Origin of the sequence: Janthinobacterium sp. LS2A, from assembly GCF_036543145.1 — a bacterium.
GTDB lineage: Bacteria > Pseudomonadota > Gammaproteobacteria > Burkholderiales > Burkholderiaceae_D > Janthinobacterium > Janthinobacterium aestuarii.
Genome location: NZ_JAZHPB010000016.1, coordinates 1 through 57671 on the forward strand (window position 1 = coordinate 1; position 57671 = coordinate 57671).

42 protein-coding genes, 1 tRNA gene and 1 riboswitch (1 of these 44 running past the window's edge) are annotated in these 57671 nt (G+C 62.4%); of the genes, 22 read left to right on the forward strand and 21 right to left on the reverse strand.

What is annotated here, in order from left to right; all coding sequences use genetic code 11:
* Positions 1-94 precede the first annotated feature (94 nt).
* From V3C40_RS27815 to V3C40_RS27865, 11 genes are all read left to right on the forward strand, one after another.
* Positions 95-170, forward strand: a tRNA-Trp gene (locus V3C40_RS27815).
* 32 nt (positions 171-202) lie between these two features.
* Entirely contained in the window at positions 203-586 is a 384-nt protein-coding gene (gene secE, locus V3C40_RS27820; protein ID WP_010394308.1) for a preprotein translocase subunit SecE, read from the forward strand.
* Positions 586-1212, forward strand: a complete 627-nt coding sequence (gene nusG, locus V3C40_RS27825) for a transcription termination/antitermination protein NusG (protein WP_034753130.1) — start codon at positions 586-588, stop codon at positions 1210-1212. The genes secE and nusG overlap by 1 nt, the downstream gene beginning before the upstream one ends.
* Positions 1213-1327: 115 nt before the next feature.
* A complete protein-coding gene (gene rplK / locus V3C40_RS27830) occupies positions 1328-1762 on the forward strand; it encodes a 50S ribosomal protein L11 (RefSeq protein WP_034753131.1) in 435 nt (144 codons plus the stop codon).
* Positions 1762-2457 carry a 50S ribosomal protein L1 gene (gene rplA, locus V3C40_RS27835; protein WP_034753134.1) on the forward strand — a complete coding sequence of 232 codons (696 nt, stop codon included), beginning with the start codon at positions 1762-1764 and terminating at the stop codon, positions 2455-2457. Before rplK ends, rplA begins: the two co-directional genes overlap by 1 nt.
* Before the next feature lie 320 nt (positions 2458-2777).
* Complete coding sequence (gene rplJ / locus V3C40_RS27840) at positions 2778-3317, forward strand: 50S ribosomal protein L10 (protein ID WP_034753621.1); 540 nt, start codon at positions 2778-2780, stop codon at positions 3315-3317.
* Positions 3318-3384: 67 nt separating this feature from the next.
* Positions 3385-3756, forward strand: a complete 372-nt coding sequence (rplL, locus tag V3C40_RS27845; RefSeq protein ID WP_034753136.1) for a 50S ribosomal protein L7/L12 — start codon at positions 3385-3387, stop codon at positions 3754-3756.
* 244 nt (positions 3757-4000) lie between these two features.
* Positions 4001-8107, forward strand: coding sequence for a DNA-directed RNA polymerase subunit beta (rpoB, locus tag V3C40_RS27850; protein WP_034753137.1), 4107 nt, complete (start codon positions 4001-4003; stop codon positions 8105-8107).
* 109 nt (positions 8108-8216) lie between these two features.
* Positions 8217-12458 carry a DNA-directed RNA polymerase subunit beta' gene (gene rpoC, locus V3C40_RS27855; protein ID WP_034753138.1) on the forward strand — a complete coding sequence of 1414 codons (4242 nt, stop codon included), beginning with the start codon at positions 8217-8219 and terminating at the stop codon, positions 12456-12458.
* A gap of 47 nt (positions 12459-12505) precedes the next feature.
* On the forward strand, positions 12506-12670 hold the full coding sequence (locus V3C40_RS27860; RefSeq protein WP_331779115.1) for a hypothetical protein: 165 nt from the start codon (positions 12506-12508) through the stop codon (positions 12668-12670).
* 47 nt (positions 12671-12717) lie between these two features.
* On the forward strand, positions 12718-12909 hold the full coding sequence (locus V3C40_RS27865) for a hypothetical protein (protein ID WP_331779116.1): 192 nt from the start codon (positions 12718-12720) through the stop codon (positions 12907-12909).
* A gap of 267 nt (positions 12910-13176) precedes the next feature.
* On the opposite strand, the gene V3C40_RS27870 is transcribed toward V3C40_RS27865, so the two are convergent.
* A complete protein-coding gene (locus tag V3C40_RS27870) occupies positions 13177-13950 on the reverse strand; it encodes a hypothetical protein (RefSeq protein ID WP_331779117.1) in 774 nt (257 codons plus the stop codon).
* 96 nt (positions 13951-14046) lie between these two features.
* Here V3C40_RS27870 and V3C40_RS27875 point away from each other — a divergent pair, with 96 nt between their 5' ends.
* Both V3C40_RS27875 and V3C40_RS27880 read left to right on the forward strand, forming a co-directional pair.
* Positions 14047-14598 (forward strand): ArsR family transcriptional regulator, encoded by a 552-nt coding sequence (locus V3C40_RS27875; RefSeq protein WP_331779118.1) that lies wholly within the window; start codon positions 14047-14049, stop codon positions 14596-14598.
* 76 nt (positions 14599-14674) lie between these two features.
* Complete coding sequence (locus V3C40_RS27880; RefSeq protein ID WP_034753622.1) at positions 14675-15514, forward strand: HDOD domain-containing protein; 840 nt, start codon at positions 14675-14677, stop codon at positions 15512-15514.
* A 58-nt stretch (positions 15515-15572) separates the two neighbouring features.
* On the opposite strand, the gene V3C40_RS27885 is transcribed toward V3C40_RS27880, so the two are convergent.
* The 6 genes from V3C40_RS27885 to V3C40_RS27910 form a co-directional block, all read right to left on the reverse strand.
* The gene (locus V3C40_RS27885; protein ID WP_034753144.1) at positions 15573-16748 is read right to left on the reverse strand and encodes a zinc-dependent alcohol dehydrogenase; all 1176 of its coding nucleotides are present in this window, start codon (positions 16746-16748) and stop codon (positions 15573-15575) included.
* Positions 16745-17845: an SRPBCC family protein gene (locus tag V3C40_RS27890; RefSeq protein WP_331779119.1), complete on the reverse strand. Its 1101-nt coding sequence runs from the start codon at positions 17843-17845 to the stop codon at positions 16745-16747. The genes V3C40_RS27885 and V3C40_RS27890 overlap by 4 nt, the downstream gene beginning before the upstream one ends.
* Positions 17846-18001: 156 nt before the next feature.
* Positions 18002-19822: a DUF885 domain-containing protein gene (locus V3C40_RS27895; RefSeq protein ID WP_331779120.1), complete on the reverse strand. Its 1821-nt coding sequence runs from the start codon at positions 19820-19822 to the stop codon at positions 18002-18004.
* A gap of 134 nt (positions 19823-19956) precedes the next feature.
* A complete protein-coding gene (locus V3C40_RS27900) occupies positions 19957-21054 on the reverse strand; it encodes a M48 family metallopeptidase (RefSeq protein WP_331779121.1) in 1098 nt (365 codons plus the stop codon).
* Entirely contained in the window at positions 21051-22217 is a 1167-nt protein-coding gene (locus V3C40_RS27905) for an HPP family protein (RefSeq protein ID WP_331779122.1), read from the reverse strand. Before V3C40_RS27905 ends, V3C40_RS27900 begins: the two co-directional genes overlap by 4 nt.
* Positions 22218-22297: 80 nt before the next feature.
* On the reverse strand, positions 22298-22588 hold the full coding sequence (locus V3C40_RS27910) for a DUF3349 domain-containing protein (RefSeq protein ID WP_331779135.1): 291 nt from the start codon (positions 22586-22588) through the stop codon (positions 22298-22300).
* A 154-nt stretch (positions 22589-22742) separates the two neighbouring features.
* On the opposite strand from V3C40_RS27910, the gene V3C40_RS27915 reads away from it, so the two are divergent.
* A complete protein-coding gene (locus V3C40_RS27915) occupies positions 22743-23243 on the forward strand; it encodes a thioredoxin family protein (protein ID WP_331779123.1) in 501 nt (166 codons plus the stop codon).
* A gap of 9 nt (positions 23244-23252) precedes the next feature.
* Here the strand turns inward: V3C40_RS27915 and V3C40_RS27920 are convergent, their stop codons facing one another.
* Entirely contained in the window at positions 23253-25229 is a 1977-nt protein-coding gene (locus tag V3C40_RS27920; protein WP_331779124.1) for a methyl-accepting chemotaxis protein, read from the reverse strand.
* Between the two features lie 141 nt (positions 25230-25370).
* Positions 25371-25868 carry an Lrp/AsnC family transcriptional regulator gene (locus V3C40_RS27925; protein WP_034753155.1) on the reverse strand — a complete coding sequence of 166 codons (498 nt, stop codon included), beginning with the start codon at positions 25866-25868 and terminating at the stop codon, positions 25371-25373.
* Positions 25869-26019: 151 nt separating this feature from the next.
* Between V3C40_RS27925 and V3C40_RS27930 the strand changes: the two genes are divergently transcribed.
* Positions 26020-28047 (forward strand): aminotransferase class V-fold PLP-dependent enzyme, encoded by a 2028-nt coding sequence (locus tag V3C40_RS27930; RefSeq protein WP_331779125.1) that lies wholly within the window; start codon positions 26020-26022, stop codon positions 28045-28047.
* A gap of 407 nt (positions 28048-28454) precedes the next feature.
* Positions 28455-37082, forward strand: coding sequence for a GH36-type glycosyl hydrolase domain-containing protein (locus V3C40_RS27935; protein WP_442907322.1), 8628 nt, complete (start codon positions 28455-28457; stop codon positions 37080-37082).
* Here V3C40_RS27935 and V3C40_RS27940 read toward each other — a convergent pair.
* Together V3C40_RS27940 and V3C40_RS27945 are read right to left on the reverse strand one after the other, a co-directional pair.
* A complete protein-coding gene (locus V3C40_RS27940) occupies positions 37079-37300 on the reverse strand; it encodes a hypothetical protein (RefSeq protein WP_331779126.1) in 222 nt (73 codons plus the stop codon). The two genes, V3C40_RS27935 and V3C40_RS27940, sit on opposite strands and share 4 nt — an antisense overlap.
* Positions 37301-37412: 112 nt before the next feature.
* The gene (locus V3C40_RS27945; RefSeq protein WP_058050181.1) at positions 37413-37988 is read right to left on the reverse strand and encodes a TMEM165/GDT1 family protein; all 576 of its coding nucleotides are present in this window, start codon (positions 37986-37988) and stop codon (positions 37413-37415) included.
* Between the two features lie 21 nt (positions 37989-38009).
* A riboswitch (yybP-ykoY riboswitch) is annotated at positions 38010-38179 on the reverse strand.
* Between the two features lie 145 nt (positions 38180-38324).
* On the opposite strand from V3C40_RS27945, the gene V3C40_RS27950 reads away from it, so the two are divergent.
* The 4 genes from V3C40_RS27950 (at position 38325) to V3C40_RS27965 (ending at position 44831) form a co-directional block, all read left to right on the forward strand.
* Positions 38325-40706 carry a M1 family aminopeptidase gene (locus tag V3C40_RS27950; RefSeq protein ID WP_331779127.1) on the forward strand — a complete coding sequence of 794 codons (2382 nt, stop codon included), beginning with the start codon at positions 38325-38327 and terminating at the stop codon, positions 40704-40706.
* Positions 40707-40824: 118 nt separating this feature from the next.
* Complete coding sequence (locus V3C40_RS27955) at positions 40825-42684, forward strand: M1 family metallopeptidase (protein WP_331779128.1); 1860 nt, start codon at positions 40825-40827, stop codon at positions 42682-42684.
* A gap of 22 nt (positions 42685-42706) precedes the next feature.
* Positions 42707-44344, forward strand: coding sequence for a serine hydrolase (locus V3C40_RS27960; RefSeq protein WP_331779129.1), 1638 nt, complete (start codon positions 42707-42709; stop codon positions 44342-44344).
* 292 nt (positions 44345-44636) lie between these two features.
* Positions 44637-44831 (forward strand): hypothetical protein, encoded by a 195-nt coding sequence (locus V3C40_RS27965; RefSeq protein ID WP_046682096.1) that lies wholly within the window; start codon positions 44637-44639, stop codon positions 44829-44831.
* A gap of 59 nt (positions 44832-44890) precedes the next feature.
* Here V3C40_RS27965 and V3C40_RS27970 read toward each other — a convergent pair whose 3' ends face one another.
* Both V3C40_RS27970 and V3C40_RS27975 read right to left on the reverse strand, forming a co-directional pair.
* Positions 44891-45718, reverse strand: a complete 828-nt coding sequence (locus V3C40_RS27970) for a class I SAM-dependent methyltransferase (RefSeq protein ID WP_319992126.1) — start codon at positions 45716-45718, stop codon at positions 44891-44893.
* An 88-nt stretch (positions 45719-45806) separates the two neighbouring features.
* Complete coding sequence (locus V3C40_RS27975) at positions 45807-46463, reverse strand: pyridoxamine 5'-phosphate oxidase family protein (RefSeq protein WP_331779130.1); 657 nt, start codon at positions 46461-46463, stop codon at positions 45807-45809.
* Positions 46464-46572: 109 nt separating this feature from the next.
* Here V3C40_RS27975 and pdxR point away from each other — a divergent pair, with 109 nt between their 5' ends.
* Positions 46573-48060: a MocR-like pyridoxine biosynthesis transcription factor PdxR gene (gene pdxR / locus V3C40_RS27980; protein WP_331779131.1), complete on the forward strand. Its 1488-nt coding sequence runs from the start codon at positions 46573-46575 to the stop codon at positions 48058-48060.
* 10 nt (positions 48061-48070) lie between these two features.
* Here pdxR and V3C40_RS27985 read toward each other — a convergent pair whose 3' ends face one another.
* The 8 genes from V3C40_RS27985 to V3C40_RS28020 all read right to left on the reverse strand — a co-directional run bounded on the left by V3C40_RS27985 (position 48071) and on the right by V3C40_RS28020 (position 56999).
* Entirely contained in the window at positions 48071-48850 is a 780-nt protein-coding gene (locus V3C40_RS27985) for a spermidine synthase (protein WP_034753170.1), read from the reverse strand.
* A gap of 59 nt (positions 48851-48909) precedes the next feature.
* The gene (locus tag V3C40_RS27990; protein WP_034753172.1) at positions 48910-49434 is read right to left on the reverse strand and encodes an FxDxF family PEP-CTERM protein; all 525 of its coding nucleotides are present in this window, start codon (positions 49432-49434) and stop codon (positions 48910-48912) included.
* 237 nt (positions 49435-49671) lie between these two features.
* Entirely contained in the window at positions 49672-50988 is a 1317-nt protein-coding gene (locus V3C40_RS27995) for a sensor histidine kinase (protein WP_331779132.1), read from the reverse strand.
* A 14-nt stretch (positions 50989-51002) separates the two neighbouring features.
* On the reverse strand, positions 51003-52355 hold the full coding sequence (locus tag V3C40_RS28000; protein WP_034753173.1) for a sigma-54-dependent transcriptional regulator: 1353 nt from the start codon (positions 52353-52355) through the stop codon (positions 51003-51005).
* A gap of 28 nt (positions 52356-52383) precedes the next feature.
* Complete coding sequence (locus V3C40_RS28005; RefSeq protein WP_070301646.1) at positions 52384-53622, reverse strand: ABC transporter permease; 1239 nt, start codon at positions 53620-53622, stop codon at positions 52384-52386.
* A 28-nt stretch (positions 53623-53650) separates the two neighbouring features.
* Positions 53651-54973, reverse strand: a complete 1323-nt coding sequence (locus tag V3C40_RS28010) for an ABC transporter permease (RefSeq protein WP_070301645.1) — start codon at positions 54971-54973, stop codon at positions 53651-53653.
* Between the two features lie 9 nt (positions 54974-54982).
* Positions 54983-55699: an ABC transporter ATP-binding protein gene (locus tag V3C40_RS28015; RefSeq protein ID WP_070301644.1), complete on the reverse strand. Its 717-nt coding sequence runs from the start codon at positions 55697-55699 to the stop codon at positions 54983-54985.
* 34 nt (positions 55700-55733) lie between these two features.
* Positions 55734-56999: an efflux RND transporter periplasmic adaptor subunit gene (locus V3C40_RS28020; protein ID WP_331779133.1), complete on the reverse strand. Its 1266-nt coding sequence runs from the start codon at positions 56997-56999 to the stop codon at positions 55734-55736.
* A gap of 207 nt (positions 57000-57206) precedes the next feature.
* Here V3C40_RS28020 and V3C40_RS28025 point away from each other — a divergent pair, with 207 nt between their 5' ends.
* Positions 57207-57671 carry the 5' end (the start) of a MutS-related protein gene (locus V3C40_RS28025; RefSeq protein WP_072457730.1) on the forward strand. Its footprint extends 1101 nt past the window's final position, so the window shows 465 of its 1566 coding nt (coding positions 1-465); the start codon lies at positions 57207-57209; its stop codon lies beyond the right edge, outside the window.

Here is a 57671-nt window from a genome sequence, read left to right on the forward strand (position 1 = left end):
CGGCGTGGTTGCAAAAATCCTCGCATAAGGAAATGTTATGCTTCCACCCGGGGCGTCCTGGGTGGTAGAATAGCACTCCTCGAAAGTTTTACGTAGGGACGTAGCTCAATTGGCAGAGCGTCGGTCTCCAAAACCGAAGGTTGGGGGTTCGATGCCCTCCGTCCCTGCCACCGTCAAGGTGCAGGGCACCGAAAGTAGAAAAATGTCAAATCAATCCGTGCAAACCGTTAGCACGTCGAGTGACAAGATAAAAGTCGCGCTGGCAATAGTGGCTGCGATTGCAGGAGTAGTCGGGTTTTATTACCTGGCAGGCCAACCAGCTCTGGTGCGTGCAAGCGCGCTTGTGGCTGGTTTGGTTATTGCTGTTGCGCTCTTGTATGTCTCGACGACCGGCCGTGAATTTCTCAATTTCGCCAAAGAAGCTGTGCGCGAAACCAAGAAAGTCGTTTGGCCTACCCGCAAAGAAGCCACGCAGATTACTGCGATCGTGTTCGCCTTTGTGCTGGTCATGGCGATTTTCCTGTGGGGCACGGATAAATTGCTCGAGTTTTTGTTGTATGACGTAATTCTTGGTTGGAAAAAATAATGAGCGAAAATGTGCATGATGAAGCGGCGGACGAGTCCGTTCCGGGCGACGCTCCGGTAGCGGACACTGGTGCAGCGCTGAGCGTGCCAGTCAGCAGCAAGCGCTGGTATGTCGTGCATGCTTATTCCGGCATGGAAAAAAGCGTCATGCGCGCACTGACCGAGCGCATCGAGCGCGCGGGCATGCAAGACCAGTTCGGCCAGATCCTGGTGCCGATCGAAGAAGTTGTCGAAGTCAAGAATGGTGTGAAGTCCGTTACCGAACGTCGTTTCTATCCTGGCTATGTGCTGGTTGAAATGGAAATGACAGACGAGAGCTGGCACTTGGTCAAGAACACCAGCAAGGTTACCGGTTTCATTGGTGGCAAGTCGAACAAGCCGACGCCGATCTCCGCGCGCGAAATCGACGGCATCATGAAGCAGATGCAGGAAGGTGTTGAAAAGCCCCGTCCAAAGACTTTGTACGAAGTGGGCGAGCAAGTCCGCATCAAGGATGGTCCGTTCACCGACTTCAACGGCAATGTCGAAGAAGTCAACTACGAGAAATCCAAAGTGCGCGTTTCGGTCACGATTTTTGGCCGCGCTACCCCGGTGGAACTCGAATTCGGCCAGGTCGAAAAAGTTTAAGTATTATCAAGCGCCACCAGGAGCGTCGCAGCGGTCTCAGCGAAATCCGGTCAGAGGAGCCCCGCCAGGGTAGGATCGGCGGGGCGCTACTACTCAATCCAAGATAGGAGCCATCATGGCAAAGAAAATCATTGGTTTTATCAAGCTGCAAGTGCCAGCTGGTAAAGCAAACCCATCCCCACCAATCGGTCCAGCTCTGGGTCAACGTGGTCTGAACATCATGGAATTCTGCAAGGCCTTCAATGCACAGACCCAAGGTCTGGAGCCAGGCATGCCGATTCCAGTCGTGATCACCGCGTTCGCTGACAAGTCCTTCACATTCGTGATGAAGACGCCTCCAGCAACCTACCTGATCAAAAAAGCTGCTGCGATCACCAAAGGTTCGCCGAAGCCACATACCGACAAAGTCGGTACGCTGACCCGCGCACAAGCTGAAGAAATCGCTAAATTGAAAACCCCTGATCTGACCGCTGCCGACATGGATGCTGCTGTACGCACCATCGCTGGTTCCGCTCGTTCGATTGGTATCACGGTGGAAGGTGTTGTATAATGGCTAAGTTATCCAAACGTATCAAGGCTTTGAAAGCCAAAGTCGACCGTACCAAAGTGTACGCTTTCGACAACGCTGTCGCTCTGATCAAAGAGTGCGCAACGGCCAAGTTCAATGAATCGATCGACGTATCGGTACAACTGGGCGTTGATCCTAAGAAATCCGACCAAGTGGTGCGCGGCTCCGTCGTTCTGCCAGCTGGTACCGGCAAAACCGTACGCGTTGCAGTATTCGCGTCGGGCGAAAAAGCGGAAGCTGCTAAAGCAGCTGGCGCCGACATCGTTGGTATGGAAGACCTGGCTGAGCAGATCAAAGCTGGCGACATGCCTTTCGACATCGTTATCGCTTCGCCAGATACCATGCGTATCGTTGGTACCCTGGGTCAGATCCTGGGCCCACGCGGCATGATGCCTAACCCGAAAGTTGGCACTGTTACTCCTGACGTCGCTACCGCCGTGAAAAACGCGAAAGCCGGTCAAGTTCAGTACCGTACCGACAAATCCGGTATCATCCACGCTACCATCGGCCGTAAATCGTTCGCTGACGCAGATCTGAAGTCGAATCTGGTCGCACTGATCGACGCACTGAACAAAGCCAAGCCAGCATCGAGCAAAGGCGTGTACCTGCGCAAAGTTTCGCTGTCGTCGACCATGGGCGCTGGCGTCCGTGTTGACCAGGCTAGCCTGGCAGCTTAAGTAACAGAATCAAGTCCTGTAGCGCCTTCGGGCGCTGCGGGCGCATCTTTGGGCTGTCTGCCCGGTGTTCGCACCAGGCAGGCAGACAATCAAAGACCGTTGGGCCGACTGCGATCGCACATGCAGAAGGTTAATAGGCTTGCCGGCAACGGCAAGTGCCCAACGCAGATGGTGTACCCGAACAAGTTTTGTAGTCCTCATGCTGCGTGAATTCATCCGCTCAGTTTAGTACTTCTTGACTTCGGACGCCGTGTTCGAACCGATGCAAGGCGCTCAACCACTCGGTTGTGATTGCCGAACATCATTTAAGGAGGTTGACCGTGAGTCTCAATCTGAATGACAAAAAGGCCGTCGTCGCCGAAGTTTCCGCACAAGTAGCAAATGCGCAAACGATCGTCGTGGCCGAATATCGTGGCATCCAGGTTGGTCACTTGACGCAACTGCGTGCTAAAGCGCGTGCCCAAGGCGTGTACCTGCGTGTGTTGAAAAACACTCTGGCTCGTCGCTCCGTTGAAGGTACCGCATTCGCCAGCCTGGCAGATGCCATGACCGGCCCGTTGATCTACTCGATCTCGGCCGATGCCGTTGCAGCAGCTAAAGTCATCGCTGACTTCGCTAAAACCAACGACAAACTGGTCATCAAAGCAGGTAACTACGCAGGCAAGCCGCTGGATACAGCTGCTGTCACCGCGTTGGCGAGCATTCCTAGCCGTGAAGTCCTCATTTCGCAGTTGTTGGGCGTTATGCTGGCTCCGGTTTCGGGCTTTGCACGTGGTCTGGCTGCCCTGGCAGCGAAAAAAGGCGAAGGCGCCGAAGCTCCTGCAGAAGCAGCAGCAGAAGAAGCCCCAGCAGCCGCTTAATTGCGCGCGCTTTTTTCTCTCAGTACCAATCTGATGTAACTAACGTAATAAATTTAGGAGTTTCAAAATGGCAATTAGCAAAGACGATATCCTGGAAGCAGTTAGCGCCATGTCCGTAATGGACCTGAACGACCTGGTTAAAGCATTCGAAGAAAAATTCGGCGTGTCCGCAGCAGCTATGGCTTCGGCCGGTCCTGCAGCAGGCCCAGCAGCAGCTGCTGAAGAACAAACCGAATTCAACGTCATCCTTGACACCTTCGGCGCAAACAAAGTTGGCGTTATTAAAGCAGTTCGCGAAATCACCGGCCTGGGCTTGAAAGAAGCTAAAGACCTGGTCGATGGCGCACCAAAAACTGTGAAAGAAGCAGTGTCGAAAGCTGACGCTGAAGCAGCACAGAAGAAACTGGTAGAAGCCGGCGCAACCGCTTCGATCAAGTAATATCTGTACCGGCGGCAGTTAGCGCCCGAGTCAAAGTCTGAGGTTTCCCCTCGCAAGGGGGGAAATCCGACTTTGGCTCCTTTGTCGTCTGCATCGTATTTGTCATGTAGTTGTAGCAGCAGTTTTTATTCGATTCAAGCCGGAAAGCAGAGCCTTGAGGTTTCGTCTGTGTCACACGCAGCGGTGCAAACGAACACTTGCAAAACCTGAATTTTCTATCCTTTCTGTCACTCACGGAGTGTCCATGCACTACTCATTTACTGAGAAGAAACGCATTCGCAAATCATTCGCGAAGCGCGCCAACGTTCACCACGTTCCGTTCCTGCTGGCGACCCAGCTCGAGTCTTATCATAGCTTCTTGCAAGAGGACATAGCACCGTCCGGCCGCAAGAATGATGGCCTGCAGTCGGCTTTCACTTCGATTTTCCCTATCGTGTCGCACAATGGTTTTGCGCGTCTCGAATTCTTGTCGTACGTTCTCGGCGATCCTGCCTTTGACGTCAAAGAATGTCAACAACGTGGCTTGACGTTCGCGTCGCCGCTGCGCGCGAAAGTGCGTCTGGTGATCCTGGACAAGGAATCGCCAACCAAGCCCGTCGTCAAAGAGATGAAGGAACAGGAAGTCTACATGGGCGAATTGCCGCTCATGACGACCACTGGTTCGTTCGTGATCAATGGCACGGAGCGGGTTATCGTTTCCCAGCTGCACCGTTCGCCTGGCGTGTTCTTCGAGCATGACCGCGGCAAGACCCACTCGTCCGGCAAACTGCTGTTCTCCGCGCGTATCATTCCTTACCGCGGTTCGTGGCTGGACTTCGAGTTCGACCCGAAAGACATCCTGTTCTTCCGCGTCGACCGCCGCCGCAAGATGCCAGTAACGATCCTGCTCAAAGCCATCGGCATGTCGCATGAGCAAATCCTGGCCAATTTCTTTGTCTTCGACAATTTCAACCTGCGCTCCGAAGGCGCGGAAATGGAATTCGTCGCCGAACGTCTGCGCGGCGAAGTGGCGCGTTTCGACATCGTCGACAAGTCGGGCAAGACCCTGGTGCTGAAAGACAAGCGTATCAACGCGAAACACGTGCGTGATATCGAAGCTGCCGGCATCAAGCACATTTCCGTACCGGAAGACTACCTGCTGGGCCGCGTATTGGCGAAGAACATCGTCGATGGCGACACCGGTGAAGTCGTCGCTTCCGCGAACGATGAGCTGACCGAAGATCTGTTGGGCCGCCTGCGCGATGCCAACATTTCCGAAATCCAGACCTTGTACACGAACGACCTGGATCAGGGCGCCTACATCTCGCAAACCCTGCGTATCGACGACACCGCCGACCAGATGGCCGCGAAAGTGGCGATCTACCGCATGATGCGTCCAGGCGAGCCGCCAACGGAAGACTCCGTTGAAGCGCTGTTCAATGGCCTGTTCTACAACTCGGACCGCTACGACCTGTCGGCCGTGGGCCGCATGAAGTTCAACCGCCGCATTGGCCGCGATGAACTGACCGGCGCCATGACCCTGTCGAACGAAGACGTGCTGGCCGTGATCAAGATCCTCGTGGAACTGCGCAATGGCCGCGGCGAAGTCGACGATATCGATCACCTGGGTAACCGTCGCGTACGTTGCGTGGGCGAACTGGCCGAGAATCAATTCCGCGCCGGCCTGGTGCGTGTTGAGCGCGCCGTCAAGGAACGCCTCGGCCAAGCCGAAGCGGACAACCTGATGCCGCACGACCTGATCAACTCGAAGCCGATTTCGGCTGCGATTCGCGAGTTCTTCGGTTCGTCCCAGCTGTCGCAGTTCATGGACCAAACCAATCCTCTGTCGGAAATTACCCACAAGCGCCGCGTATCGGCTCTGGGACCCGGCGGTCTGACACGCGAACGCGCCGGCTTTGAAGTGCGCGACGTGCATCCGACCCACTACGGCCGCGTCTGCCCGATCGAGACACCGGAAGGTCCGAACATTGGTCTGATCAACTCGCTGGCGTTGTATGCCCGCCTGAATGAATACGGCTTCCTGGAAACCCCGTACCGCAAGGTCGAAGGTTCCAAGATTACCGATCAGATCGACTACCTGTCCGCCATCGAAGAAGGCCGCTACATCATCGCTCAGGCGAATGCGACCATCAACGACGCCGGCATGCTGTCCGATGAACTGGTCTCGGCCCGTGAAGCTGGCGAAACCATCCTGGTCTCCCCGGAGCGCATCCAGTACATGGACGTTGCCCCAGGCCAGATCGTTTCCGTCGCTGCCTCGCTGATTCCGTTCCTCGAACACGATGATGCGAACCGTGCATTGATGGGCGCCAACATGCAACGCCAGGCTGTGCCTTGCTTGCGTCCGGAAAAAGCGCTGGTCGGTACCGGTATCGAACGCACCGTTGCGGTCGACTCGGGCACCACCGTGCAAGCGCTGCGTGGCGGTATCGTCGATTACATCGATGCGGGCCGTGTCGTGATTCGCGTCAACGATGACGAAGCGACCGCTGGTGAAGTGGGCGTCGACATCTACAACCTGATCAAGTACACCCGTTCGAACCAGAACACCAACATCAACCAGCGTCCTATCGTGCAAGTGGGCGACCGTGTTGCCAAGCGCGACGTGATCGCCGATGGCGCATCGACCGACCTGGGTGAATTGGCACTGGGCCAGAACATGACCGTGGCCTTCATGCCATGGAATGGTCTGAACTTCGAAGATTCGATCCTGATCTCGGAAAACGTCGTCAAGGACGACCGCTACACCTCGATTCACATCGAAGAGTTGTCGGTTGTTGCCCGTGACACGAAACTGGGCGCGGAAGAAATTACGCGCGACATCTCGAACCTGGCTGAAAATCAGCTGGCACGTCTGGATGAGTCCGGTATCGTCTACATCGGCGCTGAAGTCCAGGCCGGCGACACCCTGGTTGGTAAAGTGACGCCGAAGGGCGAAACCCAGCTGACCCCGGAAGAGAAGCTGCTGCGCGCGATTTTCGGCGAAAAAGCTTCGGACGTGAAAGATACGTCGCTGCGCGTGCCTTCGGGCATGATCGGTACCGTGATCGACGTGCAAGTCTTCACCCGTGAAGGCATTGTGCGCGACAAACGCGCCCAGCAAATTATCGATGACGAACTGAAACGCTTCCGTCTGGATCTGAACGACCAGATGCGTATCGTTGAAGGCGATGCCTTCCAGCGTCTGGAAAAAATGCTGATCGGCAAAGTTGTCAACGGCGGCCCTAAAAAGCTGGCCAAAGGCGCCAAGATCACCAAGGACTACCTGGCCGATCTGGACAAATACCACTGGTTCGACATCCGCCCTGCGGACGACGATGCAGCGGTAGCGCTGGAAGCGATCAAGGAATCGATCAACGAGAAGCGTCACCAGTTCGATCTGGCCTTCGAAGAGAAGCGCAAGAAACTGACGCAAGGCGATGAGCTGCAACCAGGCGTGCAAAAAATGGTCAAGGTGTACCTGGCCGTGAAACGCCGCCTGCAGTCGGGCGACAAGATGGCAGGTCGCCACGGTAACAAGGGTGTGGTTTCCCGTATTGTTCCTGTGGAAGACATGCCATACATGGCCGACGGCACGCCAGCCGACGTTGTGCTGAATCCGCTGGGCGTTCCTTCGCGGATGAACGTTGGTCAGATTCTCGAGACGCACTTGGGCTGGGCTGCCAAGGGTCTGGGTATCCGCATCGGCGAAATGCTGAAGGCGCAAACCAAGGTCGAGCAAGTGCGCAAGTACCTGACGACGATCTACAACGACAACGGCCGCGCGGAAGATCTGAACGACTTCGACGACGAAGAGATCATGAAGCTGGCGGAAAACCTGAAAAAAGGTGTTCCATTCGCCACGCCAGTGTTCGACGGCGCCAATGAAGAAGAGATCCGCCGCATGCTGGACCTGGCGTATCCGGACGACATCGCCAAGAACCTGGGCATGACCGCTTCGAAAAACCAGGTGACCATGTATGACGGTCGCACCGGTGAAGCGTTCGAGCGCAAGGTCACTGTCGGCGTCATGCACATGCTGAAACTGCATCACTTGGTCGATGACAAGATGCATGCGCGTTCGACCGGTCCTTACTCGCTGGTGACGCAACAGCCACTGGGCGGTAAAGCCCAGTTCGGTGGTCAGCGTTTCGGTGAGATGGAAGTCTGGGCACTGGAAGCGTATGGCGCGTCGTATGTCTTGCAAGAGATGTTGACCGTCAAGTCCGATGACGTGAATGGCCGTACCAAAGTGTACGAGAACCTCGTCAAGGGCGACCACGTGATCGACGCCGGCATGCCGGAATCGTTCAACGTGCTGGTCAAGGAAATCCGTTCGCTGGGTATCGATATCGACCTCGAACGCAACTAAACGACAGCACCCTGTCATTTGGTTTGGGAAACACAAAGCCCGGCTGGGAAACCACGCCGGGCAATGTAGTCTCAGGAATATAGAAATTTAATCACCTCTGGAGTGATACATGAAAGCACTGCTCGATCTATTCAAGCAAGTACAGACCAACGAGACCTTCGATGCAATCAAGATCGGTCTCGCTTCGCCTGAGAAAATCCGTTCGTGGTCCTACGGCGAAGTCAAGAAGCCGGAAACCATCAACTACCGTACCTTCAAGCCTGAGCGCGACGGCCTGTTCTGCGCCAAGATCTTTGGCCCGATCAAGGATTACGAATGCCTGTGCGGCAAGTACAAGCGCCTGAAACACCGCGGCGTGATCTGCGAAAAGTGCGGCGTCGAAGTCACCCTGGCCAAAGTGCGCCGCGAGCGCATGGGCCACATCGAGCTGGCCTCGCCGACCGCGCACATCTGGTTCCTGAAATCGCTGCCGTCGCGTCTGGGCATGGTCCTGGACATGACCCTGCGGGACATCGAACGCGTGCTGTACTTTGAAGCATACGTCGTGACCGATCCAGGCATGACCCCGCTGAAAAAGTGCCAGATCATGTCGGAAGACGACTACGCCGCCAAGTACGAAGAGTACGGCGACGACTTCACCGCCTTCATGGGCGCCGAAGGTATCCGTGAACTGCTGCGCTCGATCGACATCCACCGCGATGCCGAAACCCTGCGCGTGGAACTGAAGGAATCGAAATCCGAAGCCAAGATCAAGAAATACGCGAAGCGCCTGAAAGTGCTGGAAGCGTTCCAACGTTCGGGCATCAAGCCTGACTGGATGATCATGGAAGTGCTGCCAGTGCTGCCGCCGGAACTGCGTCCGCTGGTACCGCTGGATGGTGGCCGTTTCGCGACCTCGGATCTGAACGATCTGTATCGCCGCGTCATCAACCGTAACAACCGTCTGAAACGCCTGATGGAGCTGCGTGCTCCAGAGATCATCACGCGCAACGAAAAGCGCATGCTGCAAGAAGCGGTCGATTCGCTGCTGGACAACGGCCGTCGCGGCAAAGCGATGACCGGCGCCAACAAGCGTCCGCTGAAGTCCTTGGCCGAGATGATCAAGGGCAAGGGCGGCCGTTTCCGTCAAAACTTGCTGGGCAAACGCGTCGATTACTCCGGTCGTTCGGTCATCGTCGTGGGCCCGCAATTGAAACTGCATCAGTGCGGCTTGCCGAAACTGATGGCGCTGGAACTGTTCAAGCCATTCATTTTCAATAAACTGGAACTGATGGGTCTGGCTACCACGATCAAGGCCGCTAAAAAGCTGGTCGAGATTCAAGAGCCGGTCGTGTGGGACATCCTGGAAGACGTGATCCGTGAACATCCGATCATGTTGAACCGCGCACCGACGCTGCACCGTCTTGGTATCCAGGCGTTCGAGCCAGTCCTGATTGAAGGCAAGGCCATCCAGCTGCACCCGCTCGTCTGCGCCGCATTCAACGCCGACTTTGACGGTGACCAAATGGCGGTCCACGTTCCTCTGTCGATCGAAGCGCAGATGGAAGCACGCACCCTGATGCTGGCATCGAACAACATCCTGTTCCCGTCGAACGGCGAACCATCGATCGTTCCTTCCCAGGATATCGTGCTGGGTCTGTACTACGCGACCCGCGAAGCGATCAATGCGAAGAACGAAGGGATGATGTTCCCTGACGTGTCGGAAGTGATCCGCGCCTACGACAACAAGGAAGTCGAACTGACGACCCGCGTCACCGTGCGTATTACCGAATACCCGAAAAACGCCGAAACGGGCGAATTCGAGAAAACGGTAACGCGTTACGAAACGACGATCGGCCGTGCGATCCTGTCGGAAATTCTGCCGAAAGGCCTGCCGTTCTCCGTCCTGAACCGCGCGCTGAAAAAGAAAGAAATTTCCAAGCTGATCAACACGTCGTTCCGCAAGTGCGGCCTGCGCGCCACCGTGGTGTTCGCAGACAAACTGATGCAATCGGGTTTCCGCCTGGCGACACGCGCCGGTATCTCGATCTGCGTCGACGACATGCTGGTACCGCCGCAAAAAGTCACCCTGATCGCGACGGCCGAATCGGAAGTCAAGCAGATCGAACAGCAATACGCCTCGGGTCTCGTGACCGCCGGCGAGCGTTATAACAAGGTAGTCGATATCTGGGGCAAAACCTCGGATGAAGTCGGCAAGGCCATGATGGACCAGCTCAAAGTCGAAGACGTGATCCGCCGCGACGGCACCAAGTCGACGCAAGAATCGTTCAACGCCATTTACATGATGGCCGACTCCGGCGCGCGCGGTTCCGCAGCCCAGATTCGCCAGTTGGCCGGTATGCGTGGTCTGATGGCCAAACCGGATGGCTCGATTATCGAAACGCCGATTACCGCGAACTTCCGCGAAGGTCTGAACGTTTTGCAGTACTTCATTTCGACCCACGGCGCTCGTAAAGGTCTGGCCGATACGGCGCTGAAAACGGCTAACTCCGGTTACCTGACGCGTCGTCTGGTTGACGTGACGCAAGACTTGGTGGTGATCGAAGATGATTGCGGCACCATGAACGGCGCCGTCATGAAGGCACTGGTCGAAGGTGGTGAAGTCATCGAACCGTTGCGTGACCGTATCCTCGGCCGCGTGGTGGTGCATGACGTCGTCAATCCTGAAACCCAGGAAACGCTGTACGAAGCCGGCACCTTGATGGACGAAGACATGGTCGAAGAGATCGAGCGTCTGTCCATCGATGAAGTCAAGGTTCGCACGCCACTGACTTGCGACACGCGCTTCGGCCTGTGCGCCAAGTGCTATGGCCGCGACCTGGGCCGCGGCATGCTGGTCAACGCCGGCGAAGCCGTCGGTGTGGTGGCAGCGCAGTCGATTGGTGAGCCGGGTACCCAGCTGACCATGCGTACGTTCCACATTGGTGGTGCGGCATCGCGTGCGGCAGTGGCATCGTCGGTGGAAGCCAAGTCGAACGGTACCATCCGCTTCACGGCAACCATGCGTTACGTGACGAACGGCAAGGGCGCGCAAATCGTCATTTCCCGTTCCGGTGAAGTGCTGATTACCGACGACCATGGCCGTGAGCGTGAGCGTCATAAAGTACCGTACGGTGCGACCCTGATCGTCAAGGACGGCATGGTCATCAAGGCCGGTACGGCCCTGGCAACGTGGGATCCGCTGACCCGTCCGATCATTACCGAATACGCCGGTCAAGTGCGTTTCGAGAACGTCGAAGAAGGCGTCACCGTGGCCCGTCAGGTCGACGAAGTGACCGGTCTGTCCACCCTGGTGGCGATCGATGCGAAACGTCGCGGTTCGTTGACGAAAACGTTGCGTCCGCAAGTCAAGCTGATCAACGACGCGAACGAAGAAGTCAAGATCGCCGGCACCGAACACTCGGTGGCGATCGGCTTCCAGGTCGGCGCGCTGATCATGGTCAAGGACGGTCAACAGGTATCGGTTGGTGAAGTGCTGGCACGTATTCCTACCGAATCGCAAAAAACGCGCGATATTACCGGTGGTCTGCCACGCGTTGCGGAACTGTTCGAAGCGCGCTCGCCGAAAGATGCCGGTATGCTGGCGGAAGTCACGGGTACGGTTGCGTTCGGTAAAGAAACCAAGGGCAAGCAGCGTCTGGAAATCACGGACATGGACGGCAACAAGCATGAGTTCTTGATCACCAAGGACAAACAAGTGCTGGTGCATGACGGCCAAGTCGTGAACAAGGGCGAGATGATCGTGGACGGCCCGGCCGATCCTCAAGACATCCTGCGCCTGCTGGGTATCGAAGCGCTGGCACGTTACATCGTTGACGAAGTGCAAGACGTGTACCGTCTGCAAGGCGTGAAGATCAATGACAAGCACATCGAAGTGATCGTGCGTCAGATGCTGCGCCGTGTTCAGATCGTCAATGCCGGCGACACCAACTACATCGTTGGCGAGCAGGTAGAGCGTTCGGAACTGCTGGACGAGAACGATCGCATGGCCGTTGAGAACAAGATTCCAGCGACCTACGAAAACGTCTTGCTGGGTATTACCAAGGCATCGCTGTCGACCGATTCGTTCATCTCGGCCGCATCGTTCCAGGAAACCACCCGCGTGCTGACCGAAGCGGCGATCATGGGCAAGCGCGATGGTCTGCGCGGCCTGAAAGAGAACGTCATCGTCGGCCGTCTGATTCCTGGCGGTACGGGCCTGGCCTTCCACCGCGCACGCAAAGAGAAAGAAGCGTGGGAAGTGGAAGAGCGTCAAGCGCTGCTGCTGGCCGAGAAAGCCTCGATGGCTGGCGAAGCTGCAGAAGCATTGCAGGATATCGAGACCCAGCAACACCACGGCGACGAAGCGTAATCTGCGCTGCTAGCTGACAAAACGGCACCTTCGGGTGCCGTTTTTTTATGTCCGTTACTGCGGCCTTCCACCGTGCACGCAAAGAGAAAGAGACGTGGGAAGTGGTTGAGCGTCAAGCCCCGCTGCTGGCCGATAAAGCCACCCTGGCCGGTGAAACCACCGACGATCTGCTGGCCATCGAAACCCGGCAACACCACGGCGACGAAGCGTAATCTGCGCTGCTAGCTGACAAAACGGCACCTTCGGGTGCCGTTTTTTTATGTCCGTTACTGCGGCCTTCCATCGTGCACGCAAAGAGAAAGAGACGTGGGAAGTGGTTGAGAGTCAAGCCCCGCTGCTGGCCGATAAAGCCACCCTGGCCGGTGAAACCACCGACGATCTTTTGGCTATCGAAACCGGCAACACACGACGAAGCGTCATCTTTATCGAGCAGCGTACAATTTATAGTTAATTGCAATCGCATGGATGTCGTCCGCTTTATTTTCCTGGAAATTTTAATCATTTAATTGATAGAAATTCCAGGTAATAGAAAGATTTATTGCGTATGTCATTCAACGGTCATTCGCTAATTATTTAACTTATTAAATATATGAATCTGCGCTGTTCGCTGATAAGCACGGCACCACGGAGAAATTCCTGGTGCCGTTTTTTTATGTCCATGACTGCGGCCTTCCAGCACACACGCAAACAGGAAGCCGCGCCCAGGAACGCCATGGCGTCAGCAAGTCTGCAGTATTGATCGGCACTCGTTTTTGCTGGCATCGTAAAACACATAGACGGCGGCCTCGTCATGAAAATAGCCGTCCACCGGGAGTTGTCCCAAAAATACTAGCGGACCGTGCGCCTCGATGGGCCAGTTGGGCGCTTGCAGCCAACGGGGCGGCTTCTTCGCATAGCGAAATAACGCGAGCAATTGCGCCCGCAGCCACTGCGTCCGTTCACTTTTTTTCGCATGCGGCGGTGCCTTGTCCAGCAGTGCCGCCACATAGGCCAGATCCACATCCAGCCACTTCGGCTGCGCCGCCAGCAAAAGCGCGTGCAACTGGCCAGGCTTTTCCGAGACGAATAGCGGAATGCCGGCGGCGTGCAAAAACTCGGCCAGGGCGCCCTGCGCGTTCAGCACGTCCGCCGGATTGTGCAGGTCGAGCGATATCAGATAGTGATACAGCGTGTGCCCCGCGTGCGCATACCTGGGCGCCGGCTGCGCTGACAACAGGCGCTCTGTTTCTGCGTCTTCATATAAAAGGTGTTCAAAGGCCGCCGTATCAAGCTGTCCTCCGACAAACCCGACCAGGCTGCTGGTGGCTGATGACATACAAGTGTTCCCCTGAAAATACGGTGCGTCGGTGACTGCAAGTGTGAGAGGGCACGCCGTTTTCCGATCGTTCGGGAGTGCGCAACCATGGCGATTATGCACGATGCCGTCATGCCGGCACACTCTGTTGTAGCGTAGCAAAAGCGCACTTGCCACGCCAATTTCCAGTGCGCTCATGCTAATATCTGGCGCATGATTGCCCAAGCCCTGTTTACTCCCGCCCAGCAGAAACTGCTGGGACTGCTCTTTGTCCGCGTGAATGAAGGCTTTCACTTGAACGAGATCATGCGCTTGACGGGGCTGGGCAGCGCGTCGGCGCAGCGGGAACTACGCCGGCTGCATGAGTCCGGCCTGATTACTTCCGAACGGATCGGCAATGTGCGGCGCTTCTGGCCCAACAAGGAAAGCCTCGTGTATCCGGAGTTGAGCGGACTGGTGCAGAAAACCTTCGGCATCGTCGGTGTACTCAGCATGACTCTGGCGCCCTTGCGTGCCCAGCTGCACCTGGCATTCGTGTCGGGCGCCACGGCGAAGGGGCAGGACATGCCTGGCAGCGCCATCGATTTGCTGCTGGTGGGTGAAGAAGCCAATTATGGCGATCTGTTGACGGGATTGGCGCCGGCCGAGCGAACCTTACGGCGTAAAATCAATCCCAACCTATATACGCTGGCCGATTATCGCCGGCGGCTACGTGAAGGCCAGCCATTTCTGCTGCAGGTATTACAACAGCCGAAGTTGTTTGTCATCGGCGATGAATCGCTATTGCATGCGCTGGCATTACCGGATTCTTCATTACAAGCGAATGACATGCCATCTGTATTCTAAAGGCCGGGCCTGGCATTCAATTTCTGATGCATGAAATTGTTGGCCAGAATAATATCTGAGGCGGATTGATCGTATGATGAATAAACTACAGGCTTTCGGTTTAATTGTTTCCCAAGCGGTGCGCGGCGAATTAACGTTTCCCACGAGCGTTAATTCTGCACTGCAACTGCAATTGGCTTTGGCTGAACCGGACTGCCATATCGACCATGCGATCAAGCTGGTATTGGCCGAACCCTTGCTGGCGGCGCGCACGGTTGCGCTGGCCAACTCGGCCGTCTACAGCCGCGGCGATGCGGCGCCCGTGACCAGCGTACGCGCCGCCGTCATGCGCATGGGCTACCGCAATCTGTACGCGCTGGTGGCGGCCATGGTGGTGCGCCAGTTCGGCAGCAAGATCATCGACCCCGTCCTGCGCCAGAAGGCGGCCCAGCTGTGGGAGCACACGGCCCACGTGGCGGCGCTGGCGCACGTGCTTGCCCGCCGCGTGACGCACGTCGATGCCGACACGGCGCTGTTCGCCGGCATCGTGCATGAGGTGGGCGGTTTTTACCTGTTGTCGCGTGCCGACGAATTTCCCGGCCTGCTCGACGACGATGCGGATCACTGGATGGAGTCCGCAGAAGAAATCATTTCCCGCGAAGTCATGAAGAAGCTTTTGATCCCGCTGGCCGTGAGCGAAGCCATCGAGGGCTTGCGCGATGGCTTGCTGTCGATTCCGCCCGACTCCCTGCTCGACACCTTGTTGTTGGCCAAGCAACTGTCGCCCGTGCAGTCGCCGTTGCAGGTGACGTATGTGGAAATGCTCACGCCCTCCGATTCCGTCATCGATTTCATTATCGATAACGAGACTTTGCAAAGCATCCTCGCCGAATCGGCCGAGGAAGTGCGTTCGATGAGTGCCGCGCTGCTCGTCTGAGCTCGTCCGAGATCAGCGCATTGTTCGCCTGGCCCTGCCGCGCTGTCTGCCAGCGCAGTCAGGGGCCCGGATGCAGCACGACCTTGATGCATTGCTCCTGTTTCTTCTGGAAGATTTCGTAGCCGTGCGGCGCTTCGTCCAGGGTCAAGTGGTGGGAAATGATGGCGCCGGGATCGAGCTCGCCTCGTTGTATCCGTTCCAGCAGTGGCTGCATGTAGCGCTGCACGTGTGTTTGGCCCGTCTTGATGGTCAATGAACGGTTCATGATGGAGCCAAACGGAATCTTGTCGCTGAAGCCGCCATATACCCCTGGCACCGAGACGACGCCGCCGTTGCGGCACGCCATCAAGGCTTCGCGCAGGGCCGTGGGACGATCCGATTCCAATTTCATCGTCTGCTTGAGGCGGTCGTAGATATAGCTGACGCCGGAGCCGTGCGCTTCCATGCCGACGGCGTCGATGCAGGCATCGGGGCCTCGTCCTCCCGTCATTTCCCGCAGGGCATCGGGCACGTCCACGGCATCGAAATGCAGGGTTTCCGCACCGGACAGTTCGCGCGCCATGCGCAGGCGTTCCGGGTAATGGTCGATGGCGATGACGCGCTCGGCGCCGAGCAGGAAAGCGCTCTGGATGGCGAACTGCCCCACGGGGCCGCAACCCCAGACGGCCACCACCTGGCCTGGCGTGATGGCGCAGGCTTCGGCTGCCATGTAGCCGGTCGGCAGTATGTCCGAGAGAAACAGCACCTGTTCATCCTTGAGCTCGTCCGGTACCTTGATGGGGCCGACGTCGGCAAACGGCACGCGCACATATTCGGCCTGGCCGCCCGCATAGCCGCCCGTCAGGTGGGAATAGCCAAAGATGCCCGCGCCCGAGTGGCCCCACATCTTTTCCGCCATATAGGCGTTCGGATTGGAATTCTCGCACACCGAGTACAGCTGTTGCTCGCAAAAGAAGCAGCGTCCGCAGGCAATGGGAAACGGCACCACCACCCGATCTCCCACCTTGAGCTTGCGCACAGCGGAGCCCACCTCCACCACCTCGCCCATGAACTCATGGCCGAGGATATCGCCTTGTTCCATTGTGGGCACGACGCCATTGTAGAGGTGCAGGTCGGAACCGCAGATGGCCGTGGAACTGACTTTGATGATGGCGTCGCCGGGATTGAGGATGGCGGGATCGGGCACCTGTTCGATCCGTACGTCGCGCTTGCCGTGCCAGCAGTTGGCTTTCATGACACACCTCCGTTTGCTTGCGGTCGGGGGGAAGATACCGTGCCGCCAGCCTTGTGCAGCAAGCGCGTCTTGAAGCTGCGCTTGCCTGACGGCTGGCCCTCGATGGTGCTGACTTCGCCCGTTTCCATCCACTGCTTGAAGCGGCGCAAGGTGGTCTCGATCTTGTAGGCAGGCGCCTGGCTGAACAGGCCGGCCACGGCCGCGCCCACCTTGCCGACCGGCGCCTGCATCTGCAGTTGCATGGTGACCACGGTGCCGCGCCCGCCCGGTGCGGGCGACAGTTCCAGCGCGCCCGTTTCCGCATGATTTTCCGCCGCGCGCCAGCGCATGCCCTGGCCCGGACGCTCGTCTGTCAGTTCGCCTATCCACTCGCCTTCGACGCTGTGCCAGCGCGAGCGGCGCGCATCGATTATCTGCACCGATTGCAAGCCTGGCATGAAGCGGGGCAGGTTTTCCAGGTCGCGCCAGGCGCGGTAGCATTCGTCGGCGGAACGGTTGACGATCACGCTCCTTTGCAGCGCCAGCCCCTCTTCGCCGGGCGCGGGCAGTTCGCTCAGCTTGCGCGGCGCCAGTTGTGCGCTGGCGATATAGTCGATGGCCGTCACGCCTGCCACCACGGCTGCCGTCGCCGCCAGGCGCGTGCGCGCATTGCGCCGGCTGGCCATGGCCACGCCCAGCAGCGACAGATCCATGGCGTCGCCGACGATGCGCGACCAGCGCCATGCCGGCCTGCTTTCTCCGCGCAGCAAGGCGACGCCGCAAGCCATTTCGCGCAGGCCGATGGCGCGTATCCAGACAGGCGAGACGCCGCGCAAGCCGCTGGCCCGCGCCAGCCCGCGCGGTGCCACCAGCTGGACCAGGCCCAGTCCGATGCTGAGCCAGCCAAGTGCCGTGATCAGGCCATGGTTGCCATGCGTGGTATCGTCAGGAATGTGCCGCTGCAGCCGTCCATCGGCCTGGCCGCGCGCGCTCGTGTAGTGAAGAATGGCGTCGTGCCCATTCCCGGACGAGCCGGATGTTTCCGCTGGCATTTCTGACTGCTGCCGCCACGTTGGCGGACGCGCCGTAGTGCCATCGCTGATGTCTTCGTTTTGCATGCTGCCTCCCTTCTGTGTATGGGAATTAGGCAGCATCGAGCTGTACACGTTCCGGCAGGCGCGCGCGAGATGCGCCGGATCTGCGCCAGATCAAATATCGGTGCGAAAAAAAACGGCAGCCCCGGTTGGCGCTGCCGCTGTTGCGGGAGGGCTAGCTTACTTCTGCTGCGCGATCCACCGGTCGACCTTGGCTTCCAGCAGTTTCAGGGGCAGGGTACCGTCGCTCAGCACCACTTCATGGAACTTCGGCAGGCTGAATTTGTCGCCCAGCGCCTGCTGCGCGCGCTGGCGCAGTTCGACGATCTTCAGCGAACCGATCTTGTAGCCCAGCGCCTGGCCCGGCCAGGCCATGTAGCGTTCCGTCTCGCTTTTCGCCACGGCGTCATAGCCGAGGGTATCGCGCATGTACTTGATGGTCTGCTCGCGCGTCCAGCCCTTGGTGTGCAAGCCCGTGTCGACCACCAGGCGCACGGCGCGCAGCATTTCGTCGTTCAAATGGCCGAAATACTGGGCCGGATCCTCGAACAGCCCCATTTCCTTGCCCAGGGTTTCCGCATACAGGGCCCAGCCTTCCGTGAAGGCATTGTTGCCGCCGAAGCGGCGGAAGTTCGGCAAGTCCATCTCTTGCACCAGCGCCAGGTGGAAATGGTGGCCCGGCTTGCCTTCGTGCAGGAACAGGGTGGTCATGCCCGTGTCGCCATACAGTTTCGGATCCGTGACGACGGACCAGAACACGCCGGGGCGCGAACCGTCGGCGGCCGGCGCCGTGTAGTGATCGGCGGCCGTGTCGCGGCTCAGTTCAGGTTCCAGACGCAAGTCCAGTGGCGCCTTTGGCACCAGGGTGAACAGGGCGGGCAATTTGCTGTCGAGCAGCACGTTTAGTTTCCGGTAGACGTCGAGCACTTCCTGCTCCGTCTTGAACGGGCGGTATTTCGCCTGTTCCGACACCCACACGGGCAAGCCGGCGGCCGGGCCGTTGTAGCCCATCTTCGGGCCCACGATCGCGTATTGTTCCTGGATGCGCGCCACTTCCTTCAAGCCGATGGCGTGGATCTGCTCCGGTTTCAGATCCGTGGTGGTGCTGCTGGCCACGCGCGCCTGGTACCAGGCGGCGCCATCGGGCAGGGCGCTCCAGCCGCTGCTCGTGCGGCCGGCCGGCAGGTAATCGCGCTCCATGAAGGTGGACAGGCGCTGCAGCGCCGGCATCAGCTTGGCTTCGATGATGACGGTATAGGTTTGCGTCAGGCGCGCCTTGTCCGCGTCGGAAAAGCTGGCCGGCAAGTTCTTGATCGGCGTGTAATAGACGCTGTCCTGCGGCGTGGCGCTGACGAGCTTTTTGAATTGCGGCAGGGCCGATTCCGTCAGCGCCTTCGGCAGCACGATGCCCTTTTGCATGCCGACTTTCATGTTGGCGATGGCCTGGTCTATCCAGCCCGGCAACTGGCCGATACGGCTCAGGTAAGCGTCATACTCCTTGACCGTGGTCAAAGGCTGCGATGCCTCGCCGCCCGCATAATTGGCGAGGGTGACGGGCATGCTGTCCATCTGGTTCAGCGGCAGCAGGTATTCCGGGAAGCGCTCGAAGCTCAGCGCCGTCGCCAGTTCATAGTCGAGGATGTCGTAGTTGATCTGGTCCTGGTGCGACAGCTGCGCGCGGGCAATGCTGCGCAGCGTCTTCTGGTACTGGCGGTACAGGGCGAACTGTTTTGCGCGCGCGGCGGGCACGATGGCTGAACCGAGCTGGTCGTCAAAACGGTTGTCGCCGCTCTCGGTGGCATTGATCGGCTCGAAACGGGCCAGCGCGTCGTAGTATGTGTCGGCCAGCACTTGCAGCTGTTGCTTTGCTTTTGGCGCGCTGACGGCGGGCGCGACGGCTGTTTTGGCTGCGGGCTGGGCCGCTTGCGTCACGGGTGCGTAGGCGAGCAACAGGGAGATGGCCAGGGTGCCGAGGGTGCCGGCGGCAAAACGATGCTTCATGCGCGATGTCCTTTGTAAGGAGGGAATGAACGGAGGCGTTGTGGGTCGGGGTGGCCGGTCGCGATGGAGCAGCCGGGGCGTAAGCATACGCCATTGCCCAGTACGTTTGGATAAATTGTACGAGAGGAATGTTGCTATTTTGCCGTAGGCGGCAGGGCCGCTTTCATCGCTTGCCAGTGGCTGCTGCTCAAGGGAAGGCAAGCAGGGCAGGGCGTGGCGGCGATCAGGCTGCGGATCTGCTGCGCGCGCGCCGCCGTTTGCGGGTGCGAGGAAATCCAGTCGGGTACCTTGGCCTTGTCCTTGTCATCGAGCTTCTGGAAAAAGCTGAGCATGCCGTCGGGACGGATGTGCGCGCGCTGCAAGGCGAGCAAACCGAGACGGTCCGCCTCTTCTTCCATGTCGCGGCTGAAATACAGGGTGCCGGCCTGGTGCGCCAGCATGGCGGCCACGGCGCTGATGTCGCCGATGGTCACGCCCACGAGGGCGCCCCAGCCCAGGCTGCTGATCATTTGCCGCAGCGAATGGCGCTGCTCCACATGCTGCACTTCATGCGCGAGTACGCCGGCCAGTTCGCCCGGGTCGGCGGCCTGGCGCAGCAAGCCCGTATGCACGACGATGATGCCGCCCGGCATGGCAAACGCGTTGACCGTGTCGTCCTGCTTGACCAGCCAGCGGTACTGGTAGCGTGAACCGGTCGTCAGCTTGCGGCCGATCTCCTGCACCGTCTGCTGCGCCACGCCGCTTTCGCTGATGCCGCCCTGCGCGCGCACTTGCGACAGGGCCAGTTCGCCCAGCTGCTTTTCCGTCGACAAGGGGATCCATCCCGCCAGCGCGCCGACGGCATGGCCGCCTTGCCACCACAGCAGGGCCGCCGCGACGACGGCCGCGCCCGTCAAGCCGGCCAGCCAGCCCGACACTTGCCGCCGGTTGCGCTGGCGCTCGCCCCACAAACGCTGCAGTTGCGGCTGCAGCGTGGCCGGCGCTTCTTTTAGCACGATGGCGATGTCGCTAGCCGTCAGCGGTTTCAGCGAGGCTTGCCGTCCTTGTTCGTCGAGCCAGTTCAGGAACAGTTCCGGCCCATCGACGCCGCCCACGCTGACGACCAGCTGCGCCACGTCGACACCATGGCCGAGCGCGTCGATGGCCAGCTGGGCACCAAAAAAATGCGCGCTGACGGGCGTGCCCGCCGGGCCGCCCTCGGGACCCGTCAGCAGTGCCTGGAACGGCGTCATGCGGCGGCCTCGGCAAAGCGGCTTTCGTACAGGGCCGCCATCAGGTCGGACTGGCTGATGATGCCGGCCAGGCGTTCTTCATCGTCGAGGATGGGAATATGGTGATAGCCGGCGTCGGCCATCAGGGGAACCAGATCGATGATGGGCGTGCCCAGGCGGGCCGTGTGCGGCGACGGCGTCATCAATTGCCCCACCACTTCCGGCTTGTCGCTATGGGACATGCCGCTGCGTTGCAGCAAGCCGCGCAGACGCTGGCGCACGCCCTGGTAATCGTCGAGGCCGCCATGGCGCAGGAAATCCGTCTGCGTGATGATGCCGATGACGCGGCGCGCCCGGTTCAGCACGGGCAGGGCGCCCACCTGGTGCTCGCGCATGGTGCGCCAGGCAACATCGAGCGGCGTGCCGAACTCCACGCTGAGCACGTCTTTCGACATGATGTCGGCGCAGGTGACGACGCCGAAGCGGCGCTGGTAGGCGCGCATTTCCGTTTGCAGGAAGATCGCTTGTAAATCGTCGCGGCTGATATCGAGCACTTCGCTGTGCTGGCGCAAGACGGCATCGAGGTCATCCGGAGAAAAGCCCAGGCGGTTGCTGGGCACGTTATCCTTGGTATCGTGCGGATGCGGCGCCACCAGTTGCTGGATGTGCGGGTAGCGGCGTCCCGTCAGGTTGTTGTACAGCACGGCGCAAGCGACCAGCACGGCGGAATTGAACAGCACGGTGATGAAGACGAATTCAAAGCCGGCCGCATGTACGCTGGCGCCGCCAACCACCGTGGTGAGCGCCACGGCGCCGCCCGGCGGATGCAGACAGCGCAGGGCAAACATGGCGCCGATGGCCAGACAGGCGGCCAGCGCCGCCACGCCCACGCTGGGCCCCAGCCATTTGACGCAAGCCATGCCCATCAGGCCGGACACCACATTGCCACCCACCACGGACCACGGTTGCGCCAGCGGGCTGGCCGGCAGGCAGAACAGCAGTACCGCCGAGGCGCCCATGGGCGCGATCAGGTAGACGCTGGCGCTGTCGGGGGCCAGCAGGAAATGGCAGATCAGGCCTGTCAGCAGCAAGCCGCAGATGGCGCCCGCACACGCGCGCAATTGTTCGCGGCGGCTGCCGTTGTTCGGTTGCGGCAGCCAGCGTGCCAGGAAAGAAGTCGTCATGGAGGAAGGCGCGTTCGGGCCGCGTTGCTCAGTGTGAGCCCGATATTATCCCATGCGTTCCATTTCGCTGCCTGCAGGCATCAATCTTCGGCACAGACCGCTTGCAAGCCGTGTTGCTCCAAAAAGTTCCTGGAGGCCGCGATGGCGGAAGGTGCCGGCTTGCTGCTGGCGCAGGCATAGATGTCATTGAGGACCACCGCCGCATCCTTGCCCATTACAGCGGCCATCAGCTCGGCCAGGTTGCGGTCGGAAAAGTGTTCATACAGCAGGGCCAATACGGCGAAATACGCCGAGTCGGGAATGCCAGCGGGATAGGCGCTGCGTAGCATGCGAACGGCGCCGGACAAGGTTGGGGGCAGGGTATCTGGCATGCTCAAGCGGCTACTCCTTGGTGTTGCTTATACCTTTTCCGCATAAGCACAGTGCAATTAAATGGTGGATATTTCCCATAAGCAGGCATATTCTAGACAATCACGCCAGCTGGCAGCTGTTCAGCTGGCCTCACGATTTTTTTCAGGAGCCCGCATGCGCTTTTCTCTTTTCCTTGCCAGCCTGCTGCTTGCCGGTACCGCCCTTGCCGCCGCGCCGACACCGGCTAACCCCGTCGCCACGCCGCACTTGCCGTACAACGCGGCGGCCGACGCCAAGGCAGACGTGGCCCGTGCGCTGGCCGAAGCGAAGGCGGCGCACGTGCCCGTCTTGCTGATCTTTGGCGCCAACTGGTGCGAGGATTGCCGCGCGCTCGACAAGGCATTGAAGGAAGGCAAGAACGCGGAATTGATGCAGCAGCAGTTCAAGGTCGTCAAGGTCGACGTGGGTAACTTCGACCATAACCTGGACGTGGCGCAAGCCTATGGCAATCCGCTCAAGAAAGGCATCCCGGCTGCCGTGCTCGTCTCGAGCGACAATAACCAGGTGCTGTACGCCACCAAGGGCGGCGAACTGGCCAATGCCCGCCGCATGAGCGAGAGCGGCATCTACGATTTCTTCAAGCAAGCGGCCAGCGTGAAAGCGCCGGCGATTTAAGCGTCTTCTTTAAAACTCTTCCCACGCATCGCTGGCCGGCGCTGCCGGGCGCGATGGCGTGGGCAGCGCCGGCTTGTGCGCCGGCTGCCGGGGCTGTGGCTGCGCCGCATGCCCGGTTTCTTCCAGCTTGAACACGCTGACTACTTGCGCCAGCCGGCCGGCCTGGTCCTGCAACGATTGGGCTGCCGCCGCCGCTTCTTCCACGAGGGCCGCGTTTTGCTGGGTGGCGTCATCCATCTGCGTGACGGTGGCATTGACTTGCGCGATACCCTGGCTTTGTTCCTGGCTGGCCGAGGCGATTTCTCCCATCAGGTCGGCCACCCTTTGCACGGAGACGACGATGTCCTGCATGGTGGCGCCGGCCGAGTCGACCAGCTTGCTGCCCGCTTCGACCTTGCTGCCCGAGTCGACGATCAAGTCCTTGATTTCTTTCGCTGCCGCTGCCGAGCGTTGCGCTAGGTTGCGCACCTCGGTCGCCACCACAGCAAAGCCGCGGCCCTGTTCGCCCGCACGGGCTGCCTCGACGGCCGCGTTCAGGGCGAGGATATTGGTTTGAAAGGCAATGCCGTCGATCACACCGATAATATCGGCGATCTTGCGTGAACTTTCCGTAATCGCGCCCATCGTCTGCACCACTTGTCCCACCACTTCACCGCCCTTGACGGCGTGGTTTGAGGCCGACACGACCAGCTGATTGGCCTGGCGCGCATTGTCCGCGTTCTGTTTCACGGTCGACGTGAGTTCTTCCATGGCGGCCGCCGTCTCTTCCAGGCTCGACGCCTGGGCTTCCGTGCGCGCCGACAGGTCCAGGTTGCCCGACGCGATCTGGCTCGATGCGCTGGCAATGGAGCCCGTACTGTCGCGAACTTCGCGTATCGTCACGTTCAGCGATGCGACGAAGCGGTTGAAGGCGGCGGCCAGCGCGCCGACCTCGTCTTCCGATTCGACGGGCATGCGGCGGCTCAGGTCGCCATTGCCGCTGGCGATTTCGCTGAGCATGTCGGCCGCCCGCGCGACGGGGGCCGCGATGGCGCGGCTGATGACATAAATGATGCACAGGGCGATGCCGCCACCGACGAGGCCGGCGATCAGGGCGGCAAGCAGGGCCGAACGCGTGACATTGCCCAGCACTTCCGTTTCCGGCACTTCCGCCATCACGTATAAATTCAATTCCGGCACGAAAGAGGCGGCGACGAACTGGCGTCCCGCAGGCGCGTCGTAGATGGCGTATGCGTATTTGTTGCCCGTCAACAGGCTCTTGCTCAGGGTATCGCTAAAGCCGGGCAGATCCTTGAGCTGATGCTTGCCGTCGGCCAGGGCCGTGTCGCGGTGCACCAGCAGCACGCCATTGGCGCGCGCCAGGTAGACATGGCCCGTCTGGCCGATCTTGTAGCTGCGGATGGTGTCAGCCAGCGCATTGATGGACAGGCCCAGGCCGGCCGCGATCTGCTTGCCGCCCGCCGTCTGGCCGCGCGCATTCAGGTACAGCATCAGGTCGCTGGAGTTTTCCGCCTTGTCGATGTCGAGCGTGTAGGCCTTGTCGCCGGCCAGCAAGCCATAAAACCACTGGTCGGCCGCCTGGTTCTTGTCCAGGGTGCGCAGCAAGCCTTCCGTGGTGAAATACTTGCCCGTGCTGGCCGAGGCCCAGTTGATCGAAGCGGCCTTGTTCTTTTCCTTGACGACCTTGGCGTAGCGCTGGAAGGTGGCGATGCCGCTGTCGGGCAAGCCCGCGTCTTCCCAGTCTTGCAGGTAGACATCGTTGGCCATGGTCTGCACCACGGACAGGGGCTGGCTGATCTGGCGCAGCACGTCGTTGCGGATCTCGCCCACTTGCGCCGGCAACTCCTGGCTGACGACGCGCTCGCGCACGTAATCGCTGCTCATGCGCACGCTGAGGAAAGACGAGATCGCCATGAAGAGCAGCAGGCACAAGCCCATGCTGAACAGGAGTTTTTTCTGGATGGAGAGGCGGCGGAGCAGAGACATGGAAGACCTTGGAGGATGGCCTGCAGAATGAGCAGAAAAGCGGGCAGGCGAGCAGACAGTATACCGGCCGCACTGCGCCTTCCATCGCACCATTGCTGCTTTTCATTCATTTATGTTGCATTGCAGCAACGTGCGATCATCTCAGGCAGGCAAGCCGTGGGCGATCAATTCCAGCGGCAATTCCGTGCTGCACTTGATCTGCTCCATGGAAAAGGCGGACGACACGCCCGTCAGCTGCACGGCCTTGATGAGCTTTTTGTAGAAGGTGTCATAGCCCTTGATGTCGGTCGTGACGACTTTCAGCAGGTAATCGATGTCGCCGCTCATGCGGTGAAATTCCTGTACCTCGGGCAAGACGATGACGGCGGCGGCGAAGCGGCGCAGCCATTTTTCATCGTGCTGTCCCGTGCGCACGCTGACGAAGACGGTCACGGGCAAACCCACTTTTTGCCGGTTCACGATGGCCACGCGGCTCTCGATATAGCCGTCTTCCTCCAGGCGCTTGACCCGCTTCCAGCACGGCGTGCTGGACAAACCGATCTTTTCGCTGAGGGCGGCGATCGACAGGGTGCCATCCTGCTGCAAGGCGGCCAGGATGGCGCAGTCGAATTTGTCGAGCGAGGCGTTTGGTGAATTCATTTTACTATTCCAGTTTTTATGGCATGAACATGCTGCATGGTACATCGTTTGCAGCATTGTTTGGCATATCTTCACGGGGGCGGGCCGGTAGACTATCCATATGTTCCAGCCGCCTGCGCTGCCCCTTTTATAGAATACTCAGACTGCCATCATGAAAGAAATCTACCTCGACAGCAATGCCACCACTTGCGTGCTGCCCGCCGCCGTTGCCGCTGCCAAGCAGGCGATGGAGCAGGGCTATGGCAATCCCAGCAGCACCCACGCGACGGGATTGCAGGCCAAGGCCATGATGGATGGCGTGCGCCGGCGCGCCAGCGGCTTGCTGGGCGTGGGCGATGGCCGCCTGATGTTCAACAGCGGCGCCACCGAAGGCATCCAGACGGCCGTGCTGTCGGCCCTGTGCGCGTTGCGCGAACGGCGCGATGCGGGCAAGCGCATCGGCAGCCTGCTGCTGTATGGCGCGACCGAGCACAAGGCCGTGCCGGAAAGCCTGGCGCACTGGAATCGCCTGCTGGGCCTGAACCTGGAAGTGCGCAAGCTGCCCGTCGATGCGCAGGGGCGCCACGATCTGCAGGCACTCGGTGCGCTGATCGGCGACGCGGCCATGCTGTGCACGATGGCGGCGAATAATGAAACGGGTGTCGTCAGCGATTTGTCCGCCATCGCGCAGCTGCTGCAGGAGCGCGGCGCCGATGCCTACTGGATGGTCGATTGCGTGCAGGCGCTGGGCAAGCTGAAGCTGAACCTGGCCGCCACGCGCATCGATTACGCGCCGTTTTCCGGCCACAAGCTGTATGCGCCCAAGGGCATCGGCATGCTGTACGTGCGCGCCGGCGCCCCGTTTACCCCGTTGATGATGGGCGGCGGCCAGGAAGCGGGCTTGCGCTCGGGCACGGAAAACATGGCCGGCATCGCCGCGCTGGGCGCCGTGCTGGCCGCGCTCGACGATGGTAAGACCTTCCGCAGCCACGCCGACCTGGCCGCGTTCCGCGCGCAGCTGGTGGCCAGCCTGGAACGTGCCTTCCCCGGCATCGTGTTCAATATGCCGTTCGACTTGTCCTTGTCGACGACGCTCAATTTTTCCGTGCCCGGTTTGTCGTCAAAGGAATTGCTCGATCTGTTCGACGCGGCGCGCGTGCGCGTCAGCTCGGGCAGCGCCTGTTCCGCCGCCAAGGCGCTCCCCAGCTATGTGCTGGAAGCGATGCACGTGCCGCAATGGCGTGCCAGCTCGGCCATCCGTTTGTCGTTCGGTCCCCTGATCGACGCGGCGACCATTACGGCCGCCTGCGCGCGCATCGAGCGCTGCGGCGAAGCGCTGCGCAGCAGCTGCCTGCTGCCGTCCGCGCTGGCGCCATCGCCGCAGGACGGCGTGATTCAGCTCAGCGTCGATGGCCAGTGCACCTGGCTGCTCAGCGACGCTGCCAGCGCCAGTTGCGTCGTCATCGATCCCGTCGCCGCGCTCGTGCCGCGCCTGGCCGCTTTCATCCGCTGCCAGCACTTGGCCTTGCGCGCCATCGTGCACACGGCGGCACCAGCCGACCATGGCGTGGCGCGCCTGGCGCTGCTGCAGGAACTCGAGATCGAACAAGTCGGTCACGTCGATATCGACGGTGAGCTGGCGCTGGGCCAGCAGCGTTTGCGCCGCGTCGAATGCGGCGAAAACCATGTGTATCTGCTGGGGCAGCGCTTCGCCTTCATCGGTGCCTTGGCGCCCGAAGCGTTGGCGCCCTTGCTGGATGCGGCGCTGCTGACACAGGATACCGTGCTGTGCGCGTCAGGCGACGACGGCAGCATTTGCGCTACCGTGCGCACCGTGCAGGACGGTAGCGCGCCGGCTGTCGAACTGCAGCTCGATGCGGCCGCCTTACCCGCCTTCCTGCGCCAGCATCCCGACGCCATCCTCGTCGACGTGCGCGAAGCGTATGAACACGCGGCGTGCGCCGGCACGGTGTTCGAGGGCTGCGAGGTGCGCAGCGTACCGCTGAGCCGCCTGGCGGGACAGGTGGCCGCGTGGCTGCAGCAGCCGCAGCGCCCGCTGGTATTTTTCTGCCGCAGCGGTAACCGCAGCGCGCGCGCTAGCGCCTGCCTCCGCCGCCTCGGTCACGGCGCGGCATGGCAACTCAATGGCGGCATGGCGATGGCCGAGGCGACGCGCCACCCGCTGGCCATCGCCGCCTGAACGGTCTGAACTTTCTTCCTTGAAATATTGCACCGTGCCATCTTTGGCACGGTGCTCTTCTCGCATTTCTTGCATTCATTTCCTGACGGCATTTTTCTGCCGCTCAACAGGCTAATTTCTTTGCTGAAACGTCCCTAAAACGTGATGTATGTACGCTAGCGCACGGTCTTGCGCAGATGGCGCACCTACGATGAAGTTCAGAAAATCTCCCTATACCCTGAGATTCGTCGCAACGCTCCGGCGCTTCGCTTTCCGTCTTCGCCAGTGTCCGATCGTGTTCTTCCAGACTGGGCCAGCGTGACGGCGGCCGCTGGCTGTGTGCGCGCACCTAGCGAGGCCCCAAGTTGAAAGAGTACACAGCAGTTGTCACGCAGCAGATCAAGGAACAGATTTCCAAAGTTAAAGAAATCTTCCGCGACCATTCCCTTGCACCGGACACCTTCGACGCCGCGCGCGACGATGCCTTGCCCCTGCGTTCCGAATTATTCAGCGCCATGCAGATGGCCGCCCACGGCAAGCACGTGGCCACCGGCCATGCGGTGGGCAAGCATCACGGCCGCGACCGCCTGTTGGCGCGCCTGGCCGATAATGCGGCCCTGATCACGGCCACCGTCAACGAGCTGACGGCGACCGTCAAAAGCGGACGCCAGGTCACGCCCGCCTCGGAATGGCTGCTCGATAATTTTTACCTGATCGAAGAGCAGATCCGCACCACGCGGCGCCATTTGCCGAAGAACTACAGCAAGGAGCTGCCGCGCTTGACGTCGGGCCCCGACGCCGGCTGCCCGCGCGTCTATAAAATTGCGCTGGAAATCATCTCGCACGGCGATGGCAGGGTCGACCTGGAAAACCTGTGCCACTTCGTCGAGGCTTACCAGGATGTGGCCACCCTGACCCTGGGTGAACTGTGGGCAGTGCCCATCATGCTGCGCCTGGCCCTGATCGAAAACCTGCGCCGCGTCGCCGTGCGCGTGGCCGACGACCGCATGCAGCGCGACCTGGCCAATACCTGGGCCGACCAGATGACGGAGATAGCCGAGCGCAATCCCAGCGGCTTGATCCTGCTCGTGGCCGACATGGCCCGTTCGAATCCGCCGATGACCAGTGCCTTCGTGGCCGAATTGTCGCGCCGCCTGCAGGGACAGAGTTCCTCGCTGACCCTGGCGCTGTCGTGGCTGACGCACAAGCTGGCCGAGTCGGGCCTCACCATCGAACAGCAGATCCAGTCCGAGATCGGGCAGCAGGCGGCCGACCAGGTATCGATCGCCAACAGCATCGGCAGCCTGCGTTTTCTCGGCACCATGGATTGGCAGGAATTCGTCGAGACCATGAGCGTGGTCGAGCAGACCTTGCGCCTCGATCCGGCCGGCACGTATGGATTGATGGATTTCGCCACGCGCGACAGCTACCGCCACGCCATCGAACGCATCGCCAGGCGCAGCGCGCGCAGCGAAGTGGAAGTGGCCGAGATGGTGGTGCAGCTGGCGCACACGCACGGCAACGGCAATGACGCGCGCCGCGGCCACATCGGCTTCTACCTGGTGGGGCGCGGCGTGCTGGTACTGGAAAAACAGGCAGGCGCGAAGCTGCCCTTCGTCGAGGCGCTGCAGCATACGGCGCGCGCCGCGCCGCTGGCCGTCTACCTGGGCGCCATCTGCTTCCTGACCCTGGCGACGAGCGCCTTGCTGCTCGAGCGCGCCGTGCGCCATGGCGTGCAGGGCTGGCCCCTGGCGGCGCTGGGCGCGCTGGCGCTGCTGGGCAGCAGCCAGCTGGCCGTGGCCGTGGTGAACTGGCTGGCGACCCTGATGACGTCGCCGCACCCGCTGCCGCGCATGGATTACCAGGCCGGCATTCCGTCGGACGCGCGCGGCATCGTTGTCGTGCCGACCCTGATCTACAGCGAGGAAAACGTGGCGGCCCTGTGCGAGGCGCTGGAAGTGCGTTATCTCGCCAACCGCGACCCGAACCTGCGTTTCTGCCTGCTGACGGACTTCGTCGACGCCGAGGCGCAAACGATGCCGGGCGACGAAGCCCTGCTGCGCCAGGCGCAGGAGACCATCCGCATCCTGAACGAGAAATACCGCGTGGAGGGCGTCGAATTCAAGGAAAACGGGGACCCTGCCGATCCCGAGGAGCTGGGCCATGTGGGACCGTTCCTGCTGCTGCACCGTCCGCGCCTGTGGAATTCGCAGCAGAATGCGTGGATGGGGCAGGAGCGCAAGCGCGGAAAATTGTCCGACCTGCACGCGTTCTTGCGCGGCGGCGCGCGCGACAAATTCTCGCTGGTGGAAGGCGAGTTGCGCGGCCTGCGCACGATCAAATACGTGATCACGCTCGACACCGATACGCAGCTGCCGCGCGACGCGGCGCGCGAATTCATCGCCACCATGATGCACCCGCTGAACCGCCCCGTGCTCGACGCGGCCGGCACGCGCGTCGTGGCCGGCTACGGCATCCTGCAGCCGCGTGTGGCCGTGGCGCTGCCCAGCGCGAACGCCTCGCGCTACGAGCTGCTGTGCGGCGGCGAACCGGGCATCGACCCGTATACGCGCACCGTCTCCGACCTGTACCAGGACGTGTTTTATGAAGGCTCGTTCATCGGCAAGGGCATCTACGATCTCGACATGTTCGAGCGCGTGCTGGGCCAGCGCCTGCCCGACAATAAAATCCTCAGCCACGATCTGCTGGAAGGCTGTTATCTGCGCGCCGGCCTCTTGAGCGACTCGCAGCTGTACGAAGAATATCCGGCCCGCTACGACGCTGACGTGAGCCGCCGCCAGCGCTGGATCCGCGGCGACTGGCAACTGGTCGGCTGGCTGCTGGGCCGGGTGCCGGGCCGCGCCGGCAAGCGCGAACGCAATCCCTTGTCGATGCTGTCGCGCTGGAAGCTGTTCGACAACCTGCGCCGCAGCGTCGTCGCGCCCGCGACCACCTTGTCGCTGCTGCTGGTGTGGGGCTTCTTGCCGCACGTGGCCTTCTGGAGCGCGGCCGTGCTGGCCATCATTTTCCTGCCGCCTGTTTTTTCGGCCCTGTACGATCTGCTGCGCAAACCACGCGACACCCTGTGGCGCCAGCACCTGGCCGCCTTCGAGCGGCGCTGCGGCGTGCAGTTTTCGCACGCCATGCTGACCCTCGTCTTCCTGCCGTACGAAGCGTGGATCAGCCTCGATGCCATCGTGCGCACCCTGTGGCGCCTGGGCGTGTCGCACAAGCATTTGCTCGACTGGCGCGCCTCGAACCTGCATGTATCGTCAGGTTCGCAGGCCGACAGCTGGCGCGCCATGTGGTGCTCGCCCGCGCTGGCGCTGGCCACCTTCGGCGCCTTGCTCTACTGGCGTCCGGAAGCCTTGCCCGCCGCCGCCGTGGTGCTGCTCTTGTGGCTGGCCGCGCCCGCCATCGCCTGGTGGATCAGCCGCCCCATCGAGCGGGCCGTGGCGCGCCTGTCGGCCGAGCAGGGACGTTTCCTGCACGGCGTGGCGCGCAAGACCTGGGCCTATTTCGACACCTTCGTCGGGCCGGACGACCACTGGCTGCCGCCTGATAACATGCAGGAACACCCGAACCTCGTGGTGGCGCACCGTACCTCGCCGACGAATATCGGCCTGGCGTTGCTGGCCAACCTGACGGCCTACGATTTCGGCTATCTGACCCTGGGCCAGTTGATCGAGCGCAGCCGCGCCACCCTGCACAGCATGGGCGAACTGGAACGCTTCCAGGGCCATTTCTATAACTGGTACGACACGCAGACCCTGAAGGCGCTGCAGCCGATGTACATTTCAACGGTCGACAGCGGCAACCTGGCCGGCCATCTGCTGACCTTGCAGCCGGGACTGGTGGAGCTGTATGACGCCCCGATCATCGGCGCGCAAGTGGTGCAGGGCATCCGCACGACGGCGCAGGTGCTGCAGGAATTCATCGCCGCCGAAGGCGAGGGCAAGGCCATGCGCGACAGCATGACCCTGCTGCAGGCGCAGGCCGCACCGGCCAGCCTGGCCGAATGGCATGCCTACCTTTCTGCCGCGAATGGCGCGGCCGACGCGCTGCTGTCGCTGACCTTGCAAAGCGAGGATGGCGAGCTGTCGATGTGGGCGGGTGCGCTGGCGCGCCAGTGCCGTGCGGCGCTGGCCGAGTTGCTGCAACTGGCGCCGTGGGCGGCGCAGGCGGGTGTCGATGCGGCGTGGCTGCGCGTGCCGACCCTGCGTGAACTGGCCAACCTGGAAACGCCGGAAGGCCTGCCTTCGGAGTTGGCCGCCTTGCTGGCGCAGGGCCGCGAACAGGCGGGCCGCCACATGCGCGACATCGCCCACGCGGCGGGCCAGGCGCGCGACTTCGCGCAGATCGAATACGGCTTCCTGTACAACCCATCGACAAAACTGCTGGCCATCGGCTACAACGTGAGCGAGCGGCGCCTGGACCCCAGCTACTACGACTTATTGGCTTCCGAAGTGCGCCTGGCCAGCTTCATCGCCATCGCCCAGGGCCAGCTGCCGCAGGAGCACTGGTTCGCCCTGGGCCGCCAGCTGTGCATGGTGGCCGGCCAGCCCGTGCTGCTGTCGTGGAGCGGCTCGATGTTCGAGTACCTGATGCCGCTCCTTGTGATGCCGAACTACCCGAACACCTTGCTCGACCAGACCTACCACTCCGTCATCGAGGCGCAGATCGATTACGGGCGCCAGCGCGACGTGCCATGGGGGATTTCCGAATCCGGCTACAACACGGTCGACGCCAGTTTGAACTACCAATACCGTGCCTTCGGCGTGCCGGGGCTGGGCTTGAAGCGGGGCCTGGCCGACGACCTGGTGGTGGCGCCGTACGCCAGCATGATGGGCCTGATGGTGCAGCCGGAAGCGTCGTGCCAGAACCTGCAGCGCATGCAGGCGGCCGGCTACATGGGTCGCTACGGCTTTTTTGAAGCGATCGATTTCACTACGGCGCGCCTGCCGCGTGGGCAGGGCAGCGCCATCATCCGCTCCTTCATGGTGCACCACCAGGGCATGGGCTTTCTGGCCCTCAGCTACCTGCTGCACGACCGCCCGATGCAGCGCCGTTTCGAGTCCGATCCGCTGCTGCAATCGGCCTTGCTGGTGCTGCAGGAACGCACGCCGCAGGCGGGCGCGTTTTACTCGAACACGGCCGAACTGGCGGTGCTGCGCAGCGGCGCGCCCGAGCAGGCCATGCCGATGCGCATCCTCACGCAAGCCAACAGCGCCGTGCCGGAAACGCAGCTGCTGTCGAATGGCCGCTACCACGTCATGGTGAGCAATGCGGGCGGCAGCTACAGCCGCTGGAAAGACCTGTCCGTGACGCGCTGGCGCGAGGACAGCACGCGCGATAACTGGGGCAATTTCTGCTATCTGCGCGACCTCGATGATGGCGAAGTCTGGTCCACCATGTACCAGCCCACGTTGGCCGAACCGAAGAAATACGAAGTGATTTTTTCGGAGGGCCGGGCCGAGTTCCGCCGCGCCGACCATGGCCTGGACCTGTACACGGAAATCGTCGTCTCGCCCGAGGACGACATCGAAATCCGGCGTACGCGCATCAGCAATAATTCGAACCGCCAGCGGCGTATCGAGATCACCAGCTTTGCCGAAGTGGTGATGGCGCCGGCGGCGGCCGATGCGGCCCATCCGGCGTTCAGCAAACTGTTTGTGCAGACGGAAATCCTCGCGCATGAAAAGGCGATTTTATGCACGCGCCGGCCCCGCTCGAAAGAGGAGCAGATGCCGTGGCTGCTGCATGTGATGACCGTGCACGATATCGAGCGCTACGAAGTATCGTTCGAAACGGACCGCGCGCGCTTCATCGGCCGCGGCAATACGGCGCAGCTGCCGCAGGCGCTGCAGGAAAGTGGCCCGCTCAGTGGCGGCCACGGTTCCGTGCTCGACCCCATCGTGGCCATCCGCTATGTCATCACGCTCGAACCCGACCAGGCCGTCACCGTCGACAGCGTCACCGGCATGGCCGAACAGCGCGATGCGGCCTTGCACCTGATCGACAAATACCAGGACCGCCATCTGGCCGACCGCGTGTTCGAACTGGCCTGGACGCACAGCCAGGTGGTGCTGCGCCAGTTGAACGCCAGCGAAGCGGACGCGCAGCTGTATGCGCGCCTGGCCAACGCCGTGATCTATCCGAATGCGGCCCTGCGCGCTGAGGCCAGCATCCTGATCAAGAACCAGCGCGGCCAGTCCGGCCTGTGGGCGTATGCCATTTCCGGCGACCTGCCCATCGTGCTGCTGCAGATACGCGACGCGGCCAATATCGAGCTGGCGCGCCAGATGGTGCAGGCGCATGCCTATTGGCGCCTGAAAGGATTGATCGTCGACCTGGTGATCTGGTACGAAGAGCAGTCGGGCTACCGCCAGCTGCTGCACGACCAGATCATGGGCTTGATCGCCTCGGGCATCGATGCGCAGGCGATCGACCGTCCGGGCGGCATCTTCGTGCGCCTGGCCGAGCAGATCGCCAATGAAGACCGCATCTTGCTGCAATCGGTGGCGCGCGCCATCATCAGCGATTTGCGCGGCACCCTGGCCGAGCAGGTCAAACGCCCGCCGAGCCCCGTGCTGCGCATGCCGCCGCTGCTGCAGGACCCGGCCCGCGAACAGGGCGGCGTGCCGCACCGGGCGCCAGAGCGCCAGTTGATCCTGGAAAATGGCCTCGGCGGTTTTACACCCGACGGCCGCGAATACGTGATCACCACGGCAGAAGGCAAGCAGACGCCGGCGCCGTGGTCGAACGTGCTGGCCAACGCGCAATTCGGCACGGTGGTGTCCGAAGCGGGCCAGGCGTACACGTGGAGCGAGAATGCGCATGAATTCCGCCTCACGCCATGGCAGAACGACCCTGTCTCCGACCTGTCCGGCGAAGCGTTCTATGTGCGCGACGAGCAAAGCGGCCAGTTCTGGTCGCCCACGTCACTGCCGGCGCGCGGCAGCGGCGACTACGTGACGCGCCACGGTTTCGGCTACAGCATTTTCGAACACAGCGAAGGAGGTATCGCCACGGAATTGTGCACCTATGTGGCGCTGGACGCGGCCGTCAAATATTCGGTGATCAAGGTGCGCAACGACAGCGGCGTGCCGCGCCGGCTGTCCGTTACCGGCTATGTGGAATGGGTGATGGCCGACCTGCGCGCCAAGTCCGGCATGCATGTGGCCACCGAGGTCGACACGATCAGCGGCGCCCTGTTTGCGCGCAATAACTACAACACGGAGTTTTCGGGCCGGGTCGGCTTCTTCAATACGGACGCCAGCATCCGCTCCATCACCTGCGACCGCAATGAATTCATCGGCCGCAACGGCAGTCTGGCGCAGCCGGCGGCGCTGCGCCGCGTACGCCTGTCCGGCAAGGCGGGCACGGGACTGGACCAGTGTGCCGCCATCCAGGTGCCGTTTGAATTGCAGCCGGGGCAGGAGCGCGACATCGTCTTTATCCTCGGCGTGGGCGGGCGCCGCAATGCCGACGCCAGCACCATGGTGCAGCGCCATGCGGGCAAGGAAGCGGCGCGCGCTACGCTCGACGCCGTGCGTGCGCACTGGGACAGCACCCTGGGCGCCGTGCGCATCGAGACGCCCGACCCGTCGCTCGACGTGATCGCCAATGGCTGGCTTATGTACCAGACCATCGCCTGCCGCCTGTGGGCGCGCAGCGGCTATTACCAGTCGGGCGGCGCCTACGGTTTCCGCGACCAGCTGCAAGACGCGATGGCGATGATACACACGGCGCCGCAGCTGCTGCGCAAGCACTTGCTGTTGTGCGCGGCGCACCAGTTTGTCGAAGGCGACGTGCAGCACTGGTGGCATCCGCCATCGGACCGCGGCGTGCGCACGCACTGCTCCGACGATTACCTGTGGCTGCCACTGGCCGCCTGCCGCTATGTGATCGCCACGGGCGACGTCAACGTGCTGTCGGAAGTGGCGCCCTTCATTGAGGGGCGCGCCGTCAAGCCGGAAGAGGATTCCTACTACGACTTGCCCGTGCGCTCGGGCGAGTCGGCCGACCTGTACGAACATTGCGTGCGCGCCATCCGCCATGGCCTGCGCCTGGGCGTGCACGGTTTGCCGCTGATCGGTTCCTGCGACTGGAACGACGGCATGGACAAGGTGGGCGAACATGGCAAGGGCGAGAGCGTGTGGCTGGCCTTCTTCCTGTACGAAGTGCTGCAGCGCTTTGCCGAGGTGGCCATGCTGCGCGGCGACGCTGCGTTCGCCCAGTTCTGCCGCGACGAAGCCGTGAAACTGGCGGCCAACGTCGAGGAACATGCGTGGGATGGCGAGTGGTACCGGCGCGCGTATTTCGACGATGGCACGCCCTTGGGTTCGCACACGAACGAGGAATGCCAGATCGATTCGATTTCGCAAAGCTGGGGCGTGCTGTCGGGCGCCGCCAACAAGGAGCGGGTCGCCGGCGCCATGCGCCAGGTCGATGCGCGCCTCGTGCGCCGTGATTCCGGGGTGATCCAGCTGCTCGATCCGCCGTTCGACAAAGCCGACCTCAATCCCGGCTACATCCGCGGCTATGTGCCGGGCGTGCGCGAGAACGGCGGCCAGTACACGCATGCGGCCATCTGGACGGCGATGGCGTTTGCCCGCATGGGCGATGGCGAAAAGGCATGGGAACTGCTGCGCATGATCAGTCCCGTGCGCCATGGCGCAGACGCGCAGGAGGTGGCGCGCTACAAGGTGGAGCCGTACGTGGTGACGGCCGACGTGTATGCCGTGGCGCCGCACGTGGGACGGGGCGGCTGGAGCTGGTACACGGGATCGTCGGGCTGGCTGTACCGGTTGATCGTCGAATCCCTGCTCGGCTTGACGCGCGAAGCGAACGTGCTGCGCATGGCACCGATGATGCCGGCCGAGTGGCGCAGCTTCAAGCTGCATTACCGCTTCGGCGCCAGCAGCTACGCCATCACGGTGGAGCAGGCGCAGGGGCGGCCTGCGGGACTGTCGCTCGATGGCGTCGCGCAGGGCGGCAACAGCATCGCCCTGCGCGACGAGGGCCGCGAGTATGCGGTGCTGCTGCTGGTTTAGTCTTGCCCACGTACTTGCCACGTATCGTGTTCGGGACGGCGCCGGCCGGCCAGCAGGATCAGGCCGGCGCCAAACAGCAGCAGGTCGCGCGTGCGCACTTCGGGCGCGGACTGCGTTGCCGTCTGCTGGTGGTAGTTCAAGGCTGCCGCCGTGGCGGCGGCAGGCTGGCTGGCGCAAGCGGCCAGGCACAGCGCCGCCATTTTTCCATTCAAATACATACATTCCTCAAGAAAGCGCACCGGCCGTTGGGATCGGCGCGCCGGTATTCATGTCGCCGACATTGTAATTATGAACATGAATATTGTAAATGAGAAATTATCCAAGACTGTCTCAGAAACCCAGGGCGGCGCCTGCACCGAGCAGGGTGGCCACGCCCAGCACGGCAAACACCAGCGCCGCGATGCCGTGCACGAGGCGCAGCGATACACGGTTGGCGATCCTGTCGCCCAGGTAGACGGCCGGCACGTTGGCCAGCATCATGCCGAAGGTGGTGCCCAGCACGACGGAAACAATGTCGTGGTAGCGCGCCGCCAGCGCCACGGTCGCCACTTGCGTCTTGTCGCCCATTTCCGCCATGAAGAAGGCGATCAGGGTGGTCAGGAAGACGCCGTATTTGGCCAGCTTCGTTTCGTCTTCATCGAGCTTGTCGGGGATCAGCGTCCAGGCGGCCATGGCCAGGAACGACACGCCCAGTACCCAGCGCAGCACGTCGGGTCCCAGCATGCTGGTAATCCAGGCGCCGACGGCGGCGGCGAACGCGTGGTTGGCGATGGTAGCGACGAAAATGGCCAGCACGATGGGCAGGGGTTTACGAAATTTGGCGGCCAGCAGAAAGGCCAGGAGCTGGGTTTTGTCGCCGATTTCAGCGAGACCGACGATGCCGGTGGAGATGAGGAATGCTTCCATGAGATTGCAAGAGGTACGCGGGCCGGACGAATTAACCAATGATCCACAGGCGACTCCGGCCCATGCGGCCGCCCTGGATCAATGGTCTCGTCAAGTTCTGCAACCACCTGCACCATGGCCTGCGGGCCAATCATGTTGATACAGGTTCCCGCGGCAGGACCGCGGGACGACTACTCCCCAATGTTCGAGGCGCATCATACGCCAATGCCCGCGCCGGCGCCAGTAGCGCCCGGGTGGGGCGCGGCCCGGTGTGTGGGACTTCGACAACAATGACCGATTGCAAACAGACTCGACTTAGAATGCAGTTCTGTCCACGACTCCCAGATGGAATGCGCCATGCCGGTCCTTGTCCGCTTGCTTGCCTTGTGTTTGACCTTGTTTGTCCCCTTGTCCGGCCTGTGCGCCGCCGCGCCCTTCGACGACAAGTTCCGCCAGCTGGAAGAGCTGCTGCCCACGCCGAACAGCTACCGCACGGCGTCCGGCGCGCCCGGCCACGCCTACTGGCAGCAGCGCGCCGATTACGTGATCCGCGCCACGCTCGATGAGGAACGCCGCGCCATCACGGCCAGTGAGCAGATCACCTATCACAACCGCTCGCCCGACAGCCTGGCCTATCTGTGGCTGCAGCTGGACCAGAATGGCTTGCGCCAGGATGCCGACCAGCGCCGCGTATTGAGTGCCCCATCGCGCCAGTCCTGGCTCAGTGGCAGCGAAGACGAGGCGCTGAAATTCGAGGACTTGCGCGCCATCCATGCGGGCCGCGAATTTGACGGCGGCTTCAAGCTCACCGCCGTGAAAGCGGCCAACGGCAAGCCGCTGCCGTATGTGGTCAACCAGACCATGCTGCGCATCGATCTGCCGGTGGCGCTGGCGCCCGGCCAGAGCGTCACGTTCAATATCGACTGGTCGTATCGGATCAATGACCAGAAGGTGCTCGTCGAGCGCTCCGGCTACGAGTATTTTGAAGACGACAAGAACACGATCTTCCAGATCGCGCAGTGGTTCCCGCGCATGGCCGCGTATTACGACGCCGTTGGCTGGCAGCACAAGCAGTTCCTCGGCTCCGGCGAATTCACGCTGGAGTTTGGCGACTACGAGCTGTACCTGACGGTGCCGGGCGACCACGTGGTGGCCGCCACGGGCGAACTGCAAAATCCTGCGGCCGTACTGAGCGCGGCGCAGCGCGAGCGCCTGGCGCGGGCGAAAAACAGCAACACGCCGCTGCTGGTGATCACGCCGCAGGAAGCGCTGGCGGCGGAAAAAGGCAAGGCTGCGGGGATGAAAACCTGGCACTTCAAGGCGGCCAATGTGCGCGACGTGGCGTGGGCCTCGAGCCGCAAGTTCATCTGGGATGCGCTGGGCCTGGACAGCGGCGGCAAGCGCGTGATGGCGATGTCGTATTACCCGAACGAGGGCAACCCGCTGTGGCAGCAGTACAGCACGCGCGCCGTCGTGCACGCGATCGAGCAGTACAACAAATACAGTTTCGACTATCCGTATCCGAACGCGATTTCCGTCAACGGCGCCGTGGGCGGCATGGAGTATCCGATGATTGCGTTCAATGGCGGGCGCCCCGTGAAGGACAAGAAGACGGGGGAGCTCACGTATTCGAAGACGGCAAAGTATGACCTGATCGGCGTGATCATCCACGAAGTGGGCCACAATTATTTTCCCATGATCGTCAACTCGGACGAGCGCCAGTGGACGTGGATGGACGAGGGCCTCAACTCCTTCCTGCAGTACCTGGCCGAGCAGGCGTGGGAAGAGCATTTCCCGTCGTGGAATGGCGAGCCGCGCAAGATCGTCGACTACATGCGCAGCCAGAACCAGGTGCCCATCATGACCAATTCCGAGTCCTTGCTGCAGTTCACGGCGAACGCCTACGACAAGCCGGCCACGGCGCTCAACATCCTGCGTGAAACCATCCTCGGGCGTGAACTGTTCGACTTCGCCTTCAAGCAGTACGCGCTGCGCTGGAAGTTCAAGCGCCCGACGCCGGCCGACTTTTTCCGCACCATGGAAGACGCGTCCGGCACGGACCTGGACTGGTTCTGGCGCGGCTGGTTCTATACCACCGATGCGGTCGACATCAGCATCGACGGCATCAGCGAATATGGCGTTAGTACGAAGAATCCGGAAATCGAGAAAGCGTGGAAGAAGGCGCAGAAAGACGCGCAGCCCATCTCGATTTCGGACCAGCGCAACAAGGCGCTGCCGAAGAAGGTCGACATCGACCCCGCGCTGAAGGATTTCTATAACCGGCACGATGATTTCACGGTCACCAACAAGGACCGCAACAGCTATGCGGAAGAGCAGGAAACGCTGGAGCCGTGGGAGCGCAAGCTGCTGGAACAGCGCAACATGGGCAAGCACTTGTACCTGGTCGACTTTTCGAATCTCGGCGGCCTGGTGATGCCGCTGATCCTGGAAATCGAACTGAAAAGCGGCAAGAAGATCATCGAGCGCGTGCCGGCCGAAGTGTGGCGCTATGCACCGCACAAGATCAGCAAGGTGATCGTCACGGACGAGCCGATGGTGGGGCTGGTGCAGGACCCGTACTGGGAGACGGCCGACATCGACACCAGCAACAATAGCTGGCCGAGAAAAATCACGCCATCGCGCCTCGAGCTGTTCAAGCTTGATCGCGACAAGAACAACCTGATGAAGGATTTTAATACGCCGCTCAAGGCGCCCGAGGCCAAGCCGGAAGCAAAATAGGGAAACAGCGCCGGCCAGTCCGGCGCTTTTTTCTGCCGGCCCGCGCCGGAAGTGCTATTCTGCGCGACGCCCCGGCGCACACGGACCGGGGCTTTCGCAAATCATTCAAAAGACGACCATGCAAACTTTGACCTTCCTGCGCGCGCTGGGCTGTGCGCTCCTTTGCCAGGTAACCCTGGCCGCGCACGCCGACCCCCTCAGCTATGCGCGCTACGACCAGGTGCGCACGCGCGACCTGCAGCTGGACCTGAAAGCGGACTTCAAGCAAAAGACGCTCTCCGGCTATGCCGAACTGTCCTTGAACTGGATCGATCCGGCGGCGCGCACCCTGGTGCTCGATACGCGCGATTTGTCGATCGCGAAAGTGCAGGTACAGGACAAGCGCGGCGCCTGGCAGATGGCGCCGTACCAGCTGGACAAGGCCGACCCGGAAAAGGGCCAGGCGCTGCGCATCACCACCACGGGCCAGCCGGGCAAAGTGCGCGTCTACTACCACACGGCGCCGAACGCCATCGCGCTGCAGTGGCTCACGCCGCAGCAGACCATGTCGGGCAAGCTGCCTTTCATGTTCAGCCAGTCGCAAAGCATCAACGCCCGCTCGTGGGTGCCATCGCAGGATACGCCGGCCGTGCGTTTTACGTATAGCGCGCGCATCGATGCGCCAGCGGGCATGCGCGTCGTGATGAGCGCCGAGAACGACGAAAAGGCGACGGGCAAGGGCGGCTGGAAATTCAGGATGCCGCAGCCGATTCCATCGTACCTGCTGGCCATTGCCATCGGCGAATTGGAAGTGCGCAAACTCGGTCCCCGCTCCGCCGTGTATGCGGAACCGCCGCGCATCAAGGCGGCCGAATACGAGCTGGCCGACACGGAAAAGATGATCCAGGCAGCCGAAGCGCTGTACGGTCCATATGGCTGGGGACGCTACGACATGATCGTGCTGCCACCGTCGTTCCCCTATGGCGGCATGGAAAACCCGCGCCTGACCTTCCTCACGCCGACCATGATCGCGGGCGACCGCAGCCTGGTCGACCTGATCGCGCATGAACTGGCCCACTCGTGGTCGGGCAACCTGGTCACCAACGCCTCGTGGAAGCACATGTGGCTCAACGAAGGCTTCACCACCTACGTCACCACGCGCATCGTCGAGCAGCTGTATGGCAGCGAAGTGGCGCAGATGGGCGTGCAGGTCGACCAGGAAGAACTGGCCGCTGCGATCCGCGAACTGCCGGCCGCGAAAACGGCGCTGATCACGCGCGACGCGGACGCCAACCCGGCCGAAACGTACACGGACGACGGCATCATCTATCCGAAAGGCGCCTGGTTCCTGGCCACCATGGAGCGCCGTGCCGGCCGCGCCGTGTTCGATCCTTTCCTGCGCGGCTGGTTCGACCAGCACGCGTTCCAGAGCGTGACGACGGAGCAGTTCATCACCTACCTGCGCAAGAACCTGCTGGCGCAGCATCCGGCCGTGATGCCGGAAGCGGAACTCGATGAATGGCTGTATGGCACGGGCGTTCCGGCCAGCGCGCAGCGCGTCGTCTCGCCGCGCCTGGCGCTGCTCGACCAGCACCGCGACGCCTGGTTGAAAGGCACATTGCCGACGAAAGACCTGGGCATGGACAAGTGGATCGCCATCGAATCGATGCACTTCCTGAACGACATCAACAACAAGGCCAGCGCGGCGCAATTGCGTGAGCTGGACCAGGTCTACGGTGTGGGCAAGAGCGGCAACAATGAAGTGGCCTACCGCTTCTACCTGGCCTCCGTGAACGCCGGCTACGACGTGCAGCAGCCCTTGCAGGCATTCCTTATGAGCGTGGGCCGCCAGAAGTTCGTCGTGCCCCTGTACAGCGCCCTGATGAAGACGCCGCAAGGCCATGCGTGGGCCAAGGACGTGTATGCGAAGGCGCGCGAACGCTACCACCCGGTGACGCAGGAAAGCGTCGACAAATTGATGGCCGCGCAAGCGCATTGAACCTTCTTTGGACATCCTGACCATGCATACCATGAACCGCCTCGCCGCCGCCATCGTGCTGGCGTTTTCCGGCATCGCCATGCCGGCGCTGGCCCTTGACGCGGCCCCCGTTGTCGCCGCCGCACCGGTGCCCGCGCCGGCCTTCGATCTTGAGCGCGACGTCGCCACCGCCCTGAAAGTGTTCGACGTGCCCGGCATGGCGATCGCCATCGTCAAGGACGGTAAAGTCATCACCGCCAGGGGCTTTGGCGTGCGCAAGCTGGGCGAGCCGGCCGCCGTCGATGCGAAGACCGTGTTCGAAGTGGCATCGAACTCGAAAGGCTTCACGGCCGCCGCGCTGGCCATGCTGGTCGACGAGGGCAAGCTGGCCTGGGACGATCCCGTTACCAAGCATTTGCCCGGCTTCCAGATGCACGATTCCTACGTGACGGGCGCCATGACCATCCGCGATTTGCTGACGCACCGCAGCGGCCTGGGCCTGGGCGCCGGCGACTTGCTGTGGTGGCCGACGACGACCTTCAGCACCGACGAGATCATCGAGAAGCTGCGCTACATCCGTCCGGCCACGAGTTTTCGCAACAGCTATGCCTACGATAACCTGCTGTACATCGTAGCCGGCAAGATCATCGCCGACAAGGCGGGGAAAAGCTGGGGCGAGGCTATGCATGAGCGCATCCTGGCGCCGCTGGGCATGACGGGCACCACCACCAGCCTGGCGGAGAACGCGGGCAATCCCGACGTCGCCAATGCGCACAGCAAGATCGACGGCAAGATCGCCGCCGTCAAATCGATGCCCGTGCCGAATGCCGTGGGCGCCGTCGGCATCAACACGAATGCGGAAGATATCGCCAAGTGGATGATGGTGCTGCTCGACGGCGGCAAGATCGCCGGCGTGAAGGACAAGGATGGCAAGGACGCGCGCCTGTTCAGCGAAAAGCAGGGACGCGAAATGTGGACGGCGCAAACGCCGATCAAGATTTCTGAACCGAAGCCGGCGCTGGCCGCGACGAAACCGAATTTCAGCGCGTATGGCCTGGGCTTCCAGCTGCGCGACTACAAGGGCATGAAGGTGGCCATGCACGGCGGCGCGCTGCAGGGCTTTTATTCACGCGTGGTGATGGTGCCGGAAGCGAAGCTGGGCGTGGCCATTCTGACCAATGCGGAAAATGGCGGTTCCATGACGGCGCTGCAATGGCGCATCCTCGACCATTACCTGCAGGCGGCGCCGTCGGACTGGCTGGCGCTGGTGGCCAAGGTGGAGCAGGACCAGCATGCGGAAGAAGTGAAAAAGCAGGGCAAGGCGTCGAGCGCGCGCGCGGCTAGATCGCAGCCATCGCTGCCTCTGGCGGCCTACGACGGCGAGTATGAAGATGCCTGGTACGGCAAGGTCATCATCAAGCCCGAAGGGAAAAAACATATCCTCAGCTTTACGCGCACGCCGGACCTGACGGGCGAGCTGGAACACTGGCAGCACGACACCTTCATCGTGCGCTGGAAAGAGCGCAACTTCAACGCCGACGCCTACGTGACGTTCTCGCTCAATCCCGATGGCAGCATCGACCGGGTGAAGATGGCGCCCGTGTCGGCCGAGACGGATTTCAGCTACGACTTCCAGGACCTGAGCCTGGTGCCGGTGAAACCGAAGGAAGCGAAGAAATAAAGGGTCGATACATAAAGGGTCGATACCAGAACCGCAGCCTGTGCTGCGGTTTTTTTTCGCCCGTTGCCATGCAAATGCGCGGCAGGAGGGTGGCGGGCCGGTTTTTATTCCATGAAATGGGGCGAAAAAGAAACGTTATCTTGTTTTCTTGTTTGCGGATTTACTAACTTTTCAAGGTGATACTATTTCCGTGCGCCATGAAATTTGTCTGTCGACAGACGCTTTCTGGCGGCTGACGTCTTTGTCTTCCAGTGTTTTTTATAACGACTCAACTTTGGGGAATGGGATAAAAATGATCAATGTGAAAAAAGCCGTATTTGTCTTTTGCGCCGCCGTCGGTTTTGCCGGCGCCATCAGTTCTTCCGCGTTTGCCTTGCCAACGCGTGAAACCTGCGAGGAAGCCTATACCGCCTGCGTGACGGACGGCGATGCCAACGCCTGCACCCTGGTCAAGCGCCTGTGCGGCGTGTACGGCATCCATCTGTAAGGCGGCATTCCAGTCCGGGATCGGGCGGCGCGCCGGAGTGGCGCGCCGCCGTTTGCTTTTTATGGCTTGACGAACTTCAAGGTCATGCGGTCGCTCTCGCCGATGGCCGTGTACTTGGCCCGGTCCACATCCTTGTTGGCGTAGGTGGGCGGCAGCGCCCAGACGCCGCCCTGGTGGTCCGCCGTGTCTTTCGGATTGGCGTTGATCTCCGACTTGGCCGCCAGTTTGAAACCTGCGCCTTCGGCCAGCTTGATCACATACGCTTCGTGCATGTAGCCGCTGCTGGCCGTGGCGTCCTGCGCCTTGTTCGCCGGCAGGCGGTGCTCGACGACGCCGAACACGCCGCCCGGTTTCAGGCTGTCATACACTTCCTTGAACAGGGTCTGCATGCCCGCTTCGCCGATCGGTATCCAGTTGTGGATATTGCGGAAGGTGAGCACCATGTCGGCCGTGCCCTTGGGCGCGATGCGGTAGGTGGTGGGTGGCGCAAAGGCGCCGATGTCCACCTTGCCGAAGGCGGCTGGATTGGCGTCGAGTTTTTGCTGGAAGCGCGCCGCGCCACGGCGTGCGCCTTCGCTGCTTGACTGCGGGTCGTTGCCGGCGGCAATCAGCTTGCCGTTGTCGCGCAGGTAGGGCGCCAGGATCTCCGTGTACCAGCCGCCGCCGGGCGCCAGCTCCACCACCGTCATTGTCGGCTTGATGCCGAAGAACGTCAGCGTTTCATACGGGTGGCGGGCGCTGTCGCGCAGCGCGTTGGCCGGCGTGCGCGCACTGCCGGCGATGGCCGCCTTCAGGGCCGCGTCGCCCGCATCGGCGGCCAGCGCCGCGCCGCTGCCGCCACAGGCCAGCATGACCGTCAGGGCCGCAGCCAGGGATACTCGCTTCATCATCATTTGCTCCATGCGTGATTGGATCGGTTGGTGAATTGGTGGCGATCGCCATCAACGCCGATCATCGGTCAAGCACGCTGGCCGGTCAAGCGGATTCCGTACTCCATGCGGCGGCATACGCGGGCATGTCGCAGGTGTTGAGCGCATCGGCGACGGCCGCGCCACGGCCGTGCGTGAACGGCAGTTCGCCCGTCCAGACGGCATGCGCCATGTCGCCAGCATCGTCGAGCGGGCCGCCCTTGCGCTGCTTGACGGCGTATTCGTCGAGCGCGATGCGCAGCACGGTGGTGGCCGCGTATTCCTTGGCGTTGCCGCCGCGCACGTGCGCCAGGCGTCCCGGCACCAGCTTTTCCATCAGCGCGTCCATGGCCGCATGCTGCTGGCCGATGTCGCTGACTTTTTCAAACCGCCCGTACACCATCGCCGAACGGTAGTTCATCGTGTGGTTGAAGGCGGAGCGTGCCAGCACCAGGCCGTCGAGATGGGTGACCGTCACGCACACGTCGCTGTCTTGCAGGAGCTTGAGCATGCGGCTGCCGTTCGAGCCGTGGATATACAGGTGGCCATCGATGCGCCAGCAGGCGGTCGGGATGCAATGGCTGCCCTTGTCGTCGTGGAAGGCGATATGGCACAGGTAGGCGGCATCGAGGATGGCGTACAGGGCGGTTTGCTCGTAGCTGGCCAGTTCGGCGACGCGGCGCACGCGGGTACGGGGGCTGGGAGGCAGGGCGGTAGTGGTCATGGCGGAAGTCCCGTTGGTTGAAGAGGAAGGCCGCACTATAATCGGCATCTGGCCCTGAAAAAAGATCCAGAACCGATAAATAATGTAGAGCCACAGTTGAGGGAGCCACATGGATTTTGCTTTGCTGCTGAACGCATTCGAGCGCACGCACCGCGAGCGGGGCTGGCCGCGCCAGCGCCTGCTGCATGAATGCCTGCGCGCGGCGATCCGCGGCGGCCAGCTGGCCCCTGGCACGCGCCTGACCGCCACACGCGTGCTGGCCGCGGAACTGGGACTGGCGCGCAATACCGTGCTGTACGCCTACGAGCAATTGGCCAGCGAAGGGTTTGTCTTGCCGGACCGGCGCGGCACCGTCGTCGCCGGCAGCGTGGGCGTGCCGGAAGCGGCACCTGCTGCCGGCGGCAGCAATGACGGCTTGTCGCGCCGCGCCCGGCGTTTGCGCGGCGTGGCGGGACAGGATGCCAGCGCGGCGGTGGTGTTTCCCGCCGACGCCATGGGCGCGTTCGCGCCTGGCGTGCCGGCGCTCGACGAATTTCCGCTGGCGCAGTGGCGGCGCATGCTGGACCGCGCGTGGCGCGCGCTGACGCCGCGCCAGCTCAATTACGGCGACCCTGCCGGCGAGCCGCAGCTGCGCATGGCCATCGCCGACCATTTGCGCGCCGCGCGCGGCGTCGTCTGCGATGCGGGCCAGGTGTTCATCACGGACGGCACGCAGAGCAGCCTCGATGTCTGCCTGCGCGCCTTTGCCGACCAGGGAGATACCTTGTGGATCGAGCATCCCGGCTATGGCGGCGCGCTGGCGGCGGGCCGTGGCGCCGGCTTGCAGGTGACGGGTATCGCCATCGATATGGATGGCATCGCGCCGACGGACGACGACTGGCGCGATACGCCGCCGCGCCTGATCTACACGACGCCGTCGCACCAGTATCCGACGGGCAGCGTACTCAGTCCCGCGCGCCGCATGGCGCTGCTCGAACGCGCGCGCGCGGCCGGCGCCCTGATCATCGAAGACGATTACGACAGCGAATTTCGCCATGGCGGCCCGCCGCTGGCGGCCATGCAGGGACTGGTGGCCGATGCGCCCATCGTGTACCTGGGCACCTTCAGCAAGACCATGTTCCCCGCCTTGCGCCTGGCCTTTATCGTCGTGCCGGCCGTGCTGGCCGGGGCCTTCGCGCAGATGCAGGCGCAGGGCGCCGCGCGGGGCCGCGTGGCCGAACAGCTGGCGCTGGCCGAGTTCCTGCGCAGCGGCCTGTTTGCGCGCCATGTACGCCGCATGCGCCGCCTGTACCGCCAGCGCCGCGACGCCTTGAGCGAGGCACTGCAGCGCCATGCGTGTGGGGGCGCGGCCATCCATGGCGGCACGGCCGGCATGCACCTGGCGCTGCGTTTCCATGATGGCGCATGGGATGACCTGGCGCTGAGCCGCCGCGCCGCGCAGGACGGCATCGTGGCGCTGGCCTTGTCCGCCCATGGTACGGGCGAGGGGACGGGAGAAGAGGCTGGCTGGAACGGTTTCCTGCTCGGTTACGCGCAGGTGCCGGCCGAGAACATGGATGGCCTGGCGCGCCGCCTGGGTGCAGTGCTGCCAGCGTGAGATTACGACTTTACTGCTGATCCAGCATCCACTGCTTCAAACCGTTGACCCAGTTCTTGGCGGGCAGGTTGAACTGCTTCTTGATGGTGGCGGCGCGTTCGTATAGCTCGCTGAAGTCGAGCGATGGCGATTTTTTGAAGGCCAGCACGACGATGTTTTCATCTTCCATTTCCGGCACCCAGACGACGGCGTCGAAGACCAGTTCCATCGCCTGCAGATTCTTGTCGTAGTTGGGGAAGTCGCCGAAGACATTCGTGCACATGATGCCCTCGTCCGTCAGGCAGTCGAAGCATGCCTGGTAGAACTCGGGCGTGTCGAGCACGGGGCCGCGCGCATCTTCATCGTACAGGTCCACCTGCAGCGCGTCGACGGTGCCATGGTTGGCCGGGTCGAGCACGAAGTCGAGCGCATTCATTTCGCGCACATCGAGGCGTGCGTCGTTCGGCGGCAGCGCGAACTGGGCGCCGCAGATGGCGATCACGTTCGGATTGAGTTCGATGGCCGTGACCGCGGCGTCGGGGAAGCGGCGGTAGCTGAACTTGGTCAGCGCGGCGCTGCCCAGGCCCAGTTGCACGATGCGTCTGGGCTGCGTCTTGAACAGCATCCACATCATCATCATCTGCACGTATTCAAGTTCGATGGCATCGGGTTTGTCGAGGCGCATGGCGCCTTGCACCCACTTGGTTCCCAGGTGCAGGTAGCGGATGCCGCGGTGTTCGGTGGTGGTGGCGGGCGGGTGGCCCGGGTGGCTGAAAGCGGTATGGCTGGTGGAGGTAAAGTCGGTCGTCATGGCGCCAGTTTAGCAGCCGCCAAAGAAAAAGACGCCGTGGCGTCTTTTGGGTGGAGCGCTCAAGATTGTTTGCGCCGCCGCGCCAGGAAGCCGAGTATGCCCAGGCCGGCCAGCAGCATGCCATAGGTTTCCGGTTCAGGAACGGGAGCCAGGTTCAAGTTGAAGACGCCGCCATAGCTGCCGCCCTTGGTGTTGCCGATGACGGTGAGGACCAGCGGGCCATTGAACAGGAGGTTCGTAGGCGCCAGTATTTCGCCCTGGGCATAGCCAAAGACGGTGGGGCCGCCAAAGCCGGTCAGGCCGATGCCATTCAGGTTGGCGCTGGTGAAGCTGATGGAGGAACTGTCCGAACCGGTGACGGACAGGTTGGCCAGAAAGGCTTGCGCGGTGGAACCGAAGGTCGCATCGGGTGTGAACGTGAAGGTATCGGTGAAGTCGCCGAGCGGACTGGGCACGGCGCTGAAGCCGCTGGTCCACAGATTCCCCGTGGTATTGACGAGGTTGACGATGTAGTCGGCGGCACTGGCGCTGCCGATGGAAGCAGCGCTCAGTACTGCCGCTGCGATGAGTGATTTTAATTTCATGTTGATCCCCGCGAAAAGACGATTGATGTTTCAAAAAAACCGTACCGCGCTGATAAATTATCGCTGAGACATCACGTTGTCAATTAGTTATTTCAATATCATTATGCAAACTCAAATAGCTTATTTCTAACGCACGGGCATGGGACGTGAATGATTTCAATATTGACAATTGTTATTGTCAATATTTTACTCAAAATCGTCCGGGATTTTGTGGTCTAAAAATCGTTACGCTGGGAACTAATTTCTGTCCAGCAAGGGAAGAATCAAGGTTACCGCCAAGCCGTCACCCTCGCGGTTGGCCAGGGTGATGCGCCCGCCATGGGCTTCGGCGATTTCGCGCGCCAGGGCCAGGCCCAGTCCCGTGCCGCTGCGCTTGGTGGAATAAAACGGCACCAGCGCGTTTTCCAGCACGGCGCCGCTCATGCCCGGCCCGCGGTCGCGCACTTCGATGCGCAGCTGGCCATGCGCCTGGCTGACGTGCAGGCCGATATGCTCTTCCCGCGAGCCCGATTCCAGCGCATTCTTGAGCAGGTTCAGCAGCGCTTGCTGCATTTGCGCCGCATCGAACAAGGCCGCTTGCGCGGGCGGCGGGGCGTCGAGCGTGAAGGCTGCTTGCGAGGCCAGGCTGTCGAGGAAGAGGGGCCATTCGCATGGCGCCAGGCGCGGCGCGGGCAGTTTGGCAAAGCGCGCATAGCCGAGGATGAAGGTTTCCAGGTGACGCGTGCGCTCTTCGATGGTGGCGAGGATTTGCGGCAGGCGCTCCGTCTGGCCGCGGCGCACCAGCTCGGCGCCGGAATGGGCCAGCGAGGCCAGTGGCGCCAGCGAGTTGTTGAGTTCATGGCTGATGACGCGGATGACTTTTTTCCAGGTCTGCACTTCCTGCCGGCGCAGTTCCAGGGTCAGCTGGCGCAACAGCAGCAGTTCGTGCTTGCGTCCGTTCAGGCTGAAGCTGCGCCGCGCCAGGTGATACACCTCTTCCTGTTCCCCTTCGCCGCTGGTAAACAAGCCGTCGTTGCGGCGCGCCAGCGCTTCGGCCAGTGCCGGCGCCGCCTGCTGCACGATGTCGGCCAGGTGATGCCCTTCGAGCCGGCGTCCCTGGTGCAGCAACTGGCGCGCGGCCAGGTTGGCGTAGACGATGGCGCTGCCCTCGGCCACCAGCAGCATGGCCACCGGCGTGTTCTGGACCATGGTGTCGAGCAGCAGTTCGCGCTGCACCAGGTCCAGGCGCTGCTTGCGCAGCACGTCGCCCAGCGCATTGTGGGCCGCCACCAGGTCGGCCAGCTCATCGTCCTGCGGCCAGCGCAGGCTGAAGCCGAAGTCGCCGTCCTGGTAGCTCGTCACAGTACCGCTCAAGGCGCGAAACAGCGACAGCATCGATTGCAGCTGCGCGCGGATGGTGATGACGGCCACCGGCAGCACGCACAGCAGGGTACCGGCCAGCACCAGCAGCGGCTGGCCTGGCAAAAAATGCGCGAGCAGCAGGGCGATGACGATGCCCAGCACCAGCAGGGTGACGATCAGCGCCGTCCAGCGCGTGAGCAGGGAAAGGCGCATGGGACGGTAGGCCATCAGCCGCGCGCGATGCCCAGGCGTTCCATGCGCCGGTACAGGGCCTGGCGCGACAGCCCCAGTTCCTGCGCCGCCTGCGCCACCACGCCGTGCGCACGCGCGAGCGCCGCGGTGACGCTGTCGCGGTCCGGTTCCGTCGCGCCGGCATCTTGCGGCGCGCGCGGCGATGCCGCACCGGCCAGCGGCAAGCCCGTTTCCAGCGCGCCGATCACGGGGCCGGCCGTCAGCAGGCTGGCGCGCTGCATGACGTTTTTCAGTTCGCGCACATTGCCTGGCCAGCCGTGCGCCAGCAAGGTCGCCTGCGCCTGCGCGTCCAGCGTCTTTTCGCCGCCCAGGAAATGCCGCGCCAGGAACAGGATGTCCAGCGGGCGCTGGGCCAGCGCCGGCAATCGCAGTTCGATCACATTCAGGCGGTAGAACAGGTCTTCGCGAAACGTGCCGGCCTTGATCATCGCCGGCAGGTCGGCGTTGCTGGCGCTGATGACGCGCACTTTCACTTGCCGCTCGCGGTTCGAGCCGAGGCGCTCGAAGCGTCCCGTTTCGAGCACGCGCAGCAGTTTCATTTGTCCGGCCAGCGGCAGGTTGCCGATCTCGTCGAGGAACAGGGTGCCGCCGTCGGCCGCGTCGAACTTGCCGTCGCGCGCGCGCGTGATGCCCGTGTAGGCGCCCGCTTCCGCACCGAACAGTTCCGCCTCGATCAGCTCCACGGGCACGGCGCCGCAATTGAGCACGACGAAGGGGCCGCTGGCGACCTGGGAATTGGCTTGCACGATGGCGGCGATGCGTTCCTTGCCGCTGCCGTTCGGCCCCGAGATGAGCACGGGCACGTCGGCGCGCGCCACCTGGCACGCCAGGTGCACGACTCGTTCCGTAGCCGGGTCTTGCCACACCATGCCGCGCAAGTCGAAGTCGTGTTCCAGGGTGTGGCGCTGGCGCTGCTCGGCCACCACGCGCTGGCGCAGCGCGCGGTTGGCTTGTCCCAGTTCCAGCAGGTTCTGCACGCTGGCGATCAGGCGCCGGTCATCCCATGGCTTGGCCAGGTAGTCGGCCGCGCCCGACTTGATCAGGTCGACGGCCGCGTCGAGCTGGGTCCATGCCGTCAGCAGGATCACGGGCAGGTCCGGGTAGCGCGCGCGGATCGCATGGAACAGCGCGCCACCTTCCTCGCCCGACGTGGTGTCGGCCGTGAAGTTCATGTCCTGCACCACCAGGTCGATGGCGTGGCGCTCGAGCAGCTGCAAGCCTTCCTCGGGCGAGGCGGCGCGCACGGCGTCGATCTCATGCAGGGAGAACAGCACGTCGAGCGCGATGGCCACGGCGGCATTGTCGTCAATAATCAGTACGGTAGGCATGCGCGCAGCATATCACTGAGGTGCCGGCTCAGGCACTGCGGGTGGCGGTGGCCGGCGAAATGCTGGCCGCGCGCCATGCCGGGCCGTACACCGCGCCCACGCCCAGCAGCCAGAACACGAGCGCGCCGGCCAGCAGATAGCCGGGTGGCAGGCGCGCCATTTCCAGCTGGCTTACCAGCAGCTGGTTCAAGCCCAATCCCAGCAGCACGCCGCACGCCACGCCGACGCTGGTGATCATGAAATTCTCCGTCAAAAAATAGCGCAGGATGTCGATGCGGCGGGCGCCCAATGCGCGGCGCACGCCGATCTGTTTGCGGCGCTGCGACACCCACAGGCTGGCGATGCCGACGATGCCGCTGGCGGTGACCAGCAGCAGCAGGGTCGACACGGCGATCAGCATCCACGACAGGCCCTGGTCGGCACGGTAGCGCGCCTTGCGGTGCTGTTCCAGGGTGTCGGTGTGTACCAGCAGCCGGTCCGTGCTGGACCTGCGGATGGCCTGCTCCGCCTCCTGCATCAGGCGGTCACGCTGGCCGGGTTCGGCCCGCACGGCGTACATCAGCAGGTCGCGCCCACCCGTCAGGCGTGTCGGCAGCAGGGCCGAATATTCGCCGCGCGGCTTGGTCTGTGCGCCCTGGGTCTGCAGCCGTTCAACGATGCCGACCACGCGCAGTTCAGGGTCGTCGTTGCCGGTGCCCTGGTACAAGGTCTTGCCGACAAAGCTGGTCTCGCCGGGCCAGATCTTTTGCGCCGCCGCCCGCGTCAGTATCAGCACCTTGGGCGAGCTCTCGTCGACGTCTTCGTTGATTTCGGGCACCTCGTCGGGCCGGAAATCGCGGCCTTCGACCAATTGCAAGCCATACGTCCTGATCAGCGAATCGGGACTGACATAGGTGGACACTTCGGCGCTGGCCGAAGCCTGGCCGCGCTTGGCCGACACGCTGGTACTGTGGCCGGAGCGCGACAGCACCGCCTGCGACGTTTGCGCCACCGACATCACGCCCGGCAGCGCGCGCAGCAGTGCCGCCTGGCGCTTCTGTTCCGCCAGCTGGCGCTCATGGCTGCCGCGGTTGATGTTCTGGATACTGACGTAAAAAATATCGCTTTCGGCGGCCACGCCGGTGGGCCGCGCGGCGACGGCCTGGCGCAGGTTGACGATGTGCAGGGCGTTGGCCAGGATGGCCAGGCTGATTGCCACTTGCACCGCCACCAGGACGGCGCCGGTTTTGCTGCGCATCAGCGCCGACAGGATGGGACGGATTTCCATGCTGGACCTCATGTTGGGTAAACGATGTTCATTGGGATTTGAGCTGGATCGCCGGCGTCACCTGGCAGGCGCGCCAGGTGGGCAGCAGGCCTGCCAGCACGGCGGCCAGCACCGACATGGCAAACGTCAGCAGCAGCATCGGTATGTCCATGTGCGCGACCGTGCCCAGATCCTCCGACTGCTTGCTGACCACGGCCAGCGCGCCAAACGCCAGCAGCAGGCCCAGTACGCCACCGGCCAGGCCGATCACGGTGGTCTCGATCAGGAACTGGCGGAAGATGTCGCGCCGGGTGGCGCCCAGCGCGCGGCGGATGCCCACCTCGGACGCGCGCACGGAAAACTTCGCCAGCAGCAGGCCGATGGTATTGACCAGGCACAGCAGCAAGAAGCCGAAGGCCAGCCATGCCGCCAGCTTGTTGTCGTTGTCGACCACCTGCAAAAAACCCATCCATTCGTTCAGGTCGTACAGGCTGTTCGGCGCATTGCGCTGCATGCGCCCCAGCTTGCGCTGCTCGCCCGCATAGGCGTCCAGGTATTGTTGCAACTGGCCGCGCTCGCCGCTGCTGGCCATCTCGAACCAGAACTGCAGCCAGGTGCAGCCCGAGGCGAGCGTGCCCTGGTAGCCGGGTGCGTTATTGTCGCCGTTGCAGCTCATGCCGCCATCGTGCACGGTCTCGTGGCGGATGGCGCTGGCGAATGGAATGAAGAATTCGTCCTCCGGCCCGAATGCCCCCTTGCTGCCGATAATGTGATGGGCGCGCGGCACGACGTCCCAGGTAGCCAAGACGCCCGTCACCATGTAGGGCCGGCCCAGCACCGTGACGCGCTGGCCGACCGGATTGGCGCTGCCGACCAGTTTCTCCGACAGCGCGCGGCTGAGCACGATCACGTCGGCGCCGCTGGCGTCGTCGGCGTCGCTCCATGGCTGGCCGTACAGGAATGGCGGCTCGAACATGGCAAAGAAGTCGCGCGTGGGCGCCATGCCCTGCGCATTGAAGACGCCGATATCCTTGCGCAAGGGTTCGACCGGGCCGGCCACGCCGAACATCACGGTGCGGCGTACGCCGATTTTGCTGCGCATGAAGTTCTGGGCGTCGATATAGCTCATCTGCATTTGCGGAAAGCCCGGCTTTTCACCGGCGACATAGCCTTTCATGGGCAGGATGTCGATCATCGGCACGAACAGGCGGTCGCTCTTGTGCGGCAGCGGGTCGCCCGACATGGCGTGCAGGATGGTGACGGTGGACACGCTGGCGGCCACGCCGACGGCCAGGGTCAGTATCATCAGCGCCGTCAGGGCGCGGTTGCGGCGCAGGCTGCGCAAGCCCAAGGTGAAATAGTAGCGGAACATGGGCTCTCCTTACGCGGTCGCGGCGTGCTGCGGCCTGGCCGACAGCGTGGCGCCGTGCTGCACCAGGTCCGACACCTGGCCATCGATGATGTGCACGTTGCGCTGGCTGCGCAGCGCCAGTTCCGGATCGTGCGTGACCATCAGGATGGTGGTGCCTTGCGCGTTGATGTCTTCCAGCAGTTCCATTACGCCGCGCGCCATCTGCGTGTCCAGGTTGCCCGTCGGTTCATCGGCCAGCAGCAGCTTGGGCGAGCCGGCCAGCGCGCGCGCGATGGCCACGCGCTGCTGCTGGCCACCCGACAGTTCGGCCGGATAATGCTTCATGCGTGAGGCCAGGCCGACCTTGGCCAGCGCGTCCTCGATGCGTTCCTTGCGTTCGGCGCGGTTGAAGCCCCGGTAGCGCAGCGGCACGTCGACGTTGTCGAACAGCGACAGGTCGGGAATCAGATTAAAACCCTGGAAGATGAAGCCGAGTTTTTCATTGCGCAGGCGCGAGCGGGCGTTGTCGTCCATGCCCCTGACGTTGACGCCGTCGAGTATGTATTCGCCGTCGGTGAATTCCTCGAGCAGGCCGGCGATGTTCAGAAAGCTCGTCTTGCCCGAACCGGACGGCCCCGTGACGGTGACGAATTCACCTTGTTGCACATGGATGTCGAAGCCGCGCAGCGCGTGGGTTTCGATCATGTGGGTGCGGTAGACTTTGCTCAGGTTTTGCATGCGCAGCATGGAGGGCCTCTCAGGGTATAAGTTGAATGATGTGTCAGTTGAGCGAGACGCGGGCCGCGTTCTCGAAGTTTTCCGTACCGGCGACGACCACCTTGTCGCCCAGCTTCAAGCCGTCGAGGATTTCCACGGCCGACACGCTGGTCGCGCCCAGCTTGATCGGCGTGCGCATCGCCACGCCGTCGCGCACGACGTAGGCGAAACGGCCGCCTTCCGCTTCGACGAAGGAGCCGCGCGCCAGCATCAGCACATTCGGTTTTTCATCGATCAGCAGACGCGCCGCCACGCGCTGGTTCTGGCGCAGGCCGGCCGGCTGTTCGCCGTCGAAACGCACGCGCGCCAGCACCTGGTTTTTCACCACTTCGGGCGACAGCGCCGACAGCTTGCCGGTCGCCCGGATGGTGCCTGTTTCGATCTCGGCGCGCATGCCCAGGCCCATGTCGGCCACATACGTTTCCGGCACCTCGAGCTCGATTTCCAGCTGCGACAGGTCGACCAGGGTCATCAGTGCCGTATTGGCTTGCACCACGCTGCGGTTGGCCACCGACAGGGTGCCGATGAAGCCGTTGACGGGCGCACGCACGGTCAGTTCATCGACCCTGCGCTGGGCGTTGTCGCGGACGAGACGCTGGCGTTCGAGTTCATTGCTCTTTGTTTTCAGGGCCAGGGTCACGTCTTCGCTTTCCAGACCCGCCGCCTGCGAAGCGTGCTTGCTGCGGATATCGGCCGAATTCAAGGCGTCCTTGGCCTTCTGGTAATCGATCTTGGCGATGATGCCCACCTGCGCCACGCTCTCGTAGCGTTCGAGCGTGCGCTGTGCGGACAGGCGGTCGATTTCCGCCGTATCGGCTTCGCGCCGCGCCAGCAATTTCTGCTTCTTGGCCAGGATCTGCTGGCGCGCCACTTCCGCCTCCAGCTGCTGCACGCTCGATTGTTCGCGCTTGAGCGCGTCGGACAGGTCCGGCGACTCCAGCACGGCCAGGATGTCGCCCTTTTTCACCGTGTCGCCCGCCTTCGCTTTCAGCGTGACGGTGGCCACGGTGGTCGAATACAGGGTCGGGCTGATGGCAGCGACGATGCGGCCCGTGACGGCCGCGTCGCGGATCAGGGTGCCGCGCGTGACGTCGGCGATGCGCAGGCGGCTGCTGTTGACGGAATGCTCGCTGTTGCGCCAGCCGGCAACGACAGCGATGGCGCCGCCGATGATGACGACGGCGCCAGCGAGCAGCAGGGCGCGTCGCTTGTAGCGCTGGCCTGGCGGAGCGGACAGTACGGCGTCTTGGGAAGAGGTATCGCGGATCATGGTCATGTCTCGTGAAGGATGGCTCATCCAATGCACGATCCATGCCAATGATTAAATCATTGATTTGAATGGGAAAAAAACCGGGTGTCCGCCTGTCCGCCGTGTCCGCGCTGTCCAGGCGGTGTCCGTGTGCAAGTCGCACTTGATAAATTGGCAATCGCCTGCATCTGCTGTGGCGTTCCCTTCATTGACTCCTCCACAGGCGCCATGCATCCGTTCCTCCAGCAACTTTTCCCTGCCAGCGTCTTCGCGCCGGCGCTCGACTATCCTTTCGCGCGCAGCGACGTGGCGATGCTGCAGCAACTGACGGGCGAGGCTCCATCGCTCGATCGCCAGACCTGGGACGAGCTGATGCTCGACCAGTATGCGGCGCAGCTGGCGCGCGAGACCAGCATCTTCGGCCAGCAGGAGTTGCACCGGCGCTTGAGCGGCGGCCAGGCCAACCCTGCCTCGATCGCGCGCGTCAAACAGTTGCTGGATGACCCGACCCAGGTGACCGCCATGGAGCATGCCTGCCTGCCCTTGCGCCAGGCCGATACGGAAGTGAGCGAAACCCTGTTCGGCCCGGCGCTGCCGCCGGCGCCATGGTGGCGCATCTGGCTATGGCTGGTGCCGCTGGCCTTGGTGCTGGCCATCGCCGCCACCTGGCTGGTGGGCTGGCCGGCGCTGTTT

Bases quoted from the DNA above. Each gene is read 5' to 3' on its own strand.
- V3C40_RS28020 (WP_331779133.1), bottom strand. From the start codon at position 56,999: ATGATCCGCGATACCTCTTCCCAAGACGCCGTACTGTCCGCTCCGCCA.
- V3C40_RS27870 (WP_331779117.1), bottom strand. From the start codon at position 13,950: ATGAGCGCACTGGAAATTGGCGTGGCAAGTGCGCTTTTGCTACGCTAC.
- V3C40_RS27915 (WP_331779123.1), top strand. From the start codon at position 22,743: ATGCGCTTTTCTCTTTTCCTTGCCAGCCTGCTGCTTGCCGGTACCGCC.
- V3C40_RS27945 (WP_058050181.1), bottom strand. From the start codon at position 37,988: ATGGAAGCATTCCTCATCTCCACCGGCATCGTCGGTCTCGCTGAAATC.
- V3C40_RS27860 (WP_331779115.1), top strand. From the start codon at position 12,506: ATGTCCGTTACTGCGGCCTTCCACCGTGCACGCAAAGAGAAAGAGACG.
- secE (WP_010394308.1), top strand. From the start codon at position 203: ATGTCAAATCAATCCGTGCAAACCGTTAGCACGTCGAGTGACAAGATA.
- V3C40_RS27930 (WP_331779125.1), top strand. From the start codon at position 26,020: ATGAAAGAAATCTACCTCGACAGCAATGCCACCACTTGCGTGCTGCCC.
- V3C40_RS27955 (WP_331779128.1), top strand. From the start codon at position 40,825: ATGCAAACTTTGACCTTCCTGCGCGCGCTGGGCTGTGCGCTCCTTTGC.
- V3C40_RS27880 (WP_034753622.1), top strand. From the start codon at position 14,675: ATGAATAAACTACAGGCTTTCGGTTTAATTGTTTCCCAAGCGGTGCGC.
- V3C40_RS27920 (WP_331779124.1), bottom strand. From the start codon at position 25,229: ATGTCTCTGCTCCGCCGCCTCTCCATCCAGAAAAAACTCCTGTTCAGC.
- V3C40_RS28015 (WP_070301644.1), bottom strand. From the start codon at position 55,699: ATGCTGCGCATGCAAAACCTGAGCAAAGTCTACCGCACCCACATGATC.
- V3C40_RS27975 (WP_331779130.1), bottom strand. From the start codon at position 46,463: ATGACCACTACCGCCCTGCCTCCCAGCCCCCGTACCCGCGTGCGCCGC.
- rplA (WP_034753134.1), top strand. From the start codon at position 1,762: ATGGCTAAGTTATCCAAACGTATCAAGGCTTTGAAAGCCAAAGTCGAC.
- V3C40_RS27965 (WP_046682096.1), top strand. From the start codon at position 44,637: ATGATCAATGTGAAAAAAGCCGTATTTGTCTTTTGCGCCGCCGTCGGT.
- V3C40_RS27865 (WP_331779116.1), top strand. From the start codon at position 12,718: ATGTCCGTTACTGCGGCCTTCCATCGTGCACGCAAAGAGAAAGAGACG.
- pdxR (WP_331779131.1), top strand. From the start codon at position 46,573: ATGGATTTTGCTTTGCTGCTGAACGCATTCGAGCGCACGCACCGCGAG.
- V3C40_RS27885 (WP_034753144.1), bottom strand. From the start codon at position 16,748: ATGAAAGCCAACTGCTGGCACGGCAAGCGCGACGTACGGATCGAACAG.
- V3C40_RS27910 (WP_331779135.1), bottom strand. From the start codon at position 22,588: ATGCCAGATACCCTGCCCCCAACCTTGTCCGGCGCCGTTCGCATGCTA.
- rplK (WP_034753131.1), top strand. From the start codon at position 1,328: ATGGCAAAGAAAATCATTGGTTTTATCAAGCTGCAAGTGCCAGCTGGT.
- V3C40_RS27970 (WP_319992126.1), bottom strand. From the start codon at position 45,718: ATGAAGCGAGTATCCCTGGCTGCGGCCCTGACGGTCATGCTGGCCTGT.
- V3C40_RS27900 (WP_331779121.1), bottom strand. From the start codon at position 21,054: ATGACGCCGTTCCAGGCACTGCTGACGGGTCCCGAGGGCGGCCCGGCG.
- V3C40_RS27990 (WP_034753172.1), bottom strand. From the start codon at position 49,434: ATGAAATTAAAATCACTCATCGCAGCGGCAGTACTGAGCGCTGCTTCC.
- V3C40_RS27940 (WP_331779126.1), bottom strand. From the start codon at position 37,300: ATGTATTTGAATGGAAAAATGGCGGCGCTGTGCCTGGCCGCTTGCGCC.
- rpoB (WP_034753137.1), top strand. From the start codon at position 4,001: ATGCACTACTCATTTACTGAGAAGAAACGCATTCGCAAATCATTCGCG.
- rpoC (WP_034753138.1), top strand. From the start codon at position 8,217: ATGAAAGCACTGCTCGATCTATTCAAGCAAGTACAGACCAACGAGACC.
- V3C40_RS28010 (WP_070301645.1), bottom strand. From the start codon at position 54,973: ATGTTCCGCTACTATTTCACCTTGGGCTTGCGCAGCCTGCGCCGCAAC.
- V3C40_RS27895 (WP_331779120.1), bottom strand. From the start codon at position 19,822: ATGAAGCATCGTTTTGCCGCCGGCACCCTCGGCACCCTGGCCATCTCC.
- V3C40_RS27950 (WP_331779127.1), top strand. From the start codon at position 38,325: ATGCCGGTCCTTGTCCGCTTGCTTGCCTTGTGTTTGACCTTGTTTGTC.
- nusG (WP_034753130.1), top strand. From the start codon at position 586: ATGAGCGAAAATGTGCATGATGAAGCGGCGGACGAGTCCGTTCCGGGC.
- rplL (WP_034753136.1), top strand. From the start codon at position 3,385: ATGGCAATTAGCAAAGACGATATCCTGGAAGCAGTTAGCGCCATGTCC.
- V3C40_RS28005 (WP_070301646.1), bottom strand. From the start codon at position 53,622: ATGGAAATCCGTCCCATCCTGTCGGCGCTGATGCGCAGCAAAACCGGC.
- V3C40_RS27905 (WP_331779122.1), bottom strand. From the start codon at position 22,217: ATGACGACTTCTTTCCTGGCACGCTGGCTGCCGCAACCGAACAACGGC.
- V3C40_RS27925 (WP_034753155.1), bottom strand. From the start codon at position 25,868: ATGAATTCACCAAACGCCTCGCTCGACAAATTCGACTGCGCCATCCTG.
- V3C40_RS27960 (WP_331779129.1), top strand. From the start codon at position 42,707: ATGCATACCATGAACCGCCTCGCCGCCGCCATCGTGCTGGCGTTTTCC.
- V3C40_RS27985 (WP_034753170.1), bottom strand. From the start codon at position 48,850: ATGACGACCGACTTTACCTCCACCAGCCATACCGCTTTCAGCCACCCG.
- V3C40_RS27995 (WP_331779132.1), bottom strand. From the start codon at position 50,988: ATGCGCCTTTCCCTGCTCACGCGCTGGACGGCGCTGATCGTCACCCTG.
- V3C40_RS27890 (WP_331779119.1), bottom strand. From the start codon at position 17,845: ATGCAAAACGAAGACATCAGCGATGGCACTACGGCGCGTCCGCCAACG.
- V3C40_RS28000 (WP_034753173.1), bottom strand. From the start codon at position 52,355: ATGCCTACCGTACTGATTATTGACGACAATGCCGCCGTGGCCATCGCG.